Here is a 57,526-nt window from a genome sequence, read left to right on the forward strand (position 1 = left end):
TTCAATATCAGCTAAATGTGTACAGAATGGTTGTGAATCAGACCCAAGTTCAGCAACGAATTTAGAAATCAAAGCTAAACCAAGTGTTCCGACCATTACGCCACCAAGTCAATTAGTGGTTTGTTCACCAACAAGTTTGACTTTAACGGCAACTTGTGCAAGTGGAAATGTTGTTTGGTCAAATAATTCAACTGGCACAAGTTTGACACTTAATTCAGTCGGAACATATTCAATATCAGCTAAATGTGTACTGAATGGGTGTGAATCAGATGCAAGTTCGGCAACGAACTTGGAGATAAAAGCCAAACCAAGCGTGCCGACTATCATGCCACCGAGCCAATTAGTGGTTTGTTCTCCAAGTAATTTGACATTAACGGCAACTTGCCAAACTGGTAATGTAGTCTGGTCAACGGGAGCAACGAGTACAAGTTTGATTTTAAATACAGTTGGAACATACTCAATTTCAGCAAAATGTACACTAAACGGGTGTGATTCTGACCAAAGTTCGGTAACGAATTTGGAAATCAAAGCCAAACCAAGCGTGCCAACCATCACGCCACCGAGTCAGTTGGTCGTTTGTTCGCCAAGCACGCTCGAATTAACAGCAAGTTGCCAAACTGGTAATGTAGTCTGGTCAACGGGAGCAACGAGTACAAGTTTGATTTTAAATACAGTTGGAACATACTCAATTTCAGCAAAATGTACCTTAAACGGCTGCGATTCAGACCAAAGTTCAGCAACGAATTTAGAAATCAAAGCATTGCCAAATGTTTCGGCAACAAATACTGGTCCTTACACTGTCGGACAAAGTATTAGTTTAGTCGGAAGTGGGGGTGGAACTTATAGTTGGACTGGTCCAAATAATTTTAGTAGTTCTCTAAGCACACCAACCATCTCAAATGCTCTTTCTGTCAATGGTGGAGTTTATACTTTGACTGTGGTTGGAGCTAATGGTTGTTCGGTAGCGGCAACCACAAATGTTGTGGTCAGTGGCGTTGACCCGTGCGACCCAAGTCGAATCGTAGATTATTTGTATGTGAAAGCTGGAAACCCACACCAGCCATTATTCAACTTGACTGATGGAATGGTAATTAATCAAATTCCAGAGCAGGTTTCGATTTTAGTGTCACCATCCTTATGTCCGTCGGTGACAATCGAAAGTTTTGAGATGAACATTCAAGGGCCAGAATTGAATTGGAATATTCTCCAAAATGTGACACCCAATGCTTTGTTCGATAATTTTGGTTCAGATATTTGGGGACGTAATTTCAAGTCAGGTAGTTATACTTTGACCGTAACAGGCTACGCCCAAGACAACAAAGGAGGAGGAATTACTTATGGACCAAAAATTATCCGATTCATAGTAGTGGGTAATTTAACAACTATAAATGCTCCAACACTTTCTAAAAATACTATTTGTGCAGGTAGCTCGGTTGATGTGAGTTTTAATACTTCTGGAACGTTTAATAGTAGTAATGAATTCCGAGTAGAATTGTCTGATTCATCGGGTAGTTTTGCAAGTCCAGTTTTGATAGGAACGACCAACGGAATTGGTACTTTGAGTTGCTTGATACCACAAAATACGCTCGAAGGTGTTAAATATTTGATACGAGTATCGTCATCGAATCAAGTAGTGGTGAGTAATCCAGCGATAAGTCAAGTTGCGATTCACCCTTACAGTCATCATTTGGTCAATCCAGCAAATAATTTAACTGGCACAAAAACTAAGAAGGCAGTAACGAACATTAATGCGAGTAACAAGGTGACATCACCAGCCAGCGTGACTTATCAAGCAGGGAAGTCGATTGTGCTGGCCCCTGGTTTTGAATCGGGGTCGGTTTTCAAAGCCGAGATTCAAAGTTGTGAGAATTAAGGTTTTGGTTGTATGAAAAAGCCGAATCAGTTTTTATGCTGATTCGGCTTTTTTATAAATTTAACTTCATTTATTAAGATACACTCTCAAACAACTTTTGGTCTTCTTCGATAAAAGGTTGATTGCGTAAACGCTTACCAGTTGCTTTAAAAATCGCATTGGCAACCGAACCACCAGTAGGAGGGAGAGCTGGCTCACCTAAACCAGTCGGGTCGATGCCATTATTGACGAAACTTACTTCTATGGCAGGAATTTCATTCATTTTTATCAATCTGAAAGCATTGAAATTCTTTTGGTCAGGTGCACCATCTTTGAAAGTTAAGTTTCCGTACATGGCGTGACCGATTCCGTCAACAATTCCGCCCATTACCTGATTTCTTGCTCCACTTTGATTGACTACTATTCCACAATCAACGGCTGCGTAAATTTTTTGTAAAACTGGTTTACCTTTCTTCATCACTACTTCTGCCACTTGAGCAACATAAGATGCGTGCGAGAAATAAACACTGAAACCAAGGCTTACACCTTTCTTCTTTTTACCCCAACCTGATTTTTCAGCGGCCAATTCAATGACAGCTTTCATACGGTCAATGTTGTATTTTATCTCACCAGTAGGTGCAGTTTTGGCTTTTTCCAATAATTCAAGTCGGAATTGTACGGCATCTTTACCTGCGGCCGTAGCTACTTCATCCAAAAACGATTGTTCGGCAAATGCCAAGAAATTGGTGATTGGAGCACGCCAAGGCCCAGTTGTAATGGGCGATTTATGCTCGGCCGAATCAATCAATAGATTTGAAACTGCTCCCGCTGGGAAATTATCCTGACGAGTTGAATTTCCTGCATTTAGACCTGCACCACGAAGGGTATAGCCAATCATATTGCCTTGTTTATCGAGAGCGGCACGGAAACGATAACGAACGGCAGGGCGATAACTACCTCCGCTCATATCATCTTCACGAGTCCATATTACTTTTACGGGTGCTTTGATGATGCTCGAAAGTTCGGCAGCTTCCAAAACATAATCCGTACCCAAACGACGACCGAATCCTCCACCCATTTTTGTCAATTCAACCGTTACTTTGTCGGCTGGAATATTGAGCAATTTAGCAGTTTGATTCTGAGCGTTTTGTGGGGTCTGCGTTGGACCAACTAATTCTACGCCATCTTCACGCACGTGAGCAAAGAAATTCATAGGCTCCATCGGGTTATGCGGCAAAAATGGGCATTGATATTCAGCTTCTACGATTTTTGCTGCATCTTTGAAAGCAGTTTCTACATCCCCATCTTTTCTACGTACTTCAGCCTTTCCATCGAGTAATTCTTTAAAGATTCTATTATGGTCGTCGCTGCTTTCGAGGTTAGCTGCTTTCTCCCATTCGATTTTAACTAAATCTCGGGCTTTTTTTACTTCCCAAGTCGATTTTCCTACGATAGCTACTTTATCTTTAAATGAAACCACTTCAATACCACTTGCTGAAGCCTTCGCAGCAGAAGCATCGAATGATTTTAGTTTCATTCCAAAGGCAGGCGGACGCTGGATCATGGCGAATTTCATGCCTTCACGATAAAAATCGAGTCCAAAAAGTGGTTTTCCAGTTAAAAGTGCCTGATTATCAACGCCTTTTACTGTTGAGCCAATGAGTTTGAAATCTTTTTTATCTTTCAATTTTACATCAGTTGGCGGCGTGAGTTTGGCTGCTTCTGTCGCCAATTCGCCATAACCCAACTTTTTGCCTGATGCTGTATGAATCACAAAACTTTTTTCGGTCGAACATTCACTTGCCGAAACTCCCCAACGTTTAGCGGCCGCTTCAACCAACATTTGGCGTGCTGTTGCACCTGCTTTGCGGAGGCGTTGCCATGAATGAGGAATCGAACCACTACCACCAGCTACTTGGCGTTCAAATTTCTTGGTGTCGAGTGGAGCTTGTACGACTTTTACATTTGCCCAATCAACATCTAATTCTTCGGCCACGATAATCGGGAAAGCAGTTTTAATACCTTGTCCGATTTCAGGATTTGGTGAAAAAATCGTTACGATTCCATCAGTTTGAATAGATAAAAAGGCATTAAAGGCTGTATTGCCTGCTTCGCTTGCTATCCCTTCTACAACTTTGGCTGCCGAAGCCTCTTGTCCAAACCAATTGAAACCCAATATTAAGCCACCAGCACTCAGTGCGGTTGACTTTAAAAAATCTCGTCGGCTATTATTTTTTGTCATTATAGTATCTGTTTGATAATTTAGATAGTTAATTGATAAGTGCTTTAATATTGGTTATTCTATCAATCACTCATTCAATCATTGAACTATTTTTGCATTTGTGTTGCCGCCAGCTGAACCGCTTCTTTGATTCGGTGGTAAGTACCGCAACGGCAAATATTTCCTGACATCGCCGCTTCAATTTCTTCCAAACTTGGTTTTGCATTCTTTTTCAAGAAAGCTGCCGCTGTCATCATTTGCCCAGTCTGACAGTAGCCACATTGTGGTACGTCGATGGCATCCCAAGCTTTTTGTACTGGGTGGTCGCCTTTTTCAGAAAGTCCTTCAATCGTAGTGATTGTTGCATCAGCAACCGCTGAAACAGGTAATACACATGATCGAGTAGCTTCGCCATTGATATGCACCGTGCAAGCTCCGCACTGAGCCATTCCGCAACCGTACTTTGTGCCTACAAGTCCGAGATTATCACGCAAGACCCATAATAATGGTGTATCGGGCGATGCTTCGGTTTTGAGGGTTTGACCGTTGATTTTGAGGTTATAATTTGCCATTATCGAAATGTTTATTGAATGTCTGAATCTATAACTAAAATTATATAAAATGTTCTTAAAAAACATCGAAAATTGCAATTTTTTGCACTTATTTTCGACCAAAATTGAATATTTAGCGATTTTAAGGCTTCAATACCAACTTTCCAGTTTTTACCTTTTCAATCTCTGCACGATTCATCAGTTCGGGGCGAGAACCTCCCTGCACAAACATTTCAGCTTGGTCGTCGTAGTGTTTGCTTAAAAAGTGTCCCGATTGACCAGTTGGTAGTACGCTTCTACCATGTTCGACATCGGCAAAATCAACAATTCTGCGTAAAGCTGGGCCATAAGTAACTTTATAAGTTCCGCTCGAATCGACCGAAAAATCAAGGTTATTGATGGTTTCTCGGCCACCTGGTGCTGGAAGTGGCCCAACACTGAAATATTTTCCTACAACTGGCAAAATACCGAGTGGATGATTGTGCGTAAGCGTATGTACTTTTTCCCACTTCCACGCAGTCATGTCATTGCCGAGTTGTTTTTCGAGACTTGCCAGTGCTTCATTCAGCGATGTTGTCAGGATTTCTTTGCGAGTTTCTTTGTTTTTTGTCGAAACATTATCCCACCAAGGCGAAGCATCGTTTCGCATCAATGTTGCCATATTTCGCTTAAAATTACCGTTGTGTTCAAATGCTTTGAAAACTTCGTTGCCCAATTCATCTTTGATGGTATTTACGAAAAAATGATAAAGAAAACGGTAATAAATTGTTGGTTCAATGTCTTCTAAATCGTGCGAACCGTCCCATTGAGCCAATTTTTCTAAACCATTTTTTGCCGAAGGAATCAGCTTGCTTTTATCAATTACTGGTAAAATATCTTTCAAAAGCCCAGTAAATGATGATGATGTAACATCATTGATTACTTTTCTAACGCTTTCTTGTGTCCAATCTTTTTTATCAGTAAACAGAAGTTCTTCGATTCGGCTTGCACGATTCCCTGGAACGTAGTAACCTGGCACCAAGCCATTTCCCATATCGGCTGGCTGGTTGTTTGCGGTGTAAAGTACGCCACGCTTAGGATTTAATATTTGAGGATTCAGAGAAAAATCGTACCAACCTTGTGGGTCGTCGTTGCCAGTTGAGCCATCTAAAATCAACATTGGATTGACATGGGCTGGACGTTTCGGGAGTTTTCCTGCTGCCCACCACGCAATGTTTCCTTCGGTATCGCCCCACATAATATTTAAGCCAGGAGAAGTAAGTTTACTGGCCGCTTTGGCAGCTTCGGTAGCATTTTTGGCGTGGGCCATTTCATAAAACGCTTCCAGATGATAACTCGGAAATTGATTATAAACCCACCATAAAGTAATTGGGTCTTTTTGGTCGGCCATTTTATCGAAACTATCATTCATCAAGATGCCGTGGCGAGAGGTTTTTACCGCAATTTTTACATCGGCCGCATCTTTTACTTTGATTGATTCTTCACGCACTTTCAAATCTTCCCAATGGTCTTTGTACCAAACTTGGTTTGCATTAGCAGGATTTGTTTTTTCACGGAAAAAATCAACGTCGTCATTTTCAAACATCGTCAAACCCCAACCGCCGTATTGCGAATGCCCCAACGCTCCAACGGGAGTGCCTGCTAAGAAATTTCCGTAAAACTTAAAGTTTGGACATTCGAGATGGGCTTCGTACCAAACCGAAGGCTGCGAAAAAGCAATGTGCGTATCGTTCGATAAAATTGGCTTGCCTGATTTGGTCTTCGAGCCAGCAATTACCCAGCCATTTGAACCATGATAAGGCGGAAAAAGTGCATTGGTCTCGATGTTGGTCAGTTGATTGGCCATGTGTGCCAAAGCCGTAGATGAAGCGATATTTTCTTGGGCATTGGTCGGAATTTTTGGCTCGTTGGCAGGCCAACCTGTCATTACATCTTTCCAATATTCTGGGCCGTATTTGTTCTGAATCATCGTCGAAATAGCTTCCGAGCGGAAAGCTTCGGCAAACGTAAAGCCCATGTAACCCATAATTATCTGCATATCAGCCATTTCAAAAGGTGTTTTTTTGATGCCAGCAATCGAAAACTCTGGGGGAGTTTTGCCGTTTTTAATGTATTCGTTTACACCTTTTATGTAAGCCTGTGCAGCTTTTACAAATGGTGCATTAGGGTTTTTCATAAGCACTGAATCAATCGTCCATTGGGCGTGTTTACGAAAACTGAGCGTTCGGAAGAATTTATCAGATGGGAGTGCTTTTTCGCCAAAAAGTTCTGCTAAGCGTCCATCAGCCAAACGGCGGAGTAATTCCATCTGAAAAAGGCGGTCTTGGGCATGAACGTAGCCAAAGGCTTGAAATAAATCGTCTTCGTTTTGGGCATAAATATGCGGAACTCCGTAGTCATCATAAAGCACCTCGACTGGTGCTTTTAGACCTTTGAGTTGTAATTCGCCATCAAGGGTGGGTTTGGTGCTTTGTAGCCAAAAAAAGATTCCGATGCCCGCCACAACGAGCAAAATGAGTAATCCGAGGAGGATTTTCTTTAATACTTTCATCGAACAGTAGTTTTTAGGTTGATTGAGTTGAAATGTAAAAATAAGAAGAAAAAATTGAAGTATTTACAAAAAAATGTGGCACACCTCTTTATCGCAATAATGAGGTGTGCCACATACTACAACACAATTCGGAGAATTGTGCTACTCATCTTTCAAAACATAACCCATACCTGTTTTTGTATGAATAAGTTTTGGGTCAAAATCTTTGTCAATTTTTTTGCGGAGGAAATTGATATATACTTCAATCACATTTAGGCTATTTTCAGCGTTGTTTCCTTCCCAAATCTTCTCAGCAATTTCTGCCTTTGAAACTACTTTCCCTTTATTTCTTATTAAGTATTCGAGCAACGAAAATTCTTTTGGCGTAAGGTCAATATGCTTGCCTTGACGAGTTGCCATTTTGCTTTCAAAATTAATTTCGAGGTCGGCAATGCGGAGAATATTGGCGTTGGTTTCGTTTTCGGCGTAGGCACGTTTCAAGAAAACATTCACCCGAGCAATCAATTCACGGTATTCAAAAGGTTTTACGATATAATCGTCAGCTCCGTGTTCAAAGCCTGTAATTTTATCATCGGTTTCACCCAAAGCCGTAAGCATAATTACAGGCGTTTGACGGTCTTTTTCTCGGATTTTTGCACAAACCTCATACCCATTCATCTGCGGAAGATTCACATCCAACAATATCAAATCGAACTTGCCACTGAGTGCAAAACGTAGTCCAATTTGACCATCGTATGCTACTTCGGTATCAAAATCTTTTTCCGATAAGCCTTTTACAAGGTTTTCGGCCAATCGTTGGTCATCTTCGATGATGAGTATTTTTTTCTTTTCCATATTTTTTAGGATTTAGGTTTCAGACGTTAGCGAATTTACTTATTTCTAACATATATGTTAACCAATAAAATCTATCGTAAAATTAGAACGCAGATGACGCTGATTTTTACTGATTTACACTGATTTTTGGGTGAAAAATTGTTTTTATCAGTAAAAATCAGTCAAATCTGTGTCATCTGCGTTCTATTTTTTACGGTTATAACTTGAATTATATCTAACAGTGAAACCCTATTTTTAATTTCATCGAATTTAATTCTAATTCCTATAATCTAAGCCCTAATGCCTATTTTTTTCTGCCAAGCCCACGCAATGCCAATCACCAAAAAGCAACCAATCGGGTTGAACCAAAGATAGGCAATCCATTCTTTTTTCAGAATTACTTGCGGAATTCCGATGCCGAGAATGATGGCTTGACTGATAACCGCTGCCCAAAAAGTGGCTGTTCCGCCAATATTCTTGAAATAAAATGCCACAAGAAATACTCCCAAAATAATTCCATAAAACAACGAGCCAAGTACATTCACGACTTCAATCATATTGCCGAGTTGATTGGCATATTGTGCCACAAATATACAAAAAAGCCCCCAAATTATGGTCGAAACTTTTGATGCGTTGAGTTCGGCCTTTTCGGAAGGCGTATTTTTTGAGAATTTACGATAAACATCAACTACCGACGTGGCCGCCAACGAATTGTAGGCCGAGGCAATTGAACCCATGGAAGCCGCAAAAATTACCGCAATTAATAGTCCGATAAGTCCATGCGGGAGGTGGTCGAGTACGAATCTGAGAAAGACAAAATCTCGGTCGTTAGTGCTGGCCGAAGGATTGTTTTTCTTGATAAGGTTAACTACTTGTCCTTTCAAACTTTTTGCAACCGAATCGGAGGCGTGTAAACTGCTTTTATAAACTTCAAGTTGCTGATTATCAAGGTTGTCTGAGGAAATCAAAAGCTGTTTTCTTTTCTCCGAAACTTCATTGTATTGTTTTTCAATCGCTGCAAATTCGGGAGCGTATTGGCTTGTACGGAGCTTATCGGTTTCTACTTTATTGAAAAAAACAGGCGAAGCATTGTATTGATAAAATACAAAAACCAAAACCCCGACCAACAAAATCAAGAACTGCATCGGTATTTTCAGCAAGCCATTCATCACCAAACCCAAACGACTTTGTGTGATAGATTCGCCCGTCAGATAACGCCCTACTTGCGACTGGTCTGTACCAAAGTAAGAAAGCTGCAAAAAGAAACCACCAATAAGCCCCGACCACAGATTGTAGCGGTCTTTAGGGTTAAAATCAAAACTTACGACATTCGTATGGTTGGCTTTTCCTGCAATTTTCAGAGCTTTTACGAGTCCAATGTTTTCTGGGAGCATCATCACCACAATTACACCAGCCAGCACCATTGCCACCGTAATGACAATCATTTGTTGAAGGTGCGTATAAGAAATAGCTTTTGTTCCACCAACAACCGTATAAGTCAACACCATTCCGCCCATCAAAATATTTGTCCAGAAAATATCCCAGCCAAAAATCGTTGAGAGAATAATTGAAGGTGCATAAATAGAAATTCCCGTAGAAAGCCCACGTTGAATTAAGAATAGAAACGCTGTGAAAACTCGTACTTTTCCATCGAAACGTTTTTCGAGGTATTCGTAGGCGGTATAAACTTTTAATCGGTGAAAAATCGGTATAAAAGTCACACACAAAACTATCATGGCCAGCGGAAGCCCAAAGTAGAATTGTACAAAACGCATACCATCATCAAAGCCTTGTCCAGTTGTAGAAAGAAACGTGATGGCACTGGCTTGAGTTGCCATTACTGAAAGGCCAACGTGGTACCACGGAAGTGATTGATTACCAAGTAAATAGCCATCAATGTTTTTGTCTTTATGGTTTTTATAAACACCATAAACGATGATAAAAAGTAGGGTAAATGTAAGTAAGGTCCAGTCGAGGTTTGTCATGCAAAGTATAGAGTAAAGGCATAGAAAAGTACAATAGAAGCTACCAATGAGATAATGACTAAGGCATAAACATTATTCCAAGTTTTTAGAAACGGGGGAGCTTCACCCGAAGCTTCAGTGTTTGGTTTTACTTCTTTACTTTTCATCTATTTTGGGTTGTTATAGTTCGTGCTAAAGCTATTGTTTTTTATCAAAAACTGCCATTAATTCTTTTGCTCGGGTCATTAGTCCACTTGAAGGATACCCTTGAATGAACTCGTTGAGTGCCTGTTTGTAGGCATCTTTTTGTTCTAACTTAGCAAACAAGAAAATGCGTAGCATGGCAAATTTATCTTCGATACTCGTACCTGTGTAAGTGATTAGTCCATCTTCAGCGAGTTTCATGGCCGAATTGTAGCTTTCATTAACGTATAAATTAAATGCTTGTGAATAAACCACATTGGCTTTCGATTCGGTATCGCTCGTAATTTCTACTTTTCCTCTCAAAAGCTGTCGAGCATAAGTGGATGCAGGGAATTTTTCAATTAATGTTTTGCGGTACGGGCTTGTGGCCTGATTTTCAGACAATAAAGTAAGCAAATACAAAACCTCAACCTCGTGTACTGTATTTGGAAATTTATTGAGTAGCGTCAAGAAAGTTTCGGTAGCGTTTTGTGGCTCGTTGAACTGAAACTTATAAATTTTTCCAAGCTGATAAAGTGCTTCTTCTTGCTTACGTTTCGAGCCAACAAGTTTTTCGGGCGTGGTCGGAATTTTCTCGTAAAACTCTTTTTTCTTTCCTTCCAAAGCCAATGCCTCTTTTTCTTCTTGTTGTTTTTTAATTTCTTCCGCCGAGACATTTGGTGCTTGTTTGGTCGGTTCTTGACCAACTACACCTCGCTCAACTTTGAAACTAATCGAACCTGCTTCTTTGTCTTTTCTTCGCCAATTATCATCTAAAGGTCGGCTGCCCCATATTTGCTGAAAATCGCTTTTGTTGGAAGCCATCACGAGCGGGTCGTATAAAGCCCAACGCTTAAATTCGGGGTCTTTGTCAGAAAGTCGGTCAACTGGAAGGCTGTTTTGTGAAACAATTTTTTGTGCCAACTCCTGCATTTTTTTGTCATCCTCTTCCTTTTGTTTGATGATGCGTTCAAGGGCTTTATCGAGTGCCGCAGGATTCATGGCTGCCAAACGTTGAAGACTATCTTCTACAATTAAAACTTTCTGATATTTCACAAAATCGCCCAACGAAATAGCTCTCTTAGCAATTCGTTCGTAGTCGGTTGAAGTTTTTGGAAGGGCAGTAAGCGTACTATCGTAGTACATACTGGCCACATCGTATTTGTTTAAATGATTGTAATAAAGTTCGGCCAGTTCTAAATACGTATAAGCATCTTGGGTGCTATTCCCTTTTGAGCTACGGAGCGAAGAGTTAAAATATTCGATGGCTTTCGGGTAGTTCTGTTTTTTCATTTCCAGACTTCCCATCGTAAAATAAATCTTGTCTTTAAGGTCAGAGTTTTTTCTATCGACCAGCATTTTCTTGAAATTTTCTTGAACTCCTGCCGTACTTCCTCGTTGCGAAGCGGCGGCATCAAGCAAAGTATTCATGCGGGCATAAAACTCCATATCGTAGTTCGGACGATTTTTGGCAACTGCGGCAAAATGAGGCATTGCTTTATCGGGCTGCCCAATCATGTCAAACATTTGTCCAACTGCAAAATGTACACGAGCCGTTTGTTCGCCTCTTGGCATTAATTTTAGAGCTTCTTCACCAATAGCGGCCGATACTGCAAATTCTTCCCGACGTTGGTGCAAGTAGGCTTTTACCAAATAAAAATCTCGGGTGTTTTCTTTGTTTAAATCGAGCGTACGAAGCACATCAGAAACTTTGAGAGCTGTATCGTAATCTTTTTCTTCGGTGTATGCACGCATCAACCAAACCAGTGCGGCGTGTTTATCTTCTTCGTTGCTTTCGGTTGAGTTGATGTATTTGAAAATTTCTATGGAATTTAAGAAATCTTCTTTCAAAAGGCGGGCTTTTCCGAGTAAAATATAAGCTTCTCCTAAATATTTTGAATTGGAATGACGCTCAGCAATCAAAGAAGTTTTTTCGATGACCTCTTTTAAATTGGTTGCAACTGCTTGACTCTTGGTTGAATCAATCGGCACGAAGATGGTCATCAACGAACTGTAATTTTCTACTCGTTTATCAAACAGGTCTTTTTCTGCCTGTTTCATGTTGTCACGGGCAATAATGAGCGAGTTGAAACGGGCATTGGTGTTGTGCCATGCCTTACTTGTGGGAGCATTGCTAAACTGCGAACAAGAGGCAGTTAGCAACGAAAATGCTATCAGTATATATAGTTTTTGCACTTAGATATTCAAGTTGATGATAGATACCTTTGTTTTCAACGGTTTTCTGAATAAAAAATTGTCTAATTTCATGCCAAAGTAAGTAGTTCTGAGTGTAGAGTTTTGAGTTCTGAGTTGTTTTTCGTTGAATAAAACCTGATAATAACTTTAAAATTAGATTAGTTTTGATACAATAATAATTCAGAACTCTACACCGCACGGGCAGCCCCGTCAGACCTCTCGAAGTTTTCCTTCGGCAGCACGAATGGCGTGTTCGTAACCAAGTTGATAGATTTCTTTGGCTTTTGCCATACTTAGCCCATTATAATTATAAATTTCGGTGGGTTCGATGGCAATATCACAACGTTCAAGTTTTGCTCCTGATGTGCTTCTGATGGCCAGATAAAGGCTCTTTGTGAGAATATCTTTGGCCGAATTGATGGGCATATTGTTGCTTACAGGCGTAACGTTTACACCAATAATTAAGTCACAAATGCCTTCGAGTTGTTCAATTGGTAAATTATTTGTTACGCCACCATCAACCAAAACTCGGTCTTGAAACTTTATTGGCTCAAAAATACCAGGAATACTGCACGAAGCCACCACTGGTTTTATCAGTTCTCCTTCGCTGAAATAGACCGCTTCGCCTTTTTCAATATCCGTTGCACACACAACGAGCGGAATTTTGAGTTTTTCAAACGAATTATGCGGAATATACTTCAAGAAAATCTCTTCTACTTTTTCCATTTTGAACAGGCCAAAACGATTGAAAGCAAATTTGATAGAATTCATTATTCCCAATGATTGGATGGTTTCAAAGATAAAATCGGGTGAATATCCTGCTGCCGTGAATGCTCCTACGAGTGAGCCTGCACTTGTGCCTGCAATCATTGTGGGTTTTATACCCAGTTCTTCGAGTGCTTTTAATGCTCCTAAATGAGCAAATCCTCGACTTCCTCCGCCTGATAATGCTATTCCTATTTTCATTTTCTAATTTTGAATGAGTGAATGAGCGAATGTGTGAATATTTTTTGCGTTACCTTCAACTCTGTGTCTTTGCTACTTTGTGCCTCTGTGCCTTTTTCTAAACTTTCTCAAAATCGGCAACTCGGTAGCCTTTTTCGGTTAGTTGAATGGTGGCGGCTTCGTGCGTTGGGTCGTGGTCGAAAATGATTGTCCAATTTCCTTCCACGGCTTGCTTCAATAACGCTTCTTTTTCGGACATTGTTTGGAGTGGACGCACATCGTAGCCCATCACATAAGGCACAGGAATGTGTGCGTGCGATGGAATCGTGTCGGCAATGTATAAATACGTTTTCTCGCCAACGCTTATTTTAGGCATAATCATTTTTTCGGTGTGACCATCAGCATAAAGTAACTCAATGTTCTCTCCGAAAGGCTTTTCTATTTTATCCGTAAACTTCAACGCTCCCGTTTCTTGCATCGGCATGATGTTTTCTTTCAAAAACGTTGCTTTTTCTCTTGGATTTGGCTTCGTCGCTGCTTCCCAATGTTCTGAATGAGTCCAATAATTAGCATTTGGAAAAACTAACTCAAGTTTATCTTTGGCAGTATTCCATTTTATGCTTCCGCCACAATGGTCGAAATGTAAATGCGTGCTGAGTACGTCTGTTACTTCGTTGGGGGAATAACCCGCTTTTTTGATAGAATTTATCAAGTCACCTTCTCCATGACGAAAATAAAAACCTTGCCAACGAACATCCTGTTTATCGCCCATGCCACTATCTACCAAAATGAGTTGCTTACCTGTATCAATCAGCAAGCAACGCATCGCCCAACTGCAAAGATTATTTTCATCGGCGGGCATTTGTTTGTTCCAGATTGTTTTTGGTACAACCCCAAACATCGCTCCACCGTCTAATTTAAAATGCCCAGCATCAATTACATGAATTTGCATATATTTTGCTAATTGTTTCTTAAATTTGTTTTGAGTCTGACCCGATTCAAATTTACTCATAATTACGTTTTTAACAAAACCGTATTCGTCACAGCCTAATATAGGTCAGACCTGCGGTACAGACCTTTATGCAAATACGTACTAAAATAGCAATTCAGTTTACGATAATCATTGCGGCTATCTTGATTATTTTTTCGTTGGCTATTTACTATACCTCAGAAAATTTTCGGAAACAAGAATTTTATAATCGTTTGACCGACCGAGCTGTTTTGACGGCTGGCCTTTTGAAAGAATTAAAGATTACAGAAAAAGATAAAAAGAAACTTCGTGAATCTAATAAGATTTTTTTGACTAAGCTCAATGCAGAAAAAGTTTTGATGTTTAATGAAAAAAATGAACTGGTTTATGCCAGTTATGAAGCCGATTCTTTTTTGTTTAGTCCAGATTTTTTGAATCAAGTACGTAAACAAAGATACGTAGAAACCAGTGACTGGGAAAACCAAGCGATTGGCAAAATGTATGAAGATGAAGAGAAAAAAACGTATGTTGTTGTGGCATCGGCGAGTGATAAATATGGGCAAGATAAACTCAAAAATATCAGAGACACGCTCGTGATTAGCTTCATTATTGGCATTTTATTGACGGTCTTTTTGGGCGTCATTTTTGCGGGACAATCGCTCAAACCAATTGCTGATATTAATCAGGAAATTACGAATATTACGGCCTATAACCTCAAACAAAAACTCAATACGGGCAATAATAAAGATGAAATTGCTCAATTGGCCATTAATTTTAATCAAATGCTGGAGCGTTTGGAGCGTTCGTTTGAGTTGCAGAAAAGTTTTGTGTCGAATGCCTCGCACGAATTGCGGACACCGTTGGCGGCTATTAAATCGGAAATACAAATTGCACTTGAAAATGACCGAACAACAGACGAATATAAAACAATTTTACGTTCTTTATTGACTGATAATCAGCGACTTATTCAGCTGACAAATGGGCTTTTGCAATTGGCTAAATCTGAGAATAGAGATAATAGTTTGGTAATGAAGCCTACTCGTTTAGACGAGCTTTTGTTTAAAGCCCAAGAAGAAGTACTAAATCAGAATAATGAATATAAAATCTTGATTGATTTTGATGAGATTCCTGATGATGACGAGTGGGTAAGTGCCAACGGAAATGAGGCTTTGTTACTCACAGTTTTCACCAATTTACTCGAAAATGCCTGTAAATATTCGCCTGACCATCAAGCTGAGGCAAAGATAAAATTTAATAATAAGCATTGTATTGTAACCGTAAAAGACAACGGAATTGGTATTCCTGCGAGCGAATTGAGCAAGATTTTTGAGCCATTTTATCGCACGCCAAACGCCTCGAAATATCGTGGACACGGCATTGGTTTATCGGTTTGTCGAAGAATCATTGATATGCACCAAGGCAAAATTGATGTAGTAAGTGAAGAGGGAAAAGGTAGTACATTTAAAGTGACTTTGCCACATTTATAAGTTGTAGAGCAAGTCTCTGACTTGCTTCATTGATAGTTGAATTAGAATATTGCTGACAAAACTGTGAATCTAAGAATTAAATGAAATATCTATACTTTATCATTTTTGCTTTTTCTTCAATAGTCTCTTTGGCTGCTCCCAAACCTTCGGTGAAATTTATCCGAAACGAAGGCCAATGGGATGCTACTATTCGTTTTCGAGCAGACATTCCTGGAGGATATTTATTGGTAAAAAACTCAGGTCTTCAATATGTTTTTTATGATACGCAAGCATTGGCGGCCATTCACGCAGGAAATTTAGACCCAAAATCTGGTCGAAAATCAATCGGAGCAATTAAGGCACACGCCTACGAAATGACTTTTGCAGAAGCTAACCCAACGCCAAAAATCGAAGCAATTTCTCCAACAACTGCCACTTACAATTACTTTATCGGCAATGACCCCACCAAATGGAAAGCCAATGTAGCGGCTTTCGACGAAATTTATCTCCGAGATATTTATCCTGATATTGATTTTAAGTTATACAGTTTCGACCAATCGCTTAAATACGAGTACATTGCTAAACCCAGTGCTAATGTTTCCAAAATTAAGATGAAATATGAAGGTTTAGAAGGAATCAGCATTGAAAACGGACAGCTTCAATACAAAACCTCGGTCAATGTTGTGAAAGAATTTGAGCCATATTCGTTTCAGACTCGTAATGGCAAAACGGTAGATATAAAATCAAATTTTCGAGTCAATAACAATGAAGTACGTTTTGAGTTTCCCGAAAACTATGATGCTTCTCAACCACTCGTTATCGACCCCGAATTAGTTTTTTCTACCTATTCTGGCTCAAAATCAGATAATTGGGCCCAAACTGCCACTTATGATGCCGATGGAAATCTGTTTGCAGGAGGTTCGGTTTTTGGCCTTGATTTTCCAGTTACAAATGGTGCTTTTCAAGTAAAAGGAAGCCCAACAACTGCATCAAGTGCCGAAAGTATCGCAGGCTATGGTATTACTGACATCGTGATTATGAAATTTAGTGCCGATGGCTCAACGCTACTTTATTCGACCTATTTAGGCGGAAATGCCTCCGATGTTCCTCATAGTTTGGTTGCTAATTCAAAAGGTGAGTTGGTGATTTTCGGTACAACATCTTCTAACGATTTTCCGATTGGGAGGTCTTCTTATCAAAAAACGTTTGCAGGTGGCAGTCTGATTGGTATCTACTCATCTTTTTCTGCACCTGACCAAGACCCAAATTTTACAGGTATTGGTTTTGAAAGAGGAACAGATATTTTCGTAACTGTTTTGAGTGTTGATGGCAAAAGTTTGGTGGGAAGTACATACGTAGGTGGAAAAGCCAACGATGGTTTTAATGATACACGAGCCTTAAATATCAAAAATTATGGTGACGAATTTAGGGGTGAAGTAGTGGTCGATAAAGATGACAATATTTATTTTGCGTCTATCACAGCCTCGACTGATTTTCCGCTTGTAAAACAATCGCAAGGAGTAAAAGGAGCGGGTTTTGATGGTGTAGTTTGTAAATTGAATAGAACTTGCTCAGAATTACTTTGGAGTACGTATTTGGGTGGAAATAATTTCGATGCAGCCTACGGAATAAAAGTGACTGATGCAGGAAAAGTCTATGTTTCGGGACAAACTTTTAGTGCAAATTTGGCCGTAAAAGACGGAGCATACAGCAAAACTTATGGCGGTAGTGGTGATGGTTTTATCGCAAAGTTTAGTGCAGATGGTGCGATAGAGCAGCTCACATACGTAGGCACAACGGAAGCTGATGTAAATTTCTTTCTGGAAACAGATAAAGAAGAAAATGTTTACGTATTTGGCTTAACACAAGGTGATTATCCCGTTTCGAGAGATGTTTACCGCAATGCCAAAAGCGGTCAGTTTGTTCATTGTTTTGATAAAAATTTGAGTAAAAGTATTTTTTCAACCGTAGTAGGAACTGGTCGAGGAATTGGTAAAATCGACATCGTGCCGACTGCTTTTTTGGTCAATGATTGTGGAAATATTTATCTTTCGGGTTGGGGCGGAAAAGTAAATGCATCAGTAGGGCGAAACCTCAACCGAAATAGCACGACAACGGGCTTACCAGTGACTTCCGATGCTTTTCAAGCGACAACCACAGGAAGCAATTATTATTTTATGATTCTCGAAAAAGGAGCAAAATCTTTGCTTTATGCCACATTTTTCGGAGCATCAGCCCCACCAACGCCCGAAGGGGAAGTCGGCGACCACCTCGATGGCGGCACCTGTCGATTCGATAAAAATGGCATTATTTATCATACAGCTTGCTCGTGTTTGCCACGTCAAGGTCAGTCGGTGGCAACTTTTCCAGTAAAAAATGCCTATCAGCCACGCCACCAAAGCACTAATTGTAATATGGCGGCTTTCAAGTTTAGTATTGATGCCCTAAAAGCAGATTTTGAGATAAAAAATGAATCAAATCGAGTTGTTACTGAAGTTTGTAGCCCAGCCAGAATCAATTTTAATAATCTGAGTGTTGGAGCAAAAACGTATGAGTGGGAATTTAATGGAAATGTAGTTTCTCGTTTGAAAGATGTAGTTTTTAATTTCACAAACCCAGGCGAATACACCGTAAAACTCCGAATTTTCAATAAAATCACTTGCCGAACTACTGATTCGACGGTTAAGAAGATTTTGGTGAAAGGTTTCATTGCTAAAGCTGGTCGAGATACTTTGGTTTGTCCCGATTCGCCTGTGCAACTTTTGGCCGAAGGTGGCGATAAATTTACATGGTCGCCCGTAACCGACTTGAGTAGTTCTACTATCGCCAACCCAATTGCCAAACCAAAAGCTACCACAAAATATACGGTTTTGATAGAAAAAGATGGCTGTGCAGTATCGAAAGATGTAACAATTAAGGTGGAAGACAATAAAATTGATTTTCAAGCAAGCGGAGGAAAAGAAATTTGTGCAGGGCAAAGTGTTACGCTCACCGCATTGGGAAATGCCACAAAATTTACGTGGTCGGGCATAGGGATGAAAGATACAGTTGCGACTCAAATTATTGTAAAGCCTTCACAGACAAGTACTTATACGGTCAAAGGTGAATATCCCGATGGTTGTAAACCTACACGAACAACCACAGTTGTAGTCGATAATTCATTCAAACCTGATTTTGATTATGCCATTACCCAAGATTGCGACAAGCCTTATCAACTTATTTTTACCAATAAATCGACCAACGCAAGAAGCTACGTTTGGGATTTGGGTAATCGAGATTCGTTGAGAGTGGCTGTTCCCGAAAATTATCGTTTTCAGCAAGGCGGAACTTATGCCGTAACTTTGAAAGCCTATAACGCTATCGGTTGCGAACTTTCGACCACAAAAAATATTGACATCCCAGAAAACGATGGGAAAGTTCCGAACGTTATTACACCAAATAATGATGGAAAAAATGATAACTTTGCAACAGGATTTAAAAATGCAACGCTCGACATTTATAATCGTTATGGAAAATTGATTTTTAACTCCAAAAACTACCAAAACGATTGGGGAAATGGCATTGCATCAGGGACTTATTATTTTGTACTGACCACTCCAACTGGCAACGAATGTAAAGGCTGGGTGACGGTGGTCGATTAAACTTTAATATTATGAAAATCCACAACATTTTATTTTTGAGCTTACTTCTGGTTACAAATGTTTCATTCGCTCAGACACCTCAACAAAAAATTACGATTTCAACTATAAAATCTGGACAAAACCCACTATTAACCATTGGAGACCAAGAGTTTAGAGAAAAGTTTAAAAATAAATCATTACCTGAGTTTTCTCTTTCAGATATTAATGGGAAACTGATATCAAGTAAAGACTTATTAGGCAAAAAAATACACATCAATTTTTGGAGTGTTACCTGTAAATATTGTATTCAAGAGTTTCCCGAATTGGATAGTTTAAAAAAGAAATACGGCAATGAATTTATTTACGTTTCATTTGCTCCCGAAAGCACCGAAAAGGTAAAAGAAGTTATTAAAAAACATCCCCTCAGTTATGTAATAATTGCCGATGCTAAGAAATTCTATGAAGATTTAGGTATAGATGGTTATCCAAAAAACTTCTTTGTAGAAAGAAATGGTATTATTAAATTTGTGACAGATGGCTCATCATTAAAATGGAATAGTAAAACCAAAGAATCGGAATCAAATAATTATAAATATTATGATGAGCTTATGTCTCAATTAAATTAGTTTTAAAATCAACAATTATATACAATCAACAATGAAAAAACTCATCACACTTTTCGCAATTATTTTCGCAGTAAACATTTCATTCGGCCAAAAATATGATAGTTTTGGCGAAAAAATCAAACCAAGCGGAGCAATTCCAACCGCAGAATTAGCCAAAAAGGCTGCTGAAAAAGGCACAGTAGATGCCAAAGTAACTGGTGTAGTGGAATCAGTTTGCCAAGTAAAAGGCTGTTGGATGAAAGTAAAAATGGACGATGGACAAACCATGCGTGTAACCTTTAAAGATTATGGATTCTTTGTACCGAAAGATATTGCAGGAAAAACCATCGTTTTTGAAGGAAATGCTAAAACTAAAACTACTTCGGTTGAAGAACTTCGTCACTACGCCGAAGATGCTGGTAAGAGTAAAGACGAAATCGCAAAAATCACTGAACCTAAAACCGAACTGGCGTTTGAAGCAAATGGTGTTTTAGTGCCTAAGAACTAATTTTCTGAAAAATATAGTTCAAATATTGAGGTCTTCCCATGAAAGGAAGACCTTTTTTATTGAATGCCTTTAAGAAAAGTCATTTTAGTAATTTTTCGTAGCAAATTTTTTAAAAAACTACTATTTTTAGACACGCATTAAAATGTCTAATTTCTTCCTAAACTAACAACATCTAAATGAAAAAAACTTACCTATTTGTCCTTTCTCTTGGCTTGTCGGTTTCTACCTTTGCCCAACGCACGCTCATTCATTGCGGTACTTTGATTGATGGAATAAGTAATTCTCCAAAATCTCAAATGACAATTATTGTTGAGAAAAACCGCATCACTGACGTGCAAAGTGGCTATACAGCAGCACAAGCAAGTGATAAAGTGGTTGATATGAAAACAAAAACTGTTACGCCAGGTTGGATTGATATGCACGTTCATATCGAAAGTGAGACCAGTAAAGACCAGTACATCAAACGCATGAGTTATGGCATGGCAGATATCGCTTTTGAAGCTCAAAAACACGCTAATACCACATTAATGGCTGGTTTTACAACTGTTCGTGACTTAGGTGGAATAGGAGTAAATATTTCACTGCGAAATGCTATCAATAAAGGCTTGGTGATTGGACCGAGAATTTTTACTTCAGGAAAAACAATTGCTACAACTGGTGGACACGGCGACCCGACCAATGGTATTAGTTCTAAATTCACGGTGCCAGATGATGTAACTGATGGAGTTGTGGATAGCCCCGAAGAAGGACGTCAGGCCGTACGTCAACGTTATAAAGATGGGGCAGATTGTATTAAAATTACAGCAACAGGAGGTGTTTTGAGTGTTGCAAAAAATGGAAAAGGCCCCCAGTTTACCGAAAGCGAGATTGAAGCTATTGTTTCAACTGCCAAAGATTACGGATTTATCGTAGCGGCTCACGCACATGGAGCGGAAGGTATGAAACGTGCCATTCGTTCTGGTGTGACAACTATCGAACATGGAACTCTTATGGACGATGAAGCTATTGAATTATTTAAAAAATATGGCACTTATTATGTACCAACAATAATAGCAGGAAAATCAACCTTAGATTCGGTGAAAATTCCAGGGTATTATCACCCATTGATCGTACCTAAGATTTTGGAAACAAGCAAACAATCGGCCATTACTTTTGCAAAAGCTTATAAAGCAGGTGTAAAAGTTGCGTTTGGAACGGATGCGGGAGTTTTTGCTCACGGCTATAATGCCAAAGAATTTATGTATATGGTTGAGGGGGGAATGCCAATGATGGAGGCAATAAAGTCGGCAACAATCGTAAATGCTGGAATTTTGGGTATGAAAGATGAATTGGGTTCAATCGAAAAAGGTAAACTGGCTGATATTGTAGCCATTGATGGAGACCCATTACAAGATGCAAAGGCCATGATGAACGTGGTGCTTGTAATGAAAGAGGGTAAAATTTATAAGCAGAAATAATGACAAGTAAAGCAAAAAAGGTTTCTTTAGAGTTAAAGAAACCTTTTTTGTAAATTTATATGAAAGTTTAAATTTGAAAATAAACTAACCAGTAACCATTTTTCCAATAACCAATTTCCACTTTACTTCGGCATCGTCGGGCGAACCTCAACCTTACTCGGTAAGGTACGAGCAGGCATTTTAATTAAATCCGAAACAATTTGTCCAATATCTTCGGGCTGAATTTTCCACGCATCTTTTTCACTTGGTTCGTGATTATTGAAATGCGTAGCCACCGAACCAGGCATAATCGTAGAAACTTTGATGCCCTCATTTCTCAAATCAAGCATAATTGCTTGCGTAAAACCAACCAATCCAAATTTACTGGCATTATAGCCACTTGCACTTGCAAAGAAGTTTGTACCAGCCAAACTTGCTATACTAATAAAGTATCCTTTTGTCGCTTTCAGAGCTTCTAAAGAGGCTTTGATGCTGTAAAAAACACCAGTTAGATTAATATCAATCATTTCATGCCATTGCTCAGCAGAAAGTGTTTGAATAGGAGCGAAGTGTCCAACGCCAGCATTCGCAATAAAATAATCGAGTCTTCCCCAAGTATTTATAATTTCATTTACAGCATTTTGTTGAGAATCAAAACTTCTAACATCTGATTCAATGCCGATGGCGTAACCTGCTTTTATTTTGTTCAATTCTGCGGCGGCTTCATCGGCTGCTGCTTTTGAGCGGCTTGTGATGGCTACTTTTATGCCATCTTTTATCAGTACTTCTGCTACACCGTAGCCAATTCCTTTTGATCCTCCCGTAATGAGTGCTGTTTTTATTTCTGACATATTTTTATTTTTAGTCGATGGTCGATAGACAACAAGTCCACAGTAAAAACAACAAAGAGTTTTGCTAAATAATTTCTTTTGGAGAATAAAGATTTATCTATTTTTGGCGGAGTGGTTTCAGAAGATATTCCAATCCATTAACTTTAATTTCGTACATCGTAGCCAACAACATTCCAAGTTTTCCATCAGGAAAACCTTTGTTTTGATACCAAATTAAGTAATATTCGGGTAAATCACAGATTAATCGACCTTTGTATTTACCAAAAGGCATTTGTATTTTTACTAAATCTTGAAGTATTTGGGAGTTCATAGGATAATGATTTAATAAGCGAAATCACTCCTATTATCAATAAAAGCAACGATTTCAATCTGATTATTATTGATTCTGTAAACCAGCGAGTTATGTTTAGTGATAACGCATTTATGATAGTTTTTAACCACTTTTGAAGGAGGACAAAGTTGGTCGAAGTATTGCAGATTGTCAATTAGTTTTTTTACTTTTTCATCAAGATTGATAGCAATTTCGGAAGGATAATTGTCCAGTAAATACCTTAAAAGTTCAGCATAAGTATCTTTTGCCAATGCCGACCAATAAATATCTTTTGCTTGATTCATTTTCGCTTCAACAATTTATCAATCTCAATTCGCACTTCATCATTAGAAAATTTCAAGCCATTGTCTAATTGTTGCGTACCAATTTCAACCTTATTTTTTTGTTCGGTTGTTAGCGAATGCCACCAATCATCTTTGTTTTTTAGTTCTGTAAAATACTCTTTTACACGAAATAGTACTTCTTCGTCATTGGTATTTGTTACCAATGTATGAAGGTCATTTTTTAGTTCAAGTGTATTGAGTTCCATACAATTAATGTTTTCTATTGCTAATTTAGAAATCTTATTATTGAATAACAACTTTATTTTCCAATTATTTTAGCAAAGAACCAATGCTTCAAAAAGGCATTCAAGCGTTTGTAAGGCATCGGTAGAATAACCTGGATGAGTTTTTGAAGTCTGAACAATCGTACTTCGAGTGGCAGTAAGCCAGCGAAAACGTGAAGCAATTGGTAACATGCCTATTGGGCCACCATCTTTTCCGCCGATGCAAATCTTTTCCCAAGTTTGTAGGTATTTTTCTAAATCTTCAAAGTCGAGTTCTGCACCGAAAGCACTGAGGCGTTGTTTATTGAGAATATATTTTGCCTGTAAAAAACCTTGTTTTTTGCAATAGAGAATAATGCCAACGTTTAGAAATTCTTCACGCTCAACTTTTGGCACAACCCTAATTACGGCATACTCATATAGTTGATTTTCTTGCATTTTCTATCTCTTTTATTACAGAATCTATCATTTTTACTCGTGTTTCGATGAACTGAGCATAAACTTGGCGGCGTTCGTCGGGCGAATCAAGCACCGAATAATCGCTCAACCATTCATCAGGAATCAAGTTTACAACATCGCCGATGAGCTTGGGTGTGAGTGTTGCACAGAATTCTTCAACAACAGCCTCAATCTCAGTCGCTTGTGCCAAAAGAACATGGTCTTTGATGGCCAAAAATGCTCTGTTAGATTGCTCTTCCCAGTTTTCCCAAGAATGATGAAAATAGAGCGAAGCACCGTGATCAATCAACCATAATTCTTTGTGCCACATCAACATATTTGTATTGCGTGGTGTGCGGTCAACGTTGGTCAGAATGTAGTCGAGCAATACAATTTTTGAGGCAATTTTGGGTTCAACGGTCTTGACTATTGGGTCGTAAGTAATTGAGCCAGAAAGATAATGTACGCCTAAATTTAGTCCAACACTCGCTTGCAATAAATCTTGGATTTCTTCGTCAGGTTCGGTTTTACTGAAAGAATCATCGAGCGTAGCAAAGACAATTTCGGGCATTTTTAAACCTAAAGCACGAGCCAGTTCGCCCCCAATCAATTCGGCAATCAGTGCTTTTACACCTTGTCCTGCCCCACGAAATTTGAGTACATATAAAAAACCATCATCAGCCTCAACAATGGCAGGCAACGAACCACCTTCTCGCAAAGGTGTTACGTATCGAGTAATATTTACTGTTCGGAGGTTTTGCATGGAAATTTTGGGTTATCTAACAAAATAAACCCTTTTAATCTTATTATTTTCAATCTGATAAATGGCGACGGCTTCAAAAGGCGTGCTTGTACCCGTAATGTATTCTTTATCAATAACGGTATTGCCTTGAATGATGCGATTTTTTATCTCACAATGAAGATTGGGTGTTTTTTGGAAGTAAGAATCATAAGATTTTCGCATTTCATCTTTCCCCTTACTTCGTAAAGTATTCGGAAAGGTATAAATCTCAACATCATCAGCATAAGGTTCTAAAAAAGCCTCAATATCACGTGCATTATAGCCATTTAACTGTTTTTGGGCTAAAATTTCGGGAGTAATTTCTTTTGTTTGGGCAAACGTTAGGTTTGTCAATAGAAATAGAAAGAAAAAAAGTTTTTTCATGAGCATTATTAGGTTTTATTCTTTCCCAAAAATACTATTCCAAATGATATTATAAACATCAGTTGCCAAAATTTCATTAGACGTAGTCTGATTACTAATCAAAACTGGATAATACTCTTTACCAATATCAAGTGTTCCGTGCGAGCCTTTGATGAGCGTAGCATCGAGCGGAATTACATCCATTCGGTATCTGAAACCTAAGAGTTTTCGAGCCAGTTTGTAAGCGGCACGTAGTTTGATGAATGGATTTTTAGGATTCATAAACATTTCAACTGGGTCGTAGCCAGGTTTGTTATGAATATCTACACTACGAGCGAAATCAGGAGCGAGTTTATCATCCAACCAATAATAGTACGTAAACCAGCTATCAGCTTTTGCCATCAAAACTAAATCTCCTGCACGTTCGTGGTTGATTTTATGCTCACTTTTCTCGGCTTCGTCCATTATCAAAGCAATTCCTTCTACCTTAGATAAAATAGCCTTTATTCGCTCTTTTTGAATTAAATCATTGATATAAACATGGGCAATTTGATGGTCGGCGGCGGCAAATGCTTTTGAAGCACCACCATCAAGAAGTTCGTGTCCATTTTCAACTCTTACCGAAATCAAACCATTTTCACGCAAAATACGATTAATGTGAATTGGATTACTTACGTTGTTAATTCCGTATTCGGAAAGCAGAATTACGTTGGCATTTTTTGCTTCGTAATATTCTACTAATTCTTTTACCAAATCATCAATTTCGTTCAAATCTTTGGCAATTTTATTGAAATCAACGCCAAATTTCTGTAAACAATAATCTAAATGTGGTAAATAAATGAGTGTAAGTGTTGGGTCATTTTCTCTGTCAACTTCTAAGGCAGCATCGGCAATCCATTTTGAACAGTCAATGCTGGTATTTGGCCCCCAAAATTTAAACAGAGGAAAAGTACCAAATTTGGCTTGCAGCTTATCTCGCAAATCAGCAGGGTAGGTGTAGCAATCAGGCTCTTTTTTACCATCAGAATGATATTGCGGGCGAGGCGTTGCAGAAAAATCTGCTGATGAATACATATTATACCACCAAAACATCTTTGATGCTGTAAAATTTGGATTTTTACGTTTGGCTGCTTCCCAAATTTTTTCAGCCCGAACGAGTTTATTCGACTGCTTCCAAAATTTCATTTCGTTGGCTTCACGGTCGTACCAGCCATTACCCACGATACCATGTTCATCTGGATTTTTCCCTGTAACATAACAACTTTGTGAAGTTGTCGTTACAGCAGGAAAAGGTGGTTTGATGTGTGTCAGCTTATTTTTATTGATGAATTGCTGAATAAATGGCGTATGCTCACCGATAACACTTGAGCTAAGTCCAACTATATCTATGACTACTGTTTTTTTCATTTTTGAGTATTTCTACATTTTCATTGCCGTCTGCTTTAGCTGACGGTTTGAGAGATATAAATCAAAATTGGCTTTAGCCAAAATTGTAGGTAGTTTTGGCTAAAGCCGATTTGATATTTATTCAATTATTATCCGTCAGCTAAAGCAGACGGCAATGAATTTTCGAAAATATTACAAAAGTCCTTTCACCCAATTTATTTCTCTAATAATCGACTCATTGAGAGGGGCTTGGAACTCGGTAGGTAAAACACCCCAAGTATAAGTTTCGATTTCGAGGTGATTAGTGAAGGGTTTATTTTTATGAACATTTATTGTATCAACAATATCTGATTGTGTAGAACTCAATACACCGTAGTTTTCTAAAAATAATGGGACATGGAAATGCACTCTCCACGAATGAATGTTTTCGTCAAGACCTTCAATTGCTTCAGTCAAATCTGGGAATTTCTGAAAACTTCCATCTTTCCGCTGTGCTACCACTTGGTGCAAATACGTTGGTTCGTTGTATTGAGCAATCACTTTTAGTTTCTCTTCGGCATCGCTCGCAAAATCAACTTTTAGTGCTGAACTAATTTGTATTTTTCCAACTTTCAATCCCTCGATTCCTAACTTATCAATTACAGTTTGCGGTGCTTCAAAACCTACTGCAAAATGGCAAACATCAAAACACAATTGAATATGTGTTTTGATGGCTTCAACTGCTTTTTCGCTGGAAAATCCTTTGCTCACGAGTTGTTCAATTCCGATTGGAAGCAAGTAATTATTATACCAAGCGATATATTCATCAGAGTTTTCGAGAATTCCGTCTGGCTCAGGCTCAATATCAAGATGAAGTGTTTTTCCTGTAGTAGCTTTTATTTCAATGAGTGATTCTACTACTAAAATCATGTTTCTTGTAGCAATTTTAGTCGCTTCCTCTAAAGACTCGGCAGTTTTCCACCAAAAACGGTAGGAGAGAGGCGACGTAGAAATTCCGCCCTCAGTCAAATGATTTGGTAAAAGTTGAGCCAGTAAACCAAAACTTCTGATAGTATAATTAGTGCGTTCAGACGTTGTCCAATCGGGAGCGTGAACTTGGTCTTTTACAACTACATTATGAAAGCCTCCGTATGGAAAACCATTCATCGTAAAAACATAGCAGTCATTTTCTTCGAGCCAGTTTTTGAAAGTATCAAAATTAGATTTTTCCGATAAATCAATGCTCGCTTGATTAGCCAGTCGTAGGCCAATACCCATCTTTTTGTTCGGACAAACGGCCGCTTTTATTTCAGGAATACTGCTTTGAAGTACCGAAAAATGAGCTGCCCATTCTTCGCCAGGGTGAATATTGCTACAATAAGAGAGGTGTCCGTATGGGGTTTGCATTTTGTTAATAATTTTAAGATAACCACAGAGGCACGGATTACACTGATTTTCACGGATGTGTCTCTAAGTAAATCTATGAAATCCGTGCCTCCGTGGTAAATGTATGTTAATCAAGAGTCACTTTCAATTCATCCACTGCCTGTTTCATTAGCTCAAAATCTACTTCGTGGATTTCTCGGCCTTTGCCCAACTTTTCTAAAATCGTGATAGTAAGTTGTCCGCCTAAGTGTTCCCTAAATTCATTTAGCCCTTCCCACAAATTTAATTTGTCGTTCTCACCGAGTCTTTCGTGGTAAAGCTTGAAACCAAGATTTTTGAGCAAATGAATGATTCTGTTTACTTCTTCTTGTGAAATAAGACCTAAAAGTTGCGAATAGATCGAATCAAGAGCAATTCCGATGGCAACCGCTTCACCGTGGCGAATCTCGAAATTGGTCAAATACTCCAATTTATGAGCTGCCCAGTGTCCAAAATCCAGCGGTCGAGCTGAACCCATTTCAAATGGGTCGCCACTCGAAATATGATTAGTATGCAGTGCTGCCGAACGGAAAATTTGTTCGTGCATTACTTCCATATCACGGTTTGCCATTGCATGAGCGTTAGCTTCGAGCCATTCAAAAAATGGTAAATCTTTTATTAAGGCCACTTTTACCGCTTCCGAAATTCCCGATCGCCAATCACGTTCAGAAAGCGAGGTCAAGAAGTCAGAATCATTGAAAACCGCAACGGGTGGAGAAAATGTGCCGAGAAAGTTTTTCTTTCCTAAGAAATTAACTCCATTTTTTACACCAACACCTGAATCATTTTGCGAAAGAACCGTAGTCGGGATTCTGATGTGTTTTACGCCTCGGTGAGCAATCGTTGAGGCATAGCCAACCATGTCCAAAAATGCTCCTCCACCGATGGCTGCCACAAACGAATGGCGGTCGATGCCGTACTTATTGATGGCCAAAAGTGTTTGGTCTAAATACTGCGTGTCGTTTTTTACGATTTCGCCACCTGGCATTACTAAGATTTCATCAACTAAAATAATATTAGGGTGATTTTTGAAGTAAGATTGAATAGAACTTGCCAATGAAGGATGGTTTTCGGCTACTCCTGCATCAATTAAAAACAAAATTTTCTTTTGAAAACGAGTATCACCAAAATTGGTCAGGAAATCACTAAACTTTTGATTATCAGCTGAAAAAAGCCCTTTCGTAAAAACAATATTAAATGAATACGGAACTTGAAAGGCTTGTTGAATAAGGTTCATTATATTGGGTTATAGAATTTACGATTGACGAACGGTTCGCTGTAGCGATTACGATTTACGAATTGTTTTGTCCCGAAATAAATTTAGAAAAAATGTAAACTACAAATTTGGTTTTTATGCTTAACTAAAAATATATTTTCGAAATATGTGAATTTTTGAGAAAATTCGTCATTCAACATTCGTAAATCGTCATTTTACTTCTAATTAAGTTACTGCAAAAACTTTTGCCAACTTCATCGAAATCGGTAATAAAGATAAAACTGCGATAGCAAGAAAAATGTTGCCCGAAACACTCACCCATGCGGCATCCATGACGATGAGCGAAAGTACTCCTGCTTTCACGGCTTTACCGATATTTGGCCCAATTGGATTTGAAATTGCCGTAATTAAAGGTTTGAATATCAAATAAATATGCAAAATTACGAATCCTGATGTAATTAGTAGATTTCCTAAATTAAAAGAGATAAACAACTGAAAAGTGCTGACCAAAACGTATAAAAATGCCGCAAAATATAGTGTGTTCTTATTTCCGCCGTGTACTTCGCCTCTGCTAATCATCGTGATGGCGGCAATGTAGCAAACTGGTAAAAGTCCGAGCCACCACCATTGTGGAATAGCTGCCTCGATGATGCTCATTCCCAAAATCAAATTTCCACCTCGGCAAAGTCCCATATTGATTGGACCCAGAAACGAATGATGTTTGCCATATTTATCATAAATCAAAGCACAAACGGCTACTGATAAGGCAATAAAGCTACTTGCTAAACTATTAGCCAGTGCTGCAAAGACGCCTAATAATAATAACAAAACGCCGATAATGATTGCATTATTTTTGCTTACCTTTCCACTCGGAATAACTCTCTCTGGACGCTCGATTTTATCCAGTTCTAAATCAAAAATATCATTAAAGACAATGCCTCCACCGTACAAACCAATAGTAGAAAGGCACAAAAAGACAACTTTTGTTGGGTTTATCTCTTCAATCGAAAATGAGAAGGTAGCAATAGCAACGCCGGCCAAAATATCAGCAATAGCTGTGATAATATTGGCTGGTCGGGTAAGTTGTATGTAGGCTTTTAGGTTCAAGGTCGTAATTTGATTTTTGATATTCTGTTCAGTGAATAAAGCGAAGGGTCGCACCCTCACTGTTTAAAGGAACAACGGATTTACGTTAAAGTATATTTAGCGACTTAAGCCGCTAAAGTGGAGTAACCTTCAATTGTTCCCTTAGTCGCCCATTTTAATGGGCGAAATATTGAGTAATTAACTAATTATCAACGAGTTTTTATCCACTCTCGGTATTTGGCCACCACGCAAAACCGTATTTCCATTGAATTTGAGGCTTTGGTCAATTATCTGTGGTGTCTCAAAATCAGCTACATTGATTTGTCCGCTTTGGGCAAAAGCATCAATGGCATTTTGGTACGTTACTAAGCGAATATCTTCGTCAGAAATTCCTTTTATTTTCATTAAAGCTGCTGTTTTTGGCACAGCTAAAGGATCGCTGATACCCCAGTCAGCTGCTGAATTGACCATAATTCTTTCTGAACCATAATTTTTTACGATTTCAACCATACGCTCATTACCCATTTTGGTAAATGGATAAATCGTAAATGCTGCCCAAAAACCTTTTTCAAGCACACTTTCTACGGTTTCTTCATTATTATGGTCGATAATTACCATGCTTGGGTCAATGCCGTGTTCGAGAGCAATGGCCATACTCAATTCAGTTCCTTTCTTTTTATCTCGGTGTGGCGTATGAACTTGCACTGGCAAACCCGCCTCTTTTGATAATTCGAGCTGTAAACGATAGTATTTTTCTTCGGCGGCGGTTTGGTCGTCGAAACCAATTTCTCCTACGCCAACTACGCCTTCTTTGTACAAAAACAAAGGTAAAATTTCCATTACTTGCTCTGCTAAAGCCTCATTATTAGCTTCACGAGAGTTTAAGCCAATCGTACAGTAATGCTTGATTCCAAACTGTGATGAACGAAAACGTTCCCAGCCAACCAAACTGCTAAAATAATCTTTGAAAGAAGCCAAACCTGTGCGTGGTTGACCCAGCCAAAAAGCAGGTTCAATAATGGCTACCACACCTGCATCAATCAAAGCAGTGTAATCGTCGGTGGTTCGGGAGGTCATGTGAATATGTGGGTCGAAGAACCTCATGCCTTTTGTATAATCAGCATAATTCGCCTGTACAGTTTTTGATGTTACGAGTTCTTCAGCTGTGCCTTCAAAGTGCGAAGGATTTTGTGATATTTCAGAATGTTTTTGACACATTTTATTGACTCTATTGTTGTTAATACTCCGTTTCTAAACCTCAAGCATTGACCAGCTAAAAGTTTCGTTTTGTAATTCTTGGTGTTTTTTTAGTTCTTCTTTGGCCGCTGAAAAATCAGTTTCGATACAAACCAAAGTCGCCGCTATTTGGTCATTTTGATTTTGAGATACAAATAGGGTACAAATATCTTCAAAAATTGCTTCATTCATAAATTTACTAACCAATCGCCAAGCCTGAGCAGGAATCGTGCGACCAGCAGCCCAACGTTCATGTGCTAAATATGAAATCGAATTAGCCAGTTCTTGATTAGCTCGTTCGTTTAAACCTTGAATTCGGTGAATAGATTTATCATTGAAAATGCACTTTAAAACCAGTTGATTCCAAGCCAGTTCAGAGAAATATTGCATTGGATAGGGGTTTTGAAAGGCAATAGCATCAAAAACTAAACCGATATTTGACCGCACAGCATCAGTAGCACGCAACATCCAATAATCAGAAAATGCCAAAAAGGGTAGGGCAGATATTAAAGCAACTGCTTCATTATTTTCAGCGGTTTCAAATAATGTGTCAAGGGCTTTCGTGTAGGTTTCTTTGTCCGAACCATCAAATTTTGTGAGGAAGTAAACCCGCACTAATCTGTCCAGTGCCCAATTGTTGATGTCAACATTATTGATAGAATCAGCAGATTCAATGGTCGTTTTACTGATAAATCGTGGTGTTGCTACAAAGGCAGTTTGTAAAGACTGTAAACTGCCAGTACTTTTGGCTTCAATCCAACTAATTTCTTTTGGAGAAGCAAATTCTTTTATTTTTTCGAATATCTGTTCAGAAAAACTCATTTGTTTGGTTAGGCAAAATAACGATTAAAATAATCGTAAATATTTACGATGAAAATTTTGTATGCTATGACGCATGTCACTTTCCGATACAAAACTTACTAAAAATATTGGCTAATAAATCATCGGAAGAGATAGCTCCTGTAATCTCACCGAGATGATGCAACGAAAGACGAATATCTTGTGCTAAAAAGTCACCCGTTATGCCTAAATCTAAACCATTCAATACTTCACTCAATGCTTCGTTGGCTTTGACGAGGTGTTCATAGTGGCGTAAATTCGTGAGCATCGTATCGGCTTGCTTTTTTGTTTTTGCTTTTGCTACAATTGCTGCTTTGAGTTCATCAATGCCGATGTTGTTTTTGGCGGATATTGCTAAACTTTCTACATTTTCTGCTTTCTCGACCAAATCAATCTTATTTCTCACTCGAATAATTTTATCCTCATCAAATTCCGAAATAAAATCTTCATTTGAATCTTGACTATCCGAAAGCAAAAGTACAATTTCTGCTCTTCGCATGGCATCTTTCGAGCGTTCGATGCCAATAGATTCTACAACATCTTTTGTTTCTCTGATTCCTGCGGTGTCAATAAATCTGAATTTTATGCCATCAATAAACAATACATCTTCAATCACATCACGAGTTGTACCTGCAATTTCAGTTACAATCGCTTTTTCTTCATTGAGCAAGATATTCAATAACGTCGATTTTCCAGCATTGGGTGGACCGATTATCGCCACAGGAAGACCTTCTTTTATTACATTCCCAGCATCAAAAGAGTCTATTAAATTTTTCAGAAAATTTTGAATTTTCAATATTAAGGATTTTAAATCGTCTCTTTCGGCAAATTCAACGTCTTCTTCGCCAAAATCTAACTCCAATTCAACCAAACTCGCAAAATGAATCAGTTCTTCACGCAATGCCTTCAGTTGGTTTGAGAAACCTCCACGCATCAAGTTCATGGCAGTTTTATGGGCTGCTTCTGAGTCAGCGGCAATTAAATCAGCAACGGCTTCGGCTTGTACTAAATCAAACTGACCATTCAAGAAAGCACGTTGCGTAAATTCTCCTGCTTGTGCCATTCGGCAACCGTTTTGGAGCAGAAGTTTCAGAATATACCTTATTATATAGTCGCTACCGTGGCACGAAATTTCTACGACATCCTCTTTAGTAAAACTTTTGGGAGTTTTAAAAACCGCTACCAAAACCTCATCGACAATTACGCCGCCATCTCGAATCGTACCGAAATGTATCGTATGCGAATCTACTTTTGTGAGGTCTTTACCCTTGAAAATTTTATTGACAATCTCAAATGTACGCTCGCCCGAAACACGAATAACGCCAATCGCTCCGATACCCTGTGGGGTTGATAACGCACAAATTGTTTCTAATTGAATCATTTATTGTAGTAAAAGAAATCTTTTCTAATCTTTGATTAATCAATCTTACAAATCCTGTAAATCTTTTAATCGTGGTTTTAATTGCTTATTTTTGCAAATCTACCAACTAAAATCCTAAAATCAGTAATTGTGACTAAACAGTCGATAATTTATTTGAAACGATCGACTTTCGGCTCTGTACTTTCGACCTCTGAAATATGTTAAAAGCAAAAACTCTGTGGTATCTCAACGCAATCTTATTGGTGGTTGCTTTATTTATTGCCTATCAAATTTGGTTCGCTCCACGTAAAGATGCATGGAATTTTGTGCCAGACAGTGCTTTTTTGGTTGTCGAAAGTTCCGAAATCCAACAATCCCTTTATTCCAAAACTGACCCAACTCAGCTTGCCGATATTCCTTTTTTTTATGATGCTTTGGCTCAACTAAAAAAGATAGGCGAAAATATTGATAACCAAGAAATTGCTAAAAAGTTCTTTGAAAAGAAACTTATCACTTATTCGCTTCACCGAGAAAACAAGAAAAATCTTGAATACATTATCTATATTCCAGCGGGTACTTTTGGCGATGAATCTTTCTTGAATAATCTTTTAGTACCAGATGCTACCAAACGAAAAGTTTACGGACGCAATTATAAAGGTCTGCGTATCAACGAATTATATGATATAAATAGCCGTTCACTATTCAATTTTTTTGTGCATGATGATTTTTTGATTTGTAGCGGTTCGAAAGTACTACTCGAAGAAGTAGCTAATCGAATAAAGTCAGGTGTATCAATCGAGCGAGTACCATTCAAAGAATCTCGAAAAGGAACTGCCCATATTTATTTCAAAAGCAAGAGTTTGCAAGATGTGGCTGATATTCTTCCGTCGCAATTATCGCCTAATCTGATTGAGTTTTTCGGAAATATCACGCCACGCAATCCTGATATTGTTTTCGAGAAACAAAAACTGCCTAATATTATTTCGGCCTACATTTACTCAAAAGGTACAAATGCCATTCCTTTTTTGGGGATTTTTGCCCGTCAAAAACCACAGCCATTTGCATGTACGGGACTAATTCCCGAAAATACCGCTATCACCATTCGTCTGAGTTTCAAGAATAAGCTTTTGTTAGCACAAGAGTTTAATACTTACATGAAAAACCAAGAACCAGAACTCATGGCCGAAAAAGATAGTGTGAATCGCTTGCTGAATTCCAATCTTAATAGCTTGTATTCGATTCTGAAAGATGAAGTTGTTATGTGTGAAATGGAAACCTCGTCAGACGAACCATCGAAGAAAATCCTACTCATCAAAACCGAAGATTCGGCCGAAGCTCTTAATTTATTTGATGATTTTGCTACTGATGCCGAGAAAATCTCCAGCTATTTCAAATCTCAGCCTTTTACGTACCTCAATAACTACGTAAGAAAAATTGATGTAAGCCAATTGCCCGCCATGTTGTTTGGTTCGGTTTTTAAAGGTTTTTCTGACTGCTACTACACTCAAAAAGATGATTATATCATTCTGGCAAGCGATGACGATGCTATGCGAGAATATCTCAATAACCTCAACACAGGTCAAACTTGGGCAAAATCAAGTATTTACAGAGATTTTATTGCCAAACTTAGTCCACAGTCACAAGTAACAGCTATCATTAGCCCGCAGAGAGTATGGAATAATATTTATTATTCGTTACCCAAAAAATGGCAAGCCTCAACACTCAAACATGAAGTCAGAGTGAAAGATTTACGCTTCATGGCCATCGAAAACTTTGTGATTAATAGTACGTTTGGTACAAAGTTTCTGATAGAAAAAGTCCCACAGACTCAAAAAGCGGCTGTTGTCAATAAATTGTTTTTGCAAGACAGTTTGGTTATCAATAGTCCATTGGCTGGTGTTCCTACAATAATAAAGAATCCAGTCAATGCTGCGGATGAAATTATTGTTCAGCAGGCCGATAGTCAACTGAAATTATTATCAAATACTGCCAAAGAAATCAATGCTATTCCGTTGGGTCAGGCAATAAACACAAATTATTTATTGCCAACCGATTATTTTCAAGATGGACTTTTGCATTATCTGACCACCACCCCAAGCGATTTAGTGGTTTTGAGTCGAGATAATACAAAAGGGATTGTAGCCAGTTCGCCCGAATTATCGCTTGATGGTGGAGTGAAAGCCTTAGCCACCAACGAAACTAAAATCTATGTTGTTGATGCTTCGGGGGCGATATATATAATTAATGAAGAAACGCAAAAAGTTAGCAAGATTAAAACACCTACTCAACTCGGCAGCATAGTTCAGATTCAGCCAGTTAAGTATAAAAACAATGCTTATTTGGCGGTCCTTCAAAAAGATGGCACACTCAATGTATTTTACGAACAAGGTCCAAATCTGAGTGGTTTTCCTAAAGTACCGCTCACGGCCCGACCAATCGGAATGATTGTAGAAGAAGATAATAATAAAAACTCTGTAATTACTTTGCTTTCTGAAATCGGAGAAATCAAGAAAGTAGATATGCTTGGCAATAGCATAATCGACGCCAATATTCAGTTGGAGCGTCCAGATAAAGGAACTGTATTTGAATTATTGTTTGACCAAAACCGCAAAGATTGGTTAGTGGTGCGTCGTACACCAACTTCGATGGTAATTTTCAATAAACAAGGAGCATCGGTGATAAAAATCGAAAGCACAAACTTCATGAAATCTCAATTGAAGTATTTTGATTTAGGAAATGACCTCCGTGTGATTTCAATTTTTGACGGTAAAAACAATACCTTTTTCGACCTAAAAGGAAAAACAATCGGCGATAAACCCTTACCTGCCAGTGCATTACCCGCACTTTCGTATGCCGAAGCCTACAATAAATTATACATATATAACCCAAATAAAACCAAATTTGAGGTTTGGACGGTGAAGTTGAAATAAATACAAAATATTTCTTTATAAAAGTTGTATCTAAAAAATAAAACTTCTACCTTTGCACTCTCATTAAGAAACGGAGTATTCTTCTCTGGTCAAATGAAGTCTCAGCTCATGCGGGAAACCAGTTTGACTATTGACCTGTTGAGTCACAGAGCTTGTCTCTAACACTCATTTGAAACGGTCTCCGAAAGCTTTTGAACATTTACAGGAATCATTGCAAGGTAACAAGGAATTGTCCTGCACCTATTTGGTCCTTACCCATGCGGTTTGCAATGCAAAGTTTAAGTTGGCAGTGGCCAACCTCTGAAAAAAGTAAATAAATTATTGGCTTTAACTTGTAATCGTGCATTATTTTCACGAATTTTGCACCCCAGTTTACGTTGAACTGGCGAAAAGATGAAAGTTTAGGTTAAATTAGCAAAATAAAGCGTAAAATACCATGTCTGGAATTATTGGAAAGAAGGTTGGAATGACAACTATCTTCAACGCAGAAGGTCAAGCAGTACCATGTACTTTGATTGAAGCAGGCCCATGCGTTGTTACTCAAGTTCGTACGGAAGATAAAGATGGCTACACAGCTATTCAGTTAGGTTACGGCGAAAAGAAAGAAAAAAATACAAGCCGCTCGCTTGTAGGTCATTTTAAGAAAGCAGGTACAACACCTAAGCGTAAATTAGTAGAATTCAAAGAATTCGAAAAAGAATATAACCTTGGCGAAACAATTCGTGTAGAAGATGTTTTTGCAGAAGGAGATTTCTTGGACGTGACTGGAAACTCTAAAGGACGTGGTTTTCAAGGGGTTGTTAAGCGTCACGGATTTGCAGGGGTAGGTGGTCAAACACACGGTCAGCACAACAGAGGTCGTCACCCAGGTTCGATTGGTGCTTGTTCGTTCCCATCACGTGTATTCAAAGGTGTTCGTATGGGTGGTCGTATGGGAAATACTCGTACTACAATCCAAAACTTGAAAGTATTAAAAGTACTTACAGAGCAAAACCTTATCGTAGTGAATGGTTCAATCCCAGGAGCGAAAAATTCTTACATTACATTACATAAATAAGATAACCCCCGGCCCTTTAAAGGGGTGTTATAGAAAAAGCTTCCTTAGGGCAGAAGCTATTTAGGTCGAAACTGAACGACATCGAAAAAATACAGTAATAATCAAATGAATTTACCAGTATTAAGCAAAGACGGAAAAGACACAGGTCGTGTAGCTACATTAGCTGACGGTGTTTTCGGAATTGAGCCAAACCAACACGTAGTTTACTTAGATGTAAAACATTATTTGGCTAACCAACGTCAAGGAACGCACAAAGCGAAGCAAAGAGCTGAAATCGCTCGTTCTACTAAGAAAATCGTTCGTCAAAAAGGTTCAGGAGGTGCTCGTCACGGTTCTACCAAATCTCCAACTTTCGTAGGTGGTGGTCGTGTATTCGGACCAGTTCCACGTGATTACGATTTCAAACTCAACAAAAAAATCAAAGTGTTGGCTCGTAAGTCAGTACTTTCTTCAAGAGCAGCAGAAAGCAATATTTCAATCATTGAAAACTTTACTTTCGAAGCACCAAAGACAAAATCATATTTGTCATTCCTCAACGCACTTTCTTTAACTGGCACTAAAACCTTGTTTATCATAGGTGATTATGACAGTAATGTATATTTGTCAGCACGTAACATTCCTAAAACTAAGGTAATAAGTGTTGATGAAGTAAGTACTTACGATTTAATTAACGCTGACAAAGTTTTAATTAGCGAAGGTGCATTGTCGAAAATTGAAACAATATTGAATTAAGACTTATAGTTGCATTGCAGCTTATAAATAATACAAAAATGAGCGTACTCAAAAGACCAATCGTTACCGAAAAATCACAAAAACTTACTACAACAGGTAAATTTGTGTTTGAGGTTGAGTTGAATGCGAACAAAATCGAAATCGCAAAAGCTGTCGAAAAAATGTACGGTGTTACTGTAACAGACGTAAACACTGTTCGCCAAATCGGCAAAAAGAAATCGAGAATGACTCGTAGCAGAGCATCATCAGGTATGACTTCTACTTTCAAGAAAGCAGTAGTAACATTGAAAGATGGTGATTTAATCGATTTCTACGAAAATTTGTAATAAGTGCTAAAAGTAGCCAAGTATTACACAATTTACTAAATTAAAGTATAGCCTTCGGCTGCAAAAGATTAAGTAACAATGGGTATCAAAAAATTAAAACCAAACACACCTGGCCAACGTCATAGAATTGCTCCTGATTTTTCAGACATTACAGCAAGTAAGCCAGAGAAAAGCCTAACCACTACTATCAAGAAAACTGGTGGTAGAAATAGCGAAGGTCACCGTACTGCACGTTATATTGGTGGTGGACACAAACGTAGATATCGTTTGATTGATTTCAAAAGAAATAAAGTAGATATTTCTGCTGAAGTAAAAACTATTGAGTATGACCCAAATCGTACAGCACGTATTGCTTTGGTTCAGTACACTGACGGTGAGAAAGCATACATCATTGCTCCTCAAGGATTGAAAGTTGGACAAACTATCATCGCAGGTTCAAATGTTGCACCAGAGGTTGGTAACTCACTTCCAGTAGGAAATATGCCACTTGGTACAATCATTCACAACATCGAATTACAACCAGGTAAAGGTGCTCAGATGGCACGTAGTGCTGGAGCTTACGCTCAGGTATTAGCAAAAGATAGCAAATATGTTACTTTAAAAATGCCATCTGGTGAAATGAGAATGATACTTGCTACTTGTGTTGCTACAGTAGGAACAGTATCAAACGCAGACCACATGAACGTAACGCTTGGAAAAGCAGGTCGTAAACGTTGGTTAGGGGTTCGTCCAAGAGTAAGAGGTGTTGCAATGAACCCAGTTGACCACCCTATGGGAGGTGGTGAAGGCCGTTCGTCAGGTGGTCACCCACGTTCACGTAACGGTTTATTAGCGAAAGGTAAGAAAACTCGTGATACGACAAAGCCTTCATCGAAGCTTATCATTTCAAGAAGAAATAAATAATAATCAAGCAGTTTAATGGCTTTTTGATTTAGAAATAGACAGAGAGTTCAAAACTTAACCGTAGCGAGAAATCGCTCAGAATAATAAAAAATGGCACGTTCACTTAAAAAAGGACCATACATTGATTTTCGCCTCGACAAGAAAGTTGTTGATATGAATAACTCAGGCAAAAAGTCAGTTATCAAAACGTGGTCACGTCGCTCAATGATTTCTCCAGATTTTATCGGGCACACCTTCGCAGTACATAACGGAAATAAATTTATTCCTGTTTATGTAACTGATAACATGGTAGGACACAAACTTGGTGAGTTTTCACCAACTCGTAACTTCCGTGGTCACGTAGCAAAAAAAGATAAAGGTAAAAGATAATAATTACAATGAAGAATGAAGAATGAAGAATGTAGAATGTAAAATGAAGTGTGAATACCGAAATGTAAACATAATTCTTAACTCTTAATTCTTAATTCTAAATTCATAATTCTACATTTCAAGAATAATGGAAGCAGTAGCAAAACTTAATGATTACCCTACCTCGCCTCGTAAGGCAAGATTAGTGATTGACCTTATTAGAGGGAAAAAGGTAAGTCAGGCTTTAGGCATTTTGAGCTTTCAGCCACAACACGCCGCACCAGTGGTTAAGAAAGTCTTATTATCGGCAGTTGCTAACTGGCAACAAAAGAATGAAGACTTGAAAATCGAAGACGCAGAATTGTACGTAAAGTCAATTTTCGTTGATGGTGGACGTATGTTGAAACGCATGAGACCAGCTCCACAAGGACGTGGATACCGTGTTCGTAAGCGTTCTCACCATCTTACAATTGTAGTTGATAGTGCAAATTAATTAAATCAAATAGCAAACGATACACTACTCGTATTGCTTAATAAAGTAAATTACCAATGGGACAAAAAGTAAATCCGGTAGGTCTAAGACTTGGTTATATCAGAGGATGGGATTCTAACTGGTATGGTGGAAAAACTTTCGCTGAGAAATTAGTTGAAGACCAAGAAATCCGTAAATACGTTTCAGCTCGTATTCCAAAAGGTGCTATCTCGAAAGTAGTTATCGAGCGTACTTTAAAACGCATTACACTTACAATCCATACAGCCCGTCCAGGTGTTGTTATCGGTAAAGGTGGAAATGAGGTTGATAAAATCAAGGAGGAGCTTAAAAAATTAACGGGCAAAGATGTTCAGATTAATATCTACGAAATCAAACGTCCAGAACTCGACGCTAAATTAGTGGGTGAATCAATCGCTCAACAACTCGAAGCTCGTATTTCTTACCGTCGTGCCATGAAACAAGCTATCCAAGCTGCGGTTCGTGTAGGTGCACAAGGTATCAAAGTAAAGTTAGGTGGTCGTTTAGCAGGAGCTGAGATGGCACGTAACGAAATGTACAAAGAAGGACGTATTCCTTTGCATACACTTCGTGCAGACATCGACTATGCTATCTCTGAAGCCCTTACTGTGTACGGAAAAATCGGTATTAAAGTATGGATTTTCAAAGGTGAAGTTTACGGTAAGCGTGACTTGACTCCAGCAGGTGGTGGTACTTCTCAATCAAATAACGAGAGAGGTGGTGCAGAAGCACAAGCTGGCGGACGTGGTGGTCGTGATGACCGCAGAGGCGGAGGCCGTGACGACCGCAGAGGTGGTGGTCGTGATGACAACAGAGGTGGTGGCCGTAACAACAGTAATAACCGTGGTGGTGGTGCTGGTGGCAATCGCAACAATAATAACAATAGAGGTACAGGTCCAAATAAGAGATAAGCACCTAACTTAGTTTCAAGTTTACTTCTCGAAAACTTTTGGTGTATTCATTGAAACTTTAGGAAAATTTAACTTGAAACTAAGCACTCAGTGCTGAAAATATAACATCGTCATGTTACAACCAAGAAGAACCAAATTTCGTAAGCAACAAAAAGGCAGAATTAAAGGTCTCGCCACTCGTGGACACGAGATAGCTTTCGGAACATTCGCTATCAAATCTTTAGAGCCAGGTTTCATTACCTCTCGCCAGATTGAAGCAGCACGTATCGGTGTTACCCGTGCAATGAAACGTGAAGGTCAAGTGTGGATTCGTATTTTTCCAGACAAGCCAATCACTAAAAAACCTCTCGAGGTACGTATGGGTAAGGGTAAAGGTGCACCTGAATATTGGGTAGCCAGTGTTAAACCAGGTACAATTTTATTCGAAGCAACTGGAGTACCAGTAGAAGTAGCAACAGAAGCATTACGTTTAGCTGCTCAAAAACTTCCAGTTCAAACAAAATTTATAGTTCGTAGAGACTATCAAGAAGGAGCTGAATAATAACAATAGTTCTGAGTGCTGAGTTTTGAATGCGGTCGAAGGTATAAATTCCTAATTCCTAATTCCTAATTCCTGACTCAGTTAAGTTCAAATAATAAAATGAAACAGTCAGAAATCAAAGCATTGTCACTTGAGCAGTTAGAGCAAAATATCGCTGTTGAGAAAGATAGAATCTTGAAATTACAGTTTGCTCACGCCATTACACCCATCGAAAATCCGATGCGTATTCGTCAGTCTCGTAGATTGATAGCTCAATTGTTGACTGAATTGAACGCAAGATAAATTATAGCAATCCCTGTTAACAGCAGGATATCAAGTATCTGAACAATGGAAAGAAATCTCAGAAAAGAGCGTATCGGAACGGTAGTAAGCAACAAGATGGATAAATCAGGTGTTGTAGCTGTGGTTCGTAAATTGAAACATCCGAAGTACGGAAAGTTTATGCTCAAAACCAAGAAGTTTATGTTCCATGACGAGAACAATGAAGTTGGTATCGGTGATACCGTTAAAATTCAGGAGACTCGTCCATTGAGCAAAAACAAAAATTGGAGATTAGTAGAAATCGTAGAAAAAGCGAAATAATAGCCCCAATTTTGTTCTCCTTAGCTGGAGAAAGCTATTAACCAAATTACCCCTTGAGCAGGGTCGAATCCGACTTAGGGGTCTTAACTATTCATAAGACAATGTTACAGCAAGAATCAAGAGCAGGTGTTGCCGACAACAGTGGTGCAAAAGAAGTGCTTGTTATCCGTGTATTGGGTGGCACACGTAAACGTTATGCATCAATCGGTGATAAAGTTGTCGTAACGGTGAAATCAGCCCTTTCATCTTCAAACATGAAGAAAGGAACTGTATCAAAGGCTGTTGTTGTGAGAACTACTAAGGAAGTTCGTCGCAAAGATGGTACTTACATTCGTTTTGAAGACAACGCAGTCGTATTATTAAACAATCAAGATGAGCCACGTGGCACTCGTATTTTCGGACCTGTTGCTCGCGAATTGCGTGAGAAACAATTCATGAAAATCGTTTCTTTGGCTCCAGAAGTTCTTTAATTTGAATGATAAGTGGTGTAAGCCAAACTATTTTCAAATTCTAAAATTTCCAAATTTTCAAATTCAAAGTAATGGAAAGAAAATTCAATAAGCAGCAGAAACAACACGTTCGCACTGGCGATACTGTTGAAGTGATTGCAGGCAATGCTAAAGGAAAGCGTGGCGTAATCAGTGAAGTGATTACATCAAAACAACGTGTAGTTGTTGATGGTGTAAACATCATGAAAAAACACGTAAAACCTTCTGCTCAATCTCCTCAAGGCGAAATCCGTGAGTTTGCAGCCCCTATTCACATCAGTAACGTTATGTTAGTTGATCCAGCTACTGGTAAACCAACACGTACTGGTCGTAAAGAAAACGACAAAGGAAAGTTACAAAGATTTTCTAAGGAAACTGGAAAATTCATTTAATCAATTACCATTTGGCATTAGCTTCTGCCGAAGCTTTTATCAATAAATATGAGGGTCGGAAATCCTCCTATTAAAAATCTAATGGCACGTTTAAGAGACAAATACACCAAAGAGATTGTTCCTGCTTTGAAAGAAAAGTTTGGATACAAATCAGTGATGCAAGTTCCAGCATTGAAAAAGATTGTAGTGAACCGTGGGGTTGGAGCTGCAACTGGGGACAAGAAATTAATTGACAGTAGTTTGGAAGAAATCACTACAATTACTGGTCAAAAAGCAGTAGCTACACTTTCAAAGAAAGCCGTATCAAACTTTAAACTACGTGAAAATATGCCAATCGGTGTAAAAGTAACTTTACGTGGTGATAAAATGTACGAATTCTTAGACCGTTTGACTGCCATTGCTCTTCCACGTGTACGTGACTTCAAAGGTATTAGCGATAAAGGCTTTGACGGACGTGGAAACTATACCTTCGGTGTGAAGGAGCAAATCATCTTCCCTGAAATCTCGATTGATAAAATCTCTAAGATTCAAGGTATGGATATTACATTCGTTACCACAGCAGGAACAGATGCTGAAGCATACGAATTATTAAAAGCAATGGGAATGCCTTTTGCAAGCATCAAGAAATAATATTAAGATTTCGATATTTATAATTCAGTCATACAATGGCAAAAGAATCAATAAAAGCAAGAGATAGAAAAAAAGCAGCTTGTGTTGCTAAATACGCTGCAAAGCGTGCTGCTTTGAAAGAAGCAGGCGACCTAATTGGCTTAGACAAACTACCTCGCAACGCTTCACCTGTACGTTTACACAATCGTTGTCAATTGACAGGCCGTCCGAGAGGATATATGCGTAAGTTCGGTATCAATCGTGTTACTTTCCGTGAAATGGCAAGTAAAGGATTAATCCCAGGAGTTACAAAAGCATCTTGGTAATATTGTAAAAGTACTTATTTCGATGTAAATATTTAAAGTTGTTTTATAACTTTATAAAGAATATTTATTCTTCTTGATAATTACTTGCTCAATAATTACTTTTTCTAAAAAACATTTTCTAATTTTGCAGCCCAGTTAAGAAAGTCGTGCTCACGATACTGCTTAACGCTGGCTTAGGTATCCAAAATTAAATATCAAAAATGATTACAACGGATCCAATAGCAGACTTCCTTACCAGAATCAGAAATGCCATCAAGGCACGTCATAGAGTGGTAGAAATTCCTGCTTCGAACATCAAAAAAGCGATTACTCAAGTACTTTACGATAAAGGCTTTATTCAAAGTTATAAATTCGAAGAAGTTGCTCCTCAAGGAGTAATCAAAATTGCATTGAAGTACAATCCAGTTACGAAACAATCTGCAATCGTAGAATTGAAAAGAGTTTCAAAACCAGGTTTACGTAAATATGCTGGTACAACTGATATTCCACGTGTATTAAATGGTTTGGGTATTGCTATCGTTTCTACATCGAAAGGTGTAATGACTGATAAAGAAGCTCGTGCCTTGAAAGTAGGTGGTGAAGTATTGTGCTACGTATATTAATACGATGCTTATCATTGACCTTATGTGTATTCAATACACCTTAATGTCTTCACTCAAGTAAATAATTTGTTGACCGCTCCTAATAACTCGTGCCAACGAAAGTGTTTTGAAGCCTTAAACTATTCAATAAAATGTCAAGAATTGGTAAAAAACCAGTTGCCCTTCCAAGTGGAGTAAGTATTTCAGTAGATGCACAAAATGTTGTTACTGTAAAAGGACCAAAGGGTACACTCACTCAGAAAGTTGACCAAGATATCACTGTTTCTGTTGAAGAAAACGAGTTGAAAGTTGAGAGACCAACTGAACAAAAAAGACACAAAGCCCTTCACGGTTTATATCGCTCATTAATCAATAACATGGTTATCGGCGTTAGCACTGGCTATAAAGCTGAAATGGAAATCGTCGGTGTTGGTTACAAGGCTGCCAATAATGGTAATGTCCTTGATTTAAGCTTAGGTTTCTCGCACAATGTTTACTTTGTAGTTCCTTCAGAATTGAAAGTTACAACTGCGATGGAAAAAGGTAAAAACCCGATGGTAACGCTTGAAGGTACAGATAAGCAACTCGTAGGCTTAGTAGCTTCAAAAATCAAGTCACTTCGTAAAGTTGAGCCATACAAAGGTAAAGGTATTAGATTTGTTGGTGAAATTATTCGTCGTAAGGCTGGTAAAACATCTGGTAAGAAGAAATAATCATTAGACACAAGACGTAGGAGAAACAAGAACGATTAATTATCAAACTTGCTGCTCTGAAAATCACAAAATAGCAAATACAATGTCAAGTGTAAAAACTGATAGAAGACAAAAAATTAAGTGGAGTATCCGTAACAAAATCTCTGGTACAACCGAGAGACCACGTTTGTCGGTATTCCGTTCAAATACTGCCATCTACGCTCAATTAATTGACGACTCTAAAGGTGAAACTTTAGCGGCTGTTTCAACAACCGAATTAGGTTTGAAAGGTGTGAAAATCGACAATTCAAAAGAAGTTGGTAAAAAAATAGCTGAAAAAGCGACCGAAAAAGGAATCCTTGCCTGTGTATTCGATCGTAATGGCTATTTGTATCATGGTAACATCAAAGCTGTGGCTGAAGGAGCCAGAGAAGGCGGTTTGAAATTCTAATCTTGAAATTCTGAATCAATGAACAAAGCAAAAGTAAACGAGGCAGAACTCAAAGAAAGAGTAGTCGCCATCAATCGTGTAGCAAAAGTAGTAAAAGGTGGACGTCGTTTTAGCTTCTCAGCTATCGTTGTATTGGGCGATGGTAAAGGAGTAGTAGGACAAGGTTTAGGTAAAGCAAATGAAGTAACGGATGCAATTGCAAAAGCTATTGAAGATGCTAAGAAAAACTTAGTTACTGTTCCTGTAATCAACGACACAGTACCTCATGAAATTCATGGTAAATTCTCAGGTGGTTTAGTTTTCGTTAAACCAGCAGCTCCTGGTACAGGTATTATTGCTGGTGGTGCGATGCGTGCCGTTTTGGAAGCAGCCGGAATTCATAATGTATTGGCTAAATCTAAAGGTTCATCAAACCCTCACAACGTAGTTAAAGCAACTATCGACGCTCTTAGTCAAATGAGAGCTCCGCATTCAGTAGCTTTCCAACGTAGTGTAAAAATGACTAAAGTATTCAACGGATAATTGCTCTGAGCTTTAAGTTTACTAATCATACTTATTGGTATGAAAGTCAACTTAAAGCTTGTTGCATGTAGCTAATAAAAAAATGGCAAAGGTAAAAATTACTCAAGTAAGAAGTATCATTGGAAGACCAGAAGTTCAAAAGCGTACAATCGCTGCTTTAGGACTTGGAAAACTCAATCGTACTGTTGAAAAAGAACTAAACCCTGCAATGCAAGGAATGATTAATTCGGTGAAACACCTATTAGTTATTGAGGAAGCATAAGCAGTAAAGATTTAAGAATAAATGATTACAAATTAAAGATTGATGATGTTTAACATATCACAATCGCTAATTATTAATCAACAGTCTTTAATTTCTTTTTCTATTAGGCATAGCCGAGTAAATCTGAAGGTCAGATTTGCGTATTATTAACCCGATTAAATTAATCGAATTACAATGAAATTAGAATCTCTAAAACCTAATAAAGGTTCAGTTAAAGCAAATGACAGAGTAGGTCGTGGACACGGTTCTGGTGGTGGTGGTACTGCTAAACGTGGTCACAAAGGTGCTAAATCTCGTTCAGGTTACAGCCAAAAACGTGGTTTTGAAGGTGGTCAAATGCCTTTACAACGTCGTGTTCCTAAGTTTGGTTTCAAAAATATCAATCGTGTTGAATACAAAGCTATCAATTTGGACACAATCCAAGCATTATTTGATAAAACTGGTATCGCTAACATTGATTTAGGTGTATTATATAACAACGGTCTTATCTCAAAATCTGATTTAGTTAAAGTATTAGGTCGTGGAGAATTGACTGCAGCAGTTAATCTACGTGCAAATGCTTTCTCTGCTTCAGCAATTGCAGCAATTGAGAAAGTAGGTGGTTCTGCAACAGTAGATGCAACTTTTAATAAGGAAGTTGTTGCTGTTGAACAAGTAGTTACAGAAGTTGTAGCTGAAGAAAAACCAAAGAAAGCAACAAAAAAAAAAGCTGAGGGCGACGATTTAAAATTAATCGAAGGAGTTGGTCCGAAAATTGCGGATTTGTTAATTAATGCAGGAATAGTTACATTTGCAGATTTAGCAGCAACTCCAGTTGAGAAAGTTTCTGAAATCCTTGATGCAGCAGGTTCAAAATTTGCGATGCATAACCCAGCTACTTGGGCTGACCAGGCCGCTTTGGCTCGTGATGGCAAGTGGGATGAGTTGAAGGAATTGCAAGATAAACTCAATGCAGGTAAAGCTGAGTAATTTCACTAAAACGCCTTGTTTTTCCTATCAAAATGAACAAATTCATTACGACACTCCGAAACATTTGGTCAATAGAGGAACTGAGAAAGAGAATTCTCCAGACTATATTGATTATCTTAATTTTTAGAATTGGTTCACACGTGGTTTTACCAGGTGTAGATGTAGCAAAATTAAAAGACCTTACAGAATCTAATGGTTTGTTGGGTTTGTTAAATACACTCGTCGGTGGAGCTTTCCAAAATGCCTCGGTTATGGCACTTGGTATTATGCCTTATATTTCGGCATCCATCGCTATCCAATTGCTTACGCTTGCTCTACCATATTTTAGTAAATTACAAAAAGAAGGAGAGTCAGGTCGTAGAAAATTGAATCAGATTACTCGTTGGTTGACAATTATTGTAGCTGCAGCACAAGCATTAACTTATGTAAGGGCTACTATTCCAACTGATGCGATTACAATCAGTCAAGGGTTATTTTACGTTAGTTCAGTAATATTAATCGTTTCTGGTACTGTAATGTGTATGTGGTTAGGTGAGAGAATGACCGAGAAAGGAGTTGGTAATGGTATTTCAATGATGATTATGATTGGTATCGTTTCAAGATTTCCAGGAGCAATTATCGGCGAAGCTCAAGCAAGAGGTGGAAATGGGCAAATCCTTTTCTTTGTACTCGAATTAGTAGCTTTATTCTTAGTTGTTTTGTTTGCGGTTGCGATTACACAAGCTACAAGAAGAATACCCGTTCAATATGCTAAACAAATCGTTGGTAATAAAGTAGTAACTGGACAACGTCAGTACTTACCATTGAAATTGAACATTGCAGGTGTAATGCCAATTATCTTTGGACAAGCATTAATGTTTATTCCAGGTTTGGTACTAACATATTTGGCTGAAAGTACAAAAAGTGATACATTCCAGAATTGGGCAATTATTATGAACAACCCAGCTTCTTGGCAGTATTGTATCATTTATGCAGTCTTGATTATTGGTTTTACATTTTTCTACACTGCTATCTCGATTAACCCTAATCAAATTGCAGATGATATGAAACGTGGTGGTGGTTTTATTCCCGGTGTTAAACCTGGTCAACCAACATCTGATTTCGTTGCCAATATTTTAGACAGAATTACATTACCTGGTGGTGTTCTCTTAGCTGTGATTGCAATTTTACCTGCTTTCGCTGGCTTATTGGGTATGACTCAAGGCTTTGCTTCTTTCTTTGGTGGAACTTCATTGTTGATTCTCGTAGGTGTAGTTTTAGATACACTACAACAAATCGAAAGTTATTTATTAATGAAGCGTTATGAAGGTTTGATGCAGTCAGGTCGTATTCAAGGTCGTCAGATTGACGCTAATGTTCCTGCCTAAATAAAACGACAACGCAGTCATGAGTAAAAAAGATAAAATAATTTATCTAAAGTCTGAAGAAGAATTAGAGATTATTAGAGAAAATGGCCAAATTTTAGGCAAAGCTCATGCTGAAGTTGCTAAATTAATTGAGCCGGGTGTTACCACAAAAGCCCTTGATAAAGTTGCTTTTGAGTACATACAAGATAATGCAGCTCAACCATCTTTTTTGAATTATAATGGTTTTCCAGCAAGTTTATGTATATCAGTAAATGATGTCGTAGTTCATGGAATCCCAAGTAATAGAGTTTTAAAAGATGGCGATATAGTTTCGATTGATTGCGGAGTATATAAGAAAGGATTTCACGCAGATAGTGCTTATACTTATACTATCGGAGAAGTTCAGAATGAAGTGCTTGATTTGCTTAAACACACATATCGCTCACTGTTCAAAGGTATCGAACAAGCAAGAGTTGGTAATAGAGTAGGAGATGTGAGTTTTGCTGTTCAGAATTATGCCGAATCACATCACTATGGTGTTGTGAGAGAATTAGTTGGTCATGGAGTTGGTAAGTATTTACACGAGTCCCCTGAAGTTCCAAACTTTGGCAAGCGTGGAAATGGCCCCAAACTTCTTGAAGGAATGGTAATCGCTATCGAGCCTATGATTACTTTGGGAAGAAGAGGCGTTGTTCAAGAAAATGACAATTGGACAATCCGTACTGAAGACCGCAAGCAAGCAGCTCATTATGAGCATACGGTGGTTGTGAGAAAAGGTAAAGCTGAAATCTTAACTACCTTTCAATTCATCGAAGAGGTTTTAGCAAAGAAAAATTTAGTAATTGCATAGTACAAATACACAAAGATTTTGATACAATTTCAAAGTCAGCATATTAAATTAAATGGCAAAACAATCAAATATCGAAGTTGACGGCATCATTACTGAAGCTCTTTCAAATGCCATGTTTCGTGTGCGTTTAGAGAATCAGCATGAGTTAATCGCTCATATTTCGGGCAAAATGAGAATGAATTATATTCGTATTTTGCCAGGTGATAAGGTAAGACTGGAAATGTCCCCTTATGATTTAACAAAAGCTCGTATTACGTATCGTTATAAATAATGCTGAATGAGCGAATGAGTGAACAAACGAATAATTAAGATATTCATCAACTCACACATTTACTACTTCAATAATTCAAAAAAAAATGAAAGTAAAAGCGTCGGTTAAGAAGCGTAGTGCTGAATGTAAAGTTATCCGTAGAAAGGGTAAAATTTACGTTATTAACAAAAAGAATCCTAAGTTTAAACAAAGACAAGGCTAATTTCTATGAGGATTGCAGGTGTTGATATCCCAGACAAAAAAAGAGGCGAAATCGCCCTTACGTACATCTACGGTATTGGCCGTAGTGCCTCACAAAAAATTCTAACAAAAGCTAATATCAGTTTTGATAAAAAAGCTGGCGAATGGAATGACAGTGAAGCTAATGCCATCCGTGGTATCATTACGGAAGAAATGACTGTTGAAGGTCAGTTGCGTTCAGAAGTACAACTTGCTATCAAACGTTTGATGGACATTGGTTGTTACCGTGGTGTTCGTCACCGTAAAGGTTTACCACTTCGTGGACAACGTACCAAAAACAACTCACGTACCCGTAAAGGTAAGCGTAAGACAGTTGCTAACAAGAAGAAAGCGACTAAGTAATCACCCCAACCCTTAGTGGGTTATAAATTTGGGTTCTCTATTTTATTGGGGAAGAGAATCGAACAGAGTACAGGTTTTTCTGTACTGCCAATCATTTAACAATGTTTTGTCACAATGGCACAAGCAAAAAGAAAAGATAAAGCAAAAAAGAGAATTGTGATCGTAGAGCCAGTAGGCCAAGTTCACATTAGAGCTTCTTTCAATAACATCATTATTTCTGTTACAAACAGCCAAGGTCAAGTTATTTCTTGGGGTTCAGCAGGTAAAATGGGTTTCAAAGGTTCAAAGAAAAATACACCTTATGCTGCACAAATGGCAGCTCAGAGTTGTGCTCAAGTAGCTTACGAAGCAGGAATGCGTAAAGCTGAAGTTTTTGTAAAAGGACCAGGTTCCGGACGTGAGTCGGCCATCCGTACTATTCAAAACTCAGGTATCGAAGTTACTACAATTACTGACGTTACGCCACTTCCACACAATGGATGTCGTCCGCCTAAGCGTAGAAGAGTTTAATAGATGACAAAAGAATGTAAGCAATAATCGTAAATTTAGTGCTTTGGCAGTTAGATTTTACGTTTAAAGTTTTCATTCTTTTGTTGCATTAGTATATAATAATTTTCAATAGTTCTCGTTTTAAGACGGGAAAAGAAATAGAAAGCAGATTATTGCTATTTTGATTTTCAAAATGATTGATAGTTTGGACATTGGGGCTAATCAATCTCTATTTCATTTTAACAACCAATAAAAAATGGCAAGATACACAGGTCCAAAAGTTAGGATTTCAAGAAAGTTTGGTGAACCAGTAATGGGGCCAAGCAAAGCATTAAGTAAAAAGGCATATCCTCCAGGCCAACATGGCAAAGGTCGTAAAAGCAAAAAATCTGAATACGGTCAACAATTAATTGAAAAACAAAAGGTAAAATATACTTATGGTATATTGGAGCGTCAGTTTGCACGTTTCTTCCACCTTGCTTCTGTTAAAGAAGGACGTACGGGTGACAACCTATTGAAACTTTGTGAAGGTCGTCTTGACAACACAGTTTATCGTTTAGGAATTGCTCCAACACGTCGTGCTGCACGTCAGTTAGTTACACACTGCCATATCACAGTTGATGGAACTGTTTTAAATGTTCCTTCGTTGATTTTAAAACCAGGTCAGATTGTTGGTGTACGTGAGAAATCAAAAGCTCTTGTTGCCATTTCTGATAGCTTAAAAGCACGTAACGCAAAACGTTACAACTGGTTAGAGTGGGATGCTACTGAAATGGTTGGTAAATTTATCAGCTACCCAGAGCGTGACCAAATCCCTGAAAACTTCAACGAGCAGGCTATCGTCGAGTTATATAACAAATAATATTTGTACAGTGGTTGTGCCATTACTGTTAAAAACAGTAGTGGCACAGCTACGTTTTTTTATTGGTGGTATAGCTAACCACCTTTTAGTTAACGAAAACAAACACACTGCATACGTATGTCAATATTAGCATTTCAAATGCCTGACAAGGTTGTCATGGAAAAAGCTGACGACTTCCATGGCTTTTTCGAGTTTAAACCACTCGAAAGAGGGTATGGTGTGACCATCGGAAACGCACTTCGTCGTATTTTGTTGTCTTCTTTGGAAGGTTACGCAATTACTTCGGTTAGATTCCCGGGGGTATTACACGAATTTTCGAGCATTGATGGGGTTGTTGATGATGTCACTGAAATCATCCTTAACCTTAAAATGGTTCGTTTCAAAAAAGTTTCTGACTATGTAGACAACAAATTTACAGTTAGAATCAAAAACCAAAGTGTTTTGACTGCGGGTGACCTCGGGAAATTTACACAAAGTTTTCAAATCTTAAACCCTGATTTGGTTATCGCTCGTATGGACGACCAAAAAGAATTGGAGATTGAAATCATTGTTGATAAAGGACGTGGTTATGTGGCTGCTGACGAACAAAAACAAAACGATTTACCAATTGGATTTATTTCGATTGATTCAATCTTTACACCAATCAAAAATGTTAAATATAGCATTGAGAATACCCGTGTAGAACAAAGAACTGACTACGAAAAACTCTTACTTGAAATCAAAACGGATGGTTCAATCCACCCTGAGCGTGCTTTACAAGAGTCTGCTCATATTTTGATTCAACACTTCTTGAAGTTTACGGACGAAAACATGGTATTTGATACCAAGAAAGATGACGAAGACAATATTGTTGATGAAGAATTCTTACATATGCGTAAGCTATTGAAGACTTCGTTGCAAGATTTAGACTTGTCGGTACGTGCGTACAACTGTTTGAAATCTGCGGATATTCGTACTCTCGGCGATTTGGCAAGACTTGAAGTAGCTGATATGATGAAATTCCGTAACTTCGGTAAGAAGTCATTAACGGAGTTGGAGCAATTAGTTGCTGACAAAGGCTTACACTTCGGTATGGATGTATTGAAATACAAGTTAGACGAAGATTGATATAATAATGCTTAATGTTTGATGGTTAATGTTTAATTATGTTGTTTCTGATATTTATAATTAAACATCAACCATTTATCATTAACCATTAATAATAAGTTATCGAACCGCAGTTATCGAGTAAATTAATTAACAATCGTGATAGGTGGAATTGCCAAGACTGCGTAGGCATTTTTGACCGTTACTTACGAAACAAATACAATGAGACACGGAAACAAAATCAACCATTTAGGTAGAACTCACTCGCACAGAGATGCGTTGTTGAAAAATTTAGCGATTTCTTTAATCCAATACAAGCGTATTGAAACAACTTTGGCTAAAGCTAAAGAATTGCGTAAATATGTTGAGCCTTTGATTACGAAATCAAAAAATGACAGCACTCACTCTCGTAGAACTGTTTTCTCTTACCTACAAGACAAAGAAGCTATCAAAACATTGTTTGGTGAAATTGCTGAGAAAGTGGCTAACCGTAACGGTGGTTATACTCGTATCATCAAATTAGGAACACGTTTTGGTGATAACGCTGAAGTAGCTTTGATTGAATTGGTTGACTATAACGAAGCATTATTGACTTCGGTAGAAGAAAAATCTACTAAAACACGTCGTAGCCGTCGTGGTGGTAAGAAAACTGAAGGAGCTGTTGAAGCTGTCACAGTTGAAACTGCTGCTGTTGATGAATCATCAGCTGAGGTTGTAGAAGAAACACCTGCTGCCGAAGTAGTAGCGGAAGCTGCTCCTGCCGTAGAAGAAGCTCCAGAGGCACCAGCTGCTGAAGGTGAAGAAACGAAAGAAGCTTAATTGCTCGTAAAGTTTTAGCGAAAAAACCTCAAACGAAAGTTTGAGGTTTTTTTTATGGGCTTTACAACCTTTTAATAATACTTTCAGTCAAAGGATATAGTAATGAATTCTATAATCTCAAAATGTATGAAATATATTTATATCGTACTTATTTTTTGTAATGTGTTTCACTTGACTTTTGGACAGGGAGAGGTTGAAATGAGTGTAGATGGAGATTTCTCTCGATGTAATATTTTAGATGTAAAAATAGATAAAAGTAATAACCGTATTCTGACTGGTAATTATAGTAATGACTTAGGAGAAATAAGGTCATTGTATATTAACCAAGTCAAATATAACTTGCCAAGTGCATCTGGCTTTTTCTGTATTAAATTAAACGAAAAAAAAGAGGTAGTTTGGCTTAAAACTATTCAGAGAAAGACTGCTTCAAGGTATAGTTTTGCTTACTCGGTGCTTGATGATAGCAGTAATGTGTATGTAATAGGGAAATTGCAGCAAGTATTGCAGTTTGATGAAAATACGACTCTTGATAGTCCGACAGGAGATATTTTTGTGGCAAAATATGCGAGTGATGGAAAACTAAAGTGGGCTAAGAAATATGTCGGTAGTAGCGATGAGGCGTCGTTCAGACCAAAAATTGACAAAGATGGAAATTTATATATTTTAGGGAGATACCAAAAAAGTTTGGAAGTTGGAGGAAAGGAAGTTTTAAAAGCAGTTGGACAGAACCCAGAACCATATTTATTGAAATTGGATAGAAATGGTAATTTTATTTGGGCAAAAGGATTTGATGAAAAATTAGAAGTAAACTTAGTTACAGTAAATAAGAATAATAATATTTTTTTATCAGGTAATTTTACAGGGAGCGTCATATTGAATGACAATATTAAACTGCAATCAGCAGGCTATAAAGATATTTTCTATGCTAAATTTGACCCAAATGGGCAAGTTTTGTGGGCAAAAGCAATCGGAAGTAGTCAAAGGGACAATAGTAATGCGATAGAGGCAGATGATTTTGGAAATATTTATTTGGCGGGTGTAGTTTCAAATGAAGCTAAGTTTGACACCTTGCAAGTGAGTTTAAAATCAGAGTTGAATGAAAATATATTTATCACTAAAATTGAAGGTAATAAAGGAAAAATCGAATGGGTGAGAAATATGACTTATGGGGGGAATCTTTTTGATGTGTATCAATATGGTGATGCAGTTAGATTTCTAAAGTTAAATAATGCAGGAGAGCCTTATTTTATTGGAATTGTTATGGATTATTTGAATATAGGTGAGGATATTAAGTTTAAGGGTAACTATTTTAAGGGAATACAGTATATGGTCAAGTATAGTACAGAAGGTAAATTACTATATGCTTCAGATTCTCCTGCTTCTGTTGGAGATGGGTTAACAATTTGGAATTCGATGGCTTTCACTTCACAAAACGAAATTCTAATATCAAGCTTTAAAGATGGTTTTACACGCAGAACTACATATACAACGTCATCCTTGCTAAAAAAGATGGAATTAAATAGCAATAGCTGTAGTAATGATATATTTCCAATTGAGCGAGATAATTCTAATATTTTAAGTATTGCTAAATCTGTTGTAGATAATAAAAACTTCAATTATCAATGGTATAAAAATGGTGAGGCAATTTTAAATGGAACACAAGCATCGTTTCAAACAAAAGAGCCAGGCTATTACAGCTTGAAGTTGATAAATAAGACTAACTCGGCTTGTGAAGTTAGTTCGTCGAATAGTATTCCTATTTTTCAAACAGTGGATAATTACCCGCCAATATTATCAGCCAGTTCATTCAATCCTAATACAATTGTGTTAAACTCAATAGTACCTAAAACTGAATGGTTTTTAGATGGGGAGTTATTAGTTGGAGTAAATAATAATTATTCTCATACATATAGCTTAGAGGGAACTTACAAAGCAAAACAATATTTTGATAATGGAATCGTGAAGGAATCGAATGAGCTTGTTATAAAAGATGGTTTAGTCCTTAATGTTACTAAAGCAGTAACCTATGATGATGGCGATATTTGTAAGCCGATGCCAAACCTGATTGCTACTATTAATAATCAAGTTTTTCCAAACAATGATTTAAGGTATCAATGGTATCAGAATGGTTTGGCTGTCAAAGATTCAACTTTTAAGCATTTTAGAGCGGTTACTTCTGGTGAATACCATGCTATTATTTTTGTAGTTTCACGTAATCAAGCTTATTCAACGGGTAAATACAAAATCGTAATAGAAGATTTTCCAAAATCATTACCGATTACTAAAATAGAAGATGTATGTGGAGCGAAAGCATTATTGAAAGTTGATGATTCATTTATTCAGCGATATGGTTTTCAAAGTATTATTTGGAGAGTTGATGATAAAGTAATTGCAGAAGCTACACAACCATTTTATAATGCCAACAAAAGTGGATATTATACATTTTCGGTACAATATAAAGAACCCAATACAGGAAAAACATGCACTTACAATTCATTTACTACATTTGAGAAGAAAAATGATTTTAAACTCAATTTAGGCTATGCTTTTGCGGGTTCTGGGTGTGTGGTTGACTCATTTAAGGTTTTTACAGAGCAAAATCCCAGATATTCTTATACATGGACAAAGAATGATGTTCCAATCGAAAAACAGACTTCGAGCGAGATTTTTATTAAAGATAAAGCTCGCTACAAAGCTATTGTAAAAAGAAATGATGGTTGTATCAATGAAACTGATGAAATATCGCTAAAGGGTTGTACGTCTGACGAATATGAAAAATTTCTATTGATAAATCCCCCTTTGATAGTAGCCGATAAAAAATCAATTTATCCAAATGAAAAAGCCGTACTAAGTGTCGAAAGCTGCTCAAATGTAAATTTGCAATGGCTGAAAGATTCAAAACAACTATCTGGAGCAACTCAGAAAACATTAGAGGTAAATGAAACGGGAAATTATATGTTGCAGCTTGAGAAATTTGGTTGTGTTGCCACTACTAATGCCGTCAGAATAAGTGTTGAAACCATACTCGCCGTAGGGGAAGAGAACCCCAATTTCAATATTGAAGTTTATCCAAATCCGACCGAAGAAAGACTGTTTGTCTCAATTCCTTCGCAAATAAATATGCCCATTGAAGTGAAAATGACCGATATTTCGGGTAAATTGATGGGGAATTATGATTTTTTAGCATCGAATAGTCAGTCTATTGATTTAAAAACCTTTCAAGCGGGTATATATTTTTTGGTGTTTGAGATGCAAGGAAAGCGAGTGGTGAAAAAAGTCATAAAAAATAATTAAAACCATTACAACCTTTTTCAAAATTAACAGTCAGTACATAAAAGAAGCAAAAATGGTTCGACTATTCTCCATAT

Annotated in this window: 61 protein-coding genes and 1 pseudogene (1 of these 62 cut by a window edge); 39 read left to right on the forward strand and 23 right to left on the reverse strand. The window is 38.0% G+C overall.

Annotated elements, in window-relative coordinates; genetic code table 11:
* The coding region (locus ABR854_RS00005; protein ID WP_350263303.1) for a 3-coathanger stack domain-containing protein at positions 1–1,873 on the forward strand (1,873 nt) is incomplete at its 5' end.
* A 73-nt stretch (positions 1,874–1,946) separates the two neighbouring features.
* Here ABR854_RS00005 and ABR854_RS00010 read toward each other — a convergent pair.
* From ABR854_RS00010 to ABR854_RS00050, 9 genes are all read right to left on the reverse strand, one after another.
* Complete coding sequence (locus ABR854_RS00010) at positions 1,947–4,094, reverse strand: xanthine dehydrogenase family protein molybdopterin-binding subunit (protein ID WP_350263304.1); 2,148 nt, start codon at positions 4,092–4,094, stop codon at positions 1,947–1,949.
* An 86-nt stretch (positions 4,095–4,180) separates the two neighbouring features.
* A complete protein-coding gene (locus ABR854_RS00015) occupies positions 4,181–4,645 on the reverse strand; it encodes a (2Fe-2S)-binding protein (RefSeq protein WP_350263305.1) in 465 nt (154 codons plus the stop codon).
* A 121-nt stretch (positions 4,646–4,766) separates the two neighbouring features.
* Positions 4,767–7,175, reverse strand: coding sequence for a penicillin acylase family protein (locus tag ABR854_RS00020; RefSeq protein WP_350263306.1), 2,409 nt, complete (start codon positions 7,173–7,175; stop codon positions 4,767–4,769).
* Positions 7,176–7,316: 141 nt separating this feature from the next.
* On the reverse strand, positions 7,317–8,009 hold the full coding sequence (locus ABR854_RS00025) for a response regulator transcription factor (protein ID WP_350263307.1): 693 nt from the start codon (positions 8,007–8,009) through the stop codon (positions 7,317–7,319).
* A 269-nt stretch (positions 8,010–8,278) separates the two neighbouring features.
* Entirely contained in the window at positions 8,279–9,973 is a 1,695-nt protein-coding gene (locus tag ABR854_RS00030; RefSeq protein ID WP_350263308.1) for a sodium:solute symporter family protein, read from the reverse strand.
* Complete coding sequence (locus tag ABR854_RS00035) at positions 9,970–10,119, reverse strand: hypothetical protein (RefSeq protein WP_350263309.1); 150 nt, start codon at positions 10,117–10,119, stop codon at positions 9,970–9,972. Before ABR854_RS00035 ends, ABR854_RS00030 begins: the two co-directional genes overlap by 4 nt.
* A gap of 31 nt (positions 10,120–10,150) precedes the next feature.
* Positions 10,151–12,331 (reverse strand): type IX secretion system periplasmic lipoprotein PorW/SprE, encoded by a 2,181-nt coding sequence (gene porW / locus ABR854_RS00040; protein ID WP_350263310.1) that lies wholly within the window; start codon positions 12,329–12,331, stop codon positions 10,151–10,153.
* A gap of 210 nt (positions 12,332–12,541) precedes the next feature.
* The gene (locus tag ABR854_RS00045; protein ID WP_350263311.1) at positions 12,542–13,297 is read right to left on the reverse strand and encodes a patatin-like phospholipase family protein; all 756 of its coding nucleotides are present in this window, start codon (positions 13,295–13,297) and stop codon (positions 12,542–12,544) included.
* Between the two features lie 97 nt (positions 13,298–13,394).
* Complete coding sequence (locus ABR854_RS00050) at positions 13,395–14,228, reverse strand: MBL fold metallo-hydrolase (protein ID WP_350263711.1); 834 nt, start codon at positions 14,226–14,228, stop codon at positions 13,395–13,397.
* 128 nt (positions 14,229–14,356) lie between these two features.
* Between ABR854_RS00050 and ABR854_RS00055 the strand changes: the two genes are divergently transcribed.
* From ABR854_RS00055 to ABR854_RS00075, 5 genes are all read left to right on the forward strand, one after another.
* Positions 14,357–15,733 (forward strand): HAMP domain-containing sensor histidine kinase, encoded by a 1,377-nt coding sequence (locus tag ABR854_RS00055; protein ID WP_350263312.1) that lies wholly within the window; start codon positions 14,357–14,359, stop codon positions 15,731–15,733.
* A gap of 80 nt (positions 15,734–15,813) precedes the next feature.
* A complete protein-coding gene (locus tag ABR854_RS00060; protein ID WP_350263313.1) occupies positions 15,814–19,353 on the forward strand; it encodes a DUF7948 domain-containing protein in 3,540 nt (1,179 codons plus the stop codon).
* An 11-nt stretch (positions 19,354–19,364) separates the two neighbouring features.
* Entirely contained in the window at positions 19,365–19,958 is a 594-nt protein-coding gene (locus tag ABR854_RS00065; RefSeq protein WP_350263314.1) for a TlpA family protein disulfide reductase, read from the forward strand.
* Between the two features lie 31 nt (positions 19,959–19,989).
* The gene (locus ABR854_RS00070; RefSeq protein ID WP_350263315.1) at positions 19,990–20,445 is read left to right on the forward strand and encodes a DUF4920 domain-containing protein; all 456 of its coding nucleotides are present in this window, start codon (positions 19,990–19,992) and stop codon (positions 20,443–20,445) included.
* 176 nt (positions 20,446–20,621) lie between these two features.
* On the forward strand, positions 20,622–21,902 hold the full coding sequence (locus tag ABR854_RS00075) for a metal-dependent hydrolase family protein (protein WP_350263316.1): 1,281 nt from the start codon (positions 20,622–20,624) through the stop codon (positions 21,900–21,902).
* A 122-nt stretch (positions 21,903–22,024) separates the two neighbouring features.
* Here ABR854_RS00075 and ABR854_RS00080 read toward each other — a convergent pair whose 3' ends face one another.
* The 14 genes from ABR854_RS00080 to mnmE all read right to left on the reverse strand — a co-directional run bounded on the left by ABR854_RS00080 (position 22,025) and on the right by mnmE (position 33,741).
* Positions 22,025–22,732 (reverse strand): SDR family oxidoreductase, encoded by a 708-nt coding sequence (locus tag ABR854_RS00080; protein ID WP_350263317.1) that lies wholly within the window; start codon positions 22,730–22,732, stop codon positions 22,025–22,027.
* A gap of 97 nt (positions 22,733–22,829) precedes the next feature.
* Positions 22,830–23,042, reverse strand: a complete 213-nt coding sequence (locus ABR854_RS00085; RefSeq protein WP_350263318.1) for a DUF3820 family protein — start codon at positions 23,040–23,042, stop codon at positions 22,830–22,832.
* A gap of 11 nt (positions 23,043–23,053) precedes the next feature.
* The gene (locus tag ABR854_RS00090) at positions 23,054–23,347 is read right to left on the reverse strand and encodes a type II toxin-antitoxin system RelE/ParE family toxin (protein WP_350263319.1); all 294 of its coding nucleotides are present in this window, start codon (positions 23,345–23,347) and stop codon (positions 23,054–23,056) included.
* On the reverse strand, positions 23,344–23,592 hold the full coding sequence (locus ABR854_RS00095; RefSeq protein WP_350263320.1) for a hypothetical protein: 249 nt from the start codon (positions 23,590–23,592) through the stop codon (positions 23,344–23,346). Before ABR854_RS00095 ends, ABR854_RS00090 begins: the two co-directional genes overlap by 4 nt.
* A gap of 69 nt (positions 23,593–23,661) precedes the next feature.
* Positions 23,662–24,048 carry a DUF3037 domain-containing protein gene (locus tag ABR854_RS00100; RefSeq protein ID WP_350263321.1) on the reverse strand — a complete coding sequence of 129 codons (387 nt, stop codon included), beginning with the start codon at positions 24,046–24,048 and terminating at the stop codon, positions 23,662–23,664.
* Positions 24,026–24,811: a HipA family kinase gene (locus ABR854_RS00105; protein WP_350263322.1), complete on the reverse strand. Its 786-nt coding sequence runs from the start codon at positions 24,809–24,811 to the stop codon at positions 24,026–24,028. Before ABR854_RS00105 ends, ABR854_RS00100 begins: the two co-directional genes overlap by 23 nt.
* Before the next feature lie 12 nt (positions 24,812–24,823).
* Complete coding sequence (locus tag ABR854_RS00110) at positions 24,824–25,213, reverse strand: nuclear transport factor 2 family protein (protein WP_350263323.1); 390 nt, start codon at positions 25,211–25,213, stop codon at positions 24,824–24,826.
* Positions 25,214–25,228: 15 nt separating this feature from the next.
* Positions 25,229–26,599 (reverse strand): alkaline phosphatase family protein, encoded by a 1,371-nt coding sequence (locus ABR854_RS00115; RefSeq protein WP_350263324.1) that lies wholly within the window; start codon positions 26,597–26,599, stop codon positions 25,229–25,231.
* Between the two features lie 171 nt (positions 26,600–26,770).
* The gene (eboE, locus tag ABR854_RS00120; protein ID WP_350263325.1) at positions 26,771–27,964 is read right to left on the reverse strand and encodes a metabolite traffic protein EboE; all 1,194 of its coding nucleotides are present in this window, start codon (positions 27,962–27,964) and stop codon (positions 26,771–26,773) included.
* A 106-nt stretch (positions 27,965–28,070) separates the two neighbouring features.
* Positions 28,071–29,219 (reverse strand): 3-dehydroquinate synthase, encoded by a 1,149-nt coding sequence (locus tag ABR854_RS00125; RefSeq protein ID WP_350263326.1) that lies wholly within the window; start codon positions 29,217–29,219, stop codon positions 28,071–28,073.
* 204 nt (positions 29,220–29,423) lie between these two features.
* Positions 29,424–30,305 carry a UbiA-like protein EboC gene (gene eboC / locus ABR854_RS00130; protein WP_350263327.1) on the reverse strand — a complete coding sequence of 294 codons (882 nt, stop codon included), beginning with the start codon at positions 30,303–30,305 and terminating at the stop codon, positions 29,424–29,426.
* A 177-nt stretch (positions 30,306–30,482) separates the two neighbouring features.
* Positions 30,483–31,502, reverse strand: coding sequence for a TatD family hydrolase (locus tag ABR854_RS00135; protein ID WP_350263328.1), 1,020 nt, complete (start codon positions 31,500–31,502; stop codon positions 30,483–30,485).
* Positions 31,503–31,535: 33 nt separating this feature from the next.
* Positions 31,536–32,342, reverse strand: coding sequence for an EboA domain-containing protein (locus ABR854_RS00140; protein WP_350263329.1), 807 nt, complete (start codon positions 32,340–32,342; stop codon positions 31,536–31,538).
* A 76-nt stretch (positions 32,343–32,418) separates the two neighbouring features.
* Positions 32,419–33,741 carry a tRNA uridine-5-carboxymethylaminomethyl(34) synthesis GTPase MnmE gene (gene mnmE / locus ABR854_RS00145; RefSeq protein WP_350263330.1) on the reverse strand — a complete coding sequence of 441 codons (1,323 nt, stop codon included), beginning with the start codon at positions 33,739–33,741 and terminating at the stop codon, positions 32,419–32,421.
* Positions 33,742–33,938: 197 nt separating this feature from the next.
* Between mnmE and ABR854_RS00150 the strand changes: the two genes are divergently transcribed.
* The 33 genes and pseudogenes from ABR854_RS00150 to ABR854_RS00310 form a co-directional block, all read left to right on the forward strand.
* Positions 33,939–36,650 (forward strand): hypothetical protein, encoded by a 2,712-nt coding sequence (locus tag ABR854_RS00150; RefSeq protein ID WP_350263331.1) that lies wholly within the window; start codon positions 33,939–33,941, stop codon positions 36,648–36,650.
* Between the two features lie 436 nt (positions 36,651–37,086).
* On the forward strand, positions 37,087–37,707 hold the full coding sequence (gene rplC, locus ABR854_RS00155) for a 50S ribosomal protein L3 (protein WP_305952754.1): 621 nt from the start codon (positions 37,087–37,089) through the stop codon (positions 37,705–37,707).
* A gap of 105 nt (positions 37,708–37,812) precedes the next feature.
* The gene (gene rplD, locus ABR854_RS00160) at positions 37,813–38,439 is read left to right on the forward strand and encodes a 50S ribosomal protein L4 (RefSeq protein WP_350263332.1); all 627 of its coding nucleotides are present in this window, start codon (positions 37,813–37,815) and stop codon (positions 38,437–38,439) included.
* Between the two features lie 38 nt (positions 38,440–38,477).
* Positions 38,478–38,765 (forward strand): 50S ribosomal protein L23, encoded by a 288-nt coding sequence (gene rplW, locus ABR854_RS00165; RefSeq protein WP_350263333.1) that lies wholly within the window; start codon positions 38,478–38,480, stop codon positions 38,763–38,765.
* 78 nt (positions 38,766–38,843) lie between these two features.
* Positions 38,844–39,668 carry a 50S ribosomal protein L2 gene (gene rplB, locus ABR854_RS00170; protein ID WP_350263334.1) on the forward strand — a complete coding sequence of 275 codons (825 nt, stop codon included), beginning with the start codon at positions 38,844–38,846 and terminating at the stop codon, positions 39,666–39,668.
* Positions 39,669–39,758: 90 nt separating this feature from the next.
* The gene (gene rpsS, locus ABR854_RS00175) at positions 39,759–40,037 is read left to right on the forward strand and encodes a 30S ribosomal protein S19 (protein WP_188763531.1); all 279 of its coding nucleotides are present in this window, start codon (positions 39,759–39,761) and stop codon (positions 40,035–40,037) included.
* A gap of 127 nt (positions 40,038–40,164) precedes the next feature.
* Positions 40,165–40,509 (forward strand): 50S ribosomal protein L22, encoded by a 345-nt coding sequence (gene rplV, locus ABR854_RS00180; RefSeq protein WP_188763529.1) that lies wholly within the window; start codon positions 40,165–40,167, stop codon positions 40,507–40,509.
* Between the two features lie 56 nt (positions 40,510–40,565).
* The gene (gene rpsC / locus ABR854_RS00185; protein WP_305952751.1) at positions 40,566–41,438 is read left to right on the forward strand and encodes a 30S ribosomal protein S3; all 873 of its coding nucleotides are present in this window, start codon (positions 40,566–40,568) and stop codon (positions 41,436–41,438) included.
* Positions 41,439–41,550: 112 nt separating this feature from the next.
* Positions 41,551–41,979: a 50S ribosomal protein L16 gene (gene rplP / locus ABR854_RS00190; protein WP_350263335.1), complete on the forward strand. Its 429-nt coding sequence runs from the start codon at positions 41,551–41,553 to the stop codon at positions 41,977–41,979.
* Between the two features lie 99 nt (positions 41,980–42,078).
* Positions 42,079–42,261 (forward strand): 50S ribosomal protein L29, encoded by a 183-nt coding sequence (gene rpmC / locus ABR854_RS00195; RefSeq protein WP_350263336.1) that lies wholly within the window; start codon positions 42,079–42,081, stop codon positions 42,259–42,261.
* A 45-nt stretch (positions 42,262–42,306) separates the two neighbouring features.
* Entirely contained in the window at positions 42,307–42,561 is a 255-nt protein-coding gene (gene rpsQ / locus ABR854_RS00200; protein ID WP_305952748.1) for a 30S ribosomal protein S17, read from the forward strand.
* A gap of 101 nt (positions 42,562–42,662) precedes the next feature.
* Positions 42,663–43,031 carry a 50S ribosomal protein L14 gene (gene rplN, locus ABR854_RS00205; protein ID WP_015027362.1) on the forward strand — a complete coding sequence of 123 codons (369 nt, stop codon included), beginning with the start codon at positions 42,663–42,665 and terminating at the stop codon, positions 43,029–43,031.
* Positions 43,032–43,102: 71 nt separating this feature from the next.
* Entirely contained in the window at positions 43,103–43,441 is a 339-nt protein-coding gene (gene rplX / locus ABR854_RS00210; protein ID WP_350263337.1) for a 50S ribosomal protein L24, read from the forward strand.
* A gap of 81 nt (positions 43,442–43,522) precedes the next feature.
* Positions 43,523–44,071, forward strand: a complete 549-nt coding sequence (gene rplE / locus ABR854_RS00215) for a 50S ribosomal protein L5 (RefSeq protein ID WP_350263338.1) — start codon at positions 43,523–43,525, stop codon at positions 44,069–44,071.
* Between the two features lie 35 nt (positions 44,072–44,106).
* Positions 44,107–44,376 (forward strand): 30S ribosomal protein S14, encoded by a 270-nt coding sequence (gene rpsN / locus ABR854_RS00220; RefSeq protein ID WP_238804312.1) that lies wholly within the window; start codon positions 44,107–44,109, stop codon positions 44,374–44,376.
* A 200-nt stretch (positions 44,377–44,576) separates the two neighbouring features.
* Positions 44,577–44,978 (forward strand): 30S ribosomal protein S8, encoded by a 402-nt coding sequence (rpsH, locus tag ABR854_RS00225; protein ID WP_350263339.1) that lies wholly within the window; start codon positions 44,577–44,579, stop codon positions 44,976–44,978.
* Between the two features lie 131 nt (positions 44,979–45,109).
* Positions 45,110–45,670, forward strand: coding sequence for a 50S ribosomal protein L6 (gene rplF, locus ABR854_RS00230; protein ID WP_350263340.1), 561 nt, complete (start codon positions 45,110–45,112; stop codon positions 45,668–45,670).
* Between the two features lie 82 nt (positions 45,671–45,752).
* Positions 45,753–46,100, forward strand: a complete 348-nt coding sequence (gene rplR, locus ABR854_RS00235; RefSeq protein ID WP_188763511.1) for a 50S ribosomal protein L18 — start codon at positions 45,753–45,755, stop codon at positions 46,098–46,100.
* Between the two features lie 18 nt (positions 46,101–46,118).
* Positions 46,119–46,622 (forward strand): 30S ribosomal protein S5, encoded by a 504-nt coding sequence (rpsE, locus tag ABR854_RS00240; RefSeq protein WP_350263341.1) that lies wholly within the window; start codon positions 46,119–46,121, stop codon positions 46,620–46,622.
* A gap of 82 nt (positions 46,623–46,704) precedes the next feature.
* Complete coding sequence (gene rpmD / locus ABR854_RS00245; RefSeq protein WP_350263342.1) at positions 46,705–46,884, forward strand: 50S ribosomal protein L30; 180 nt, start codon at positions 46,705–46,707, stop codon at positions 46,882–46,884.
* A 174-nt stretch (positions 46,885–47,058) separates the two neighbouring features.
* Positions 47,059–47,493 (forward strand): annotated as a pseudogene (gene rplO / locus ABR854_RS00250) (50S ribosomal protein L15); the annotation flags it as partial.
* Between the two features lie 123 nt (positions 47,494–47,616).
* Positions 47,617–47,853: a helix-hairpin-helix domain-containing protein gene (locus ABR854_RS00255; protein WP_350263712.1), complete on the forward strand. Its 237-nt coding sequence runs from the start codon at positions 47,617–47,619 to the stop codon at positions 47,851–47,853.
* Positions 47,854–47,885: 32 nt separating this feature from the next.
* On the forward strand, positions 47,886–49,220 hold the full coding sequence (gene secY, locus ABR854_RS00260) for a preprotein translocase subunit SecY (protein ID WP_350263343.1): 1,335 nt from the start codon (positions 47,886–47,888) through the stop codon (positions 49,218–49,220).
* A gap of 19 nt (positions 49,221–49,239) precedes the next feature.
* Positions 49,240–50,049: a type I methionyl aminopeptidase gene (gene map / locus ABR854_RS00265; RefSeq protein WP_350263344.1), complete on the forward strand. Its 810-nt coding sequence runs from the start codon at positions 49,240–49,242 to the stop codon at positions 50,047–50,049.
* Between the two features lie 52 nt (positions 50,050–50,101).
* Positions 50,102–50,320: a translation initiation factor IF-1 gene (gene infA, locus ABR854_RS00270; protein ID WP_188763499.1), complete on the forward strand. Its 219-nt coding sequence runs from the start codon at positions 50,102–50,104 to the stop codon at positions 50,318–50,320.
* Positions 50,321–50,405: 85 nt separating this feature from the next.
* Positions 50,406–50,522 carry a 50S ribosomal protein L36 gene (gene rpmJ, locus ABR854_RS00275; RefSeq protein WP_015027349.1) on the forward strand — a complete coding sequence of 39 codons (117 nt, stop codon included), beginning with the start codon at positions 50,406–50,408 and terminating at the stop codon, positions 50,520–50,522.
* Positions 50,523–50,527: 5 nt separating this feature from the next.
* Positions 50,528–50,902 (forward strand): 30S ribosomal protein S13, encoded by a 375-nt coding sequence (gene rpsM / locus ABR854_RS00280; protein WP_188763497.1) that lies wholly within the window; start codon positions 50,528–50,530, stop codon positions 50,900–50,902.
* A gap of 114 nt (positions 50,903–51,016) precedes the next feature.
* On the forward strand, positions 51,017–51,412 hold the full coding sequence (gene rpsK, locus ABR854_RS00285) for a 30S ribosomal protein S11 (RefSeq protein ID WP_350263345.1): 396 nt from the start codon (positions 51,017–51,019) through the stop codon (positions 51,410–51,412).
* Between the two features lie 235 nt (positions 51,413–51,647).
* On the forward strand, positions 51,648–52,253 hold the full coding sequence (rpsD, locus tag ABR854_RS00290; RefSeq protein ID WP_350263346.1) for a 30S ribosomal protein S4: 606 nt from the start codon (positions 51,648–51,650) through the stop codon (positions 52,251–52,253).
* Positions 52,254–52,370: 117 nt separating this feature from the next.
* Positions 52,371–53,360 (forward strand): DNA-directed RNA polymerase subunit alpha, encoded by a 990-nt coding sequence (locus tag ABR854_RS00295; RefSeq protein WP_350263347.1) that lies wholly within the window; start codon positions 52,371–52,373, stop codon positions 53,358–53,360.
* 201 nt (positions 53,361–53,561) lie between these two features.
* Positions 53,562–54,158: a 50S ribosomal protein L17 gene (gene rplQ / locus ABR854_RS00300; RefSeq protein WP_350263348.1), complete on the forward strand. Its 597-nt coding sequence runs from the start codon at positions 53,562–53,564 to the stop codon at positions 54,156–54,158.
* A 126-nt stretch (positions 54,159–54,284) separates the two neighbouring features.
* Positions 54,285–57,452, forward strand: coding sequence for a T9SS type A sorting domain-containing protein (locus ABR854_RS00305; RefSeq protein WP_350263349.1), 3,168 nt, complete (start codon positions 54,285–54,287; stop codon positions 57,450–57,452).
* Between the two features lie 52 nt (positions 57,453–57,504).
* Positions 57,505–57,526 carry the 5' end (the start) of an Ig-like domain-containing protein gene (locus ABR854_RS00310; protein ID WP_350263350.1) on the forward strand. It continues 929 nt past the right edge of the window, so the window shows 22 of its 951 coding nt (coding positions 1–22); the start codon lies at positions 57,505–57,507; the stop codon falls past the right edge of the window.

The sequence above is a fragment of the Emticicia sp. W12TSBA100-4 genome, from assembly GCF_040253585.1.
In the GTDB taxonomy this organism is placed as follows: domain Bacteria; phylum Bacteroidota; class Bacteroidia; order Cytophagales; family Spirosomataceae; genus Emticicia.

What these genes read in the sequence shown, in the direction of transcription:
- rpsK (WP_350263345.1), top strand. Translation starts at nt 51,017, where the DNA reads ATGGCACAAGCAAAAAGAAAAGATAAAGCAAAAAAGAGAATTGTGATC.
- rpsC (WP_305952751.1), top strand. Translation starts at nt 40,566, where the DNA reads ATGGGACAAAAAGTAAATCCGGTAGGTCTAAGACTTGGTTATATCAGA.
- mnmE (WP_350263330.1), bottom strand. Translation starts at nt 33,741, where the DNA reads ATGATTCAATTAGAAACAATTTGTGCGTTATCAACCCCACAGGGTATC.
- ABR854_RS00115 (WP_350263324.1), bottom strand. Translation starts at nt 26,599, where the DNA reads ATGAAAAAAACAGTAGTCATAGATATAGTTGGACTTAGCTCAAGTGTT.
- ABR854_RS00025 (WP_350263307.1), bottom strand. Translation starts at nt 8,009, where the DNA reads ATGGAAAAGAAAAAAATACTCATCATCGAAGATGACCAACGATTGGCC.
- rplF (WP_350263340.1), top strand. Translation starts at nt 45,110, where the DNA reads ATGTCAAGAATTGGTAAAAAACCAGTTGCCCTTCCAAGTGGAGTAAGT.
- rplQ (WP_350263348.1), top strand. Translation starts at nt 53,562, where the DNA reads ATGAGACACGGAAACAAAATCAACCATTTAGGTAGAACTCACTCGCAC.
- ABR854_RS00305 (WP_350263349.1), top strand. Translation starts at nt 54,285, where the DNA reads ATGAAATATATTTATATCGTACTTATTTTTTGTAATGTGTTTCACTTG.
- rplX (WP_350263337.1), top strand. Translation starts at nt 43,103, where the DNA reads ATGGAAAGAAAATTCAATAAGCAGCAGAAACAACACGTTCGCACTGGC.
- rpsE (WP_350263341.1), top strand. Translation starts at nt 46,119, where the DNA reads ATGAACAAAGCAAAAGTAAACGAGGCAGAACTCAAAGAAAGAGTAGTC.
- ABR854_RS00140 (WP_350263329.1), bottom strand. Translation starts at nt 32,342, where the DNA reads ATGAGTTTTTCTGAACAGATATTCGAAAAAATAAAAGAATTTGCTTCT.
- rplP (WP_350263335.1), top strand. Translation starts at nt 41,551, where the DNA reads ATGTTACAACCAAGAAGAACCAAATTTCGTAAGCAACAAAAAGGCAGA.
- rpsS (WP_188763531.1), top strand. Translation starts at nt 39,759, where the DNA reads ATGGCACGTTCACTTAAAAAAGGACCATACATTGATTTTCGCCTCGAC.
- rpsD (WP_350263346.1), top strand. Translation starts at nt 51,648, where the DNA reads ATGGCAAGATACACAGGTCCAAAAGTTAGGATTTCAAGAAAGTTTGGT.
- ABR854_RS00010 (WP_350263304.1), bottom strand. Translation starts at nt 4,094, where the DNA reads ATGACAAAAAATAATAGCCGACGAGATTTTTTAAAGTCAACCGCACTG.
- rplD (WP_350263332.1), top strand. Translation starts at nt 37,813, where the DNA reads ATGAATTTACCAGTATTAAGCAAAGACGGAAAAGACACAGGTCGTGTA.
- infA (WP_188763499.1), top strand. Translation starts at nt 50,102, where the DNA reads ATGGCAAAACAATCAAATATCGAAGTTGACGGCATCATTACTGAAGCT.
- ABR854_RS00050 (WP_350263711.1), bottom strand. Translation starts at nt 14,228, where the DNA reads ATGCAAATTCATGTAATTGATGCTGGGCATTTTAAATTAGACGGTGGA.
- ABR854_RS00060 (WP_350263313.1), top strand. Translation starts at nt 15,814, where the DNA reads ATGAAATATCTATACTTTATCATTTTTGCTTTTTCTTCAATAGTCTCT.
- rpsQ (WP_305952748.1), top strand. Translation starts at nt 42,307, where the DNA reads ATGGAAAGAAATCTCAGAAAAGAGCGTATCGGAACGGTAGTAAGCAAC.
- ABR854_RS00095 (WP_350263320.1), bottom strand. Translation starts at nt 23,592, where the DNA reads ATGGAACTCAATACACTTGAACTAAAAAATGACCTTCATACATTGGTA.
- rplW (WP_350263333.1), top strand. Translation starts at nt 38,478, where the DNA reads ATGAGCGTACTCAAAAGACCAATCGTTACCGAAAAATCACAAAAACTT.
- ABR854_RS00055 (WP_350263312.1), top strand. Translation starts at nt 14,357, where the DNA reads ATGCAAATACGTACTAAAATAGCAATTCAGTTTACGATAATCATTGCG.
- rpsN (WP_238804312.1), top strand. Translation starts at nt 44,107, where the DNA reads ATGGCAAAAGAATCAATAAAAGCAAGAGATAGAAAAAAAGCAGCTTGT.
- secY (WP_350263343.1), top strand. Translation starts at nt 47,886, where the DNA reads ATGAACAAATTCATTACGACACTCCGAAACATTTGGTCAATAGAGGAA.
- rpmJ (WP_015027349.1), top strand. Translation starts at nt 50,406, where the DNA reads ATGAAAGTAAAAGCGTCGGTTAAGAAGCGTAGTGCTGAATGTAAAGTT.
- ABR854_RS00085 (WP_350263318.1), bottom strand. Translation starts at nt 23,042, where the DNA reads ATGAACTCCCAAATACTTCAAGATTTAGTAAAAATACAAATGCCTTTT.
- rplV (WP_188763529.1), top strand. Translation starts at nt 40,165, where the DNA reads ATGGAAGCAGTAGCAAAACTTAATGATTACCCTACCTCGCCTCGTAAG.
- ABR854_RS00110 (WP_350263323.1), bottom strand. Translation starts at nt 25,213, where the DNA reads ATGAAAAAACTTTTTTTCTTTCTATTTCTATTGACAAACCTAACGTTT.
- ABR854_RS00015 (WP_350263305.1), bottom strand. Translation starts at nt 4,645, where the DNA reads ATGGCAAATTATAACCTCAAAATCAACGGTCAAACCCTCAAAACCGAA.
- ABR854_RS00075 (WP_350263316.1), top strand. Translation starts at nt 20,622, where the DNA reads ATGAAAAAAACTTACCTATTTGTCCTTTCTCTTGGCTTGTCGGTTTCT.
- rplC (WP_305952754.1), top strand. Translation starts at nt 37,087, where the DNA reads ATGTCTGGAATTATTGGAAAGAAGGTTGGAATGACAACTATCTTCAAC.
- ABR854_RS00090 (WP_350263319.1), bottom strand. Translation starts at nt 23,347, where the DNA reads ATGAATCAAGCAAAAGATATTTATTGGTCGGCATTGGCAAAAGATACT.
- ABR854_RS00135 (WP_350263328.1), bottom strand. Translation starts at nt 31,502, where the DNA reads ATGTGTCAAAAACATTCTGAAATATCACAAAATCCTTCGCACTTTGAA.
- rplB (WP_350263334.1), top strand. Translation starts at nt 38,844, where the DNA reads ATGGGTATCAAAAAATTAAAACCAAACACACCTGGCCAACGTCATAGA.
- rplR (WP_188763511.1), top strand. Translation starts at nt 45,753, where the DNA reads ATGTCAAGTGTAAAAACTGATAGAAGACAAAAAATTAAGTGGAGTATC.
- rpmD (WP_350263342.1), top strand. Translation starts at nt 46,705, where the DNA reads ATGGCAAAGGTAAAAATTACTCAAGTAAGAAGTATCATTGGAAGACCA.
- ABR854_RS00125 (WP_350263326.1), bottom strand. Translation starts at nt 29,219, where the DNA reads ATGAACCTTATTCAACAAGCCTTTCAAGTTCCGTATTCATTTAATATT.
- ABR854_RS00295 (WP_350263347.1), top strand. Translation starts at nt 52,371, where the DNA reads ATGTCAATATTAGCATTTCAAATGCCTGACAAGGTTGTCATGGAAAAA.
- ABR854_RS00080 (WP_350263317.1), bottom strand. Translation starts at nt 22,732, where the DNA reads ATGTCAGAAATAAAAACAGCACTCATTACGGGAGGATCAAAAGGAATT.
- ABR854_RS00045 (WP_350263311.1), bottom strand. Translation starts at nt 13,297, where the DNA reads ATGAAAATAGGAATAGCATTATCAGGCGGAGGAAGTCGAGGATTTGCT.
- rpmC (WP_350263336.1), top strand. Translation starts at nt 42,079, where the DNA reads ATGAAACAGTCAGAAATCAAAGCATTGTCACTTGAGCAGTTAGAGCAA.
- ABR854_RS00030 (WP_350263308.1), bottom strand. Translation starts at nt 9,973, where the DNA reads ATGACAAACCTCGACTGGACCTTACTTACATTTACCCTACTTTTTATC.
- ABR854_RS00065 (WP_350263314.1), top strand. Translation starts at nt 19,365, where the DNA reads ATGAAAATCCACAACATTTTATTTTTGAGCTTACTTCTGGTTACAAAT.
- ABR854_RS00070 (WP_350263315.1), top strand. Translation starts at nt 19,990, where the DNA reads ATGAAAAAACTCATCACACTTTTCGCAATTATTTTCGCAGTAAACATT.
- map (WP_350263344.1), top strand. Translation starts at nt 49,240, where the DNA reads ATGAGTAAAAAAGATAAAATAATTTATCTAAAGTCTGAAGAAGAATTA.
- rpsH (WP_350263339.1), top strand. Translation starts at nt 44,577, where the DNA reads ATGATTACAACGGATCCAATAGCAGACTTCCTTACCAGAATCAGAAAT.
- ABR854_RS00035 (WP_350263309.1), bottom strand. Translation starts at nt 10,119, where the DNA reads ATGAAAAGTAAAGAAGTAAAACCAAACACTGAAGCTTCGGGTGAAGCT.
- ABR854_RS00020 (WP_350263306.1), bottom strand. Translation starts at nt 7,175, where the DNA reads ATGAAAGTATTAAAGAAAATCCTCCTCGGATTACTCATTTTGCTCGTT.
- rplE (WP_350263338.1), top strand. Translation starts at nt 43,523, where the DNA reads ATGGCACGTTTAAGAGACAAATACACCAAAGAGATTGTTCCTGCTTTG.
- eboE (WP_350263325.1), bottom strand. Translation starts at nt 27,964, where the DNA reads ATGCAAACCCCATACGGACACCTCTCTTATTGTAGCAATATTCACCCT.
- ABR854_RS00150 (WP_350263331.1), top strand. Translation starts at nt 33,939, where the DNA reads ATGTTAAAAGCAAAAACTCTGTGGTATCTCAACGCAATCTTATTGGTG.
- rpsM (WP_188763497.1), top strand. Translation starts at nt 50,528, where the DNA reads ATGAGGATTGCAGGTGTTGATATCCCAGACAAAAAAAGAGGCGAAATC.
- rplN (WP_015027362.1), top strand. Translation starts at nt 42,663, where the DNA reads ATGTTACAGCAAGAATCAAGAGCAGGTGTTGCCGACAACAGTGGTGCA.
- ABR854_RS00105 (WP_350263322.1), bottom strand. Translation starts at nt 24,811, where the DNA reads ATGCAAAACCTCCGAACAGTAAATATTACTCGATACGTAACACCTTTG.
- ABR854_RS00100 (WP_350263321.1), bottom strand. Translation starts at nt 24,048, where the DNA reads ATGCAAGAAAATCAACTATATGAGTATGCCGTAATTAGGGTTGTGCCA.